Raw genomic sequence first — 55021 nt, 5'->3', positions numbered from 1 at the left:
TGTTCATGAACCCCTCTGCCTCGGGTCTGCTCCGGGGTAGCGACGAGAATGAGCAAGTAACTGCGTTGATCGCTTTTAGATACGACGGCCCGATGGCGTTCAACGTTCAGAAACCCAAATAGGCTCGGGAAGCGAGTATGCAAAGATCGATTCCTTTTCCGTTGTGAATTCGAACACCTGATGTGGAGCGCGGTCGACAACTGATCCGGAGCTATCGACGGGTGGGCTTGAGAGTGGCGCCATTGTCAATGTCGACATCGAAGAAATGTGGCACCCAGGGGGTGACTGGCGGAGGTCTAGGGTTAGCGAACGGGACTCGGATGAGGGAGCCGTTTCTGCTGACCGTATGTGTCCTGCCGGTGAGCGGCGACGTCACGCCCAAGGGGAGCTCCCCCCAACGTGCGTGAGCGATGTGTGAGCGGACGGGACAGCACCCGTTGGATTGAGCGTCACGCTGCCAAGCCCGGCAAGTCTCTGACCAGGGAAAACCGGATCAAGCTTGATCGCGGATCACCATTCGTCGCGATCTTGCGGGCCCTCGTAATGCGCAGGTCAAGGGTTCGATTCCCTTAGGCGGCTCCGCGAGAGCCCCGGTCACACACGCTGTGACCGGGGCTTCTTCTTTGCCGCAACCCGCTGTTCGTGGCGCTCGGTGAGTCGCCGTAGTGCCGCTCGCTCATCGCGATTCCGGGGCCGGCGTGCCCTCGCCGTCCAACTTCGCCTGCGGCGGGCCCGCTTCGGCGGTGCCCGGCCCCGGCCCGCTGCGGGCTGCCGCCGCGCTCTCCTCTGGCTGGCGGGGCAACAGGTGTCGCCGCGGGCTTGTCGGGCGAGGGGCGGGTGGTCTTCAGTCGGCCTTCCGTGGCTGCGGGGCGTGTGGTGGCCAGTGGAGGGATATCCAGGTCAGCGGGGTGTTCATGCGGTTGTGCACCACGTGCTTGTGGTGGCGGGGCAGTACCAGGACGTCGCCCGCGGAGAGGGGCTCGGTGTGGGTCTCGTCCTCCGTGGACACGTCGACGCTGCCGACCCCGTCCAGGATGACCATGACCTTGTCCTGGTCGTCGCAGCCCGGGGCGGAGCTGCCGCCGGGGGGCAGGAAGCAGGCCGCGGCGCCCAGCGGGGGTTCCTCCTGCTGCCCCGCCCAGGGAATGAGTCGCTGGCATGCCACGCCGGACTCCATGGACGCGTTCGCCTCTGCGATACGGAACTTGATGATCATGAATCCTCGTCAGCTTGATGGGGCGTACGGGGGCCTCTGCCGGGCGGCGGCAGTCCGATCCGTGACCGTAGTCGCGCAAATGCGCCGGAGCCGCCGACTTGGCACGATCTCCCCGCACGCTGGCAGGTTGATGCCACGGCGGACCGGACGTCCCCGCCATCGCGGGTGCCGTACCCGCACGAGGTCCGGCACACGATGTCCGATTGCCGCCAGCGCGCGTCGGTGTGGAGGGGGAGACTGAAGGCGGAGAGTGAGGCGGGAAGACACCCCGCCACGAGGGTGATGGCGGCCGCGGGAGGAAGCGATCATGACGGTCTACACGACGGTGGACAGCCCGGTGGGCGAGCTGCTGCTCGTCGGGGAGGAGTCGTCTGGGGCGACGGGCGGGGTCGCGCTGGCCTCGTTGTCGATGCCGGAGCAGAAGGGCGGGGTCGTCGTACGGGAGGGGTGGCGGCGGGCCCCCGAGGCGTTCGCGGAGGTCAGACGGCAGCTGAGCGCGTACTTCGACGGCACGCTGACCGGTTTCACCCTCACCTGCACCGACCAGGGCACCGACTTCCAGCGGAAGGTGTGGGCGGCGCTGGAGGACATTCCGTACGGCACCACCACCAGTTACGGGCAGCTCGCCGAGCGGGCCGGGATCTCGCGGGCGGCCGTGCGGGCGCTGGGGGCGGCGATCGGAGCGAACCCGCTGCTGCTGGTGCGGCCGTGCCACCGGGTGATCGGGGCGGACGGTTCGCTGACCGGTTACGCGGCGGGCCTGGAGCGCAAGCGGCAGCTGCTGGCGCATGAGGGAGCCCTGGGCCCGTCCGCCGGGGGAGCCTGAGGGGGAAGAGGGAATGCCGGGCACTCATCAGGTCCGTACGGAGATCACCCCCGGCGCCGTCCACCTGCCCCGCTGGCTCGGCCCCGACCAGCAGCGCCGACTGGTCGAGGCATGCCGCGGCTGGGCGAGCGGCCCCGTGCCCATGCGGCACACCAGGCTGCCGCGCGGCGGGGTGATGTCCGTCCAGACGGTGTGCGTCGGCTGGCACTGGCAGCCGTACCGCTACACCCGGACCGCCGACGATGTGAACGGCGAACGGGTCGCGCCCTTGCCCGGCTGGCTGGCGGAGCTGGGCCGCCGCGCGCTCGCCGACGCGTACCGGGACCCGGCCGCGGGCGACGGGTACGCGCCCGACACCGCCCTGGTCAACTTCTATGACGGGCAGGCGAGGATGGGCATGCACCAGGACAAGGACGAACGGTCCGGGGCGCCCGTGGTCTCCCTCAGCATCGGCGACACCTGTGTCTTCCGGTTCGGCAATCCCGTCGGCCGGGGCAAGCCGTACACCGACATCGAGCTGGGCTCCGGCGACCTGTTCGTCTTCGGCGGGCCCGCGCGCTTCGCGTACCACGGCGTGCCCAGGGTGCGGCCCGGCACCGGTGATCCCGCCACCGGCCTGGCGGCGGGCCGCCTCAACATCACACTGCGGGCCACCGGTCTCGGCTAGAGGTCGAACTCCTGCGGGCTGATGCCCACCGCGAAGCACACCTCGCGCACGAGCTCCTGCTCGGTCTTGTCGAAGTCGCCGTCCGCGCCGCCGATCACGATGCCGATCTGGATCACGGCGCGCGCCTCGGTCGGCTTCTTCTGCACCTTGCCGATCGTCTGCATGACGCTGACCTTCCCGAGCGAGAAGTCGGCGGTCAGCTTCCCCAGGTAGTCGTCGAACCGTCGCTGCAGATCGTCGGCGGGGAAGTTCTTCAGCACGTCGTTGGTGGTGATCAGTGAGGCCACACGCTGCCGCTCCGCCGGGTCGACCTGCCCGTCGGCAGCCGCGATGAGCGCGCACATCGCCATGCTCGCGTCCCGGAACGCCCCGCTCGTGAGCTCGTTCTTCTTCGCCTCCAGCTGGGTCTGCATCGTCTGAGCCGAAGCCCTCAGCCGGTCCCACAGAGCCATGCGATGTCTCCTTGTGAACTAGGGGTGCACACCCACTCAACCGTTGCGAGGGGTGCGGAAGTTCCCGGTGTGCCCCGACGACGGGGCGCGGAACGCGTTCGGATGAGCTCAGCGGCGAGGCAAGTCCCCCGCGGACCGCCGAACATGGGTGGCACTCAGACCGCCAGCGCCTCCAGATGCAGCGGCAGCACCCGCCCCTCCAGCATCGCACCAAGGCCCTCCACCGCGCACACATCCGGCTCATCGGCGACGTGCACCGGCATCCCGGTCGCCTGCCGCAGCAGCGTGTCGAGGCCGGGCAGCATCGCGCTGCCGCCCGCCAGCATGATGCCGCGGTCGGCGAGATCGGCCACCAGATCGGGTGGGCAGCGCCGCAGCACGATGCCGATGGCGTCGATCACTCCCGTCATCGGGCTGTACATGACGGCCCGCAGGCCCTCTGGATCGATCCGCACCGACCGGTGCGACCCGGTGGCCGCGTCCCGCCCGTGCACCACGGAGGGCGGCCCCGCGCCGGGACCGCCCAGTTCCACATGGAGCGGGCGGCGCACGTCCGGCCCGGCCAGCACCAGCTCGTGCTCGTTCCGCAGATACTGCATCACCACCCGCTCGATGGTGTCGCCGCCCAGCGGCACCGTCTCGGCGGCCACGATCGCGCCCAGCGACAACACCGCCACCTGCGTCGTCGTCGCGCCGCAGATCACGATCATCGTCGCCTCGGGCTGTTCCACCGGCAGCCCGCAGCCCACCGCGGCGGCCACCAGTGTGTCCACCAGCTCGACCCGCCGCGCGCCGAGGCCGGTGAGGGTCTCGACGGCGGCGGTCTGCGCGAGCGGATGGGCGTCGAAGGGGGTGCAGACGGCGGCGCGCAGCAACGGCTTGCGCCGCCACGCGCGCCGCACCTTGTCCCCCACGAACTGGCGCAGCATGCGCTGTGCCATGGCGATGTCCACCACCGCGCCGCCGGAGATGGGCCGCACCACCACAATGTGCCCGGGCGTACGGCCCGCCATCTGCTCGGCGTGCGAACCGACCGCGATCAGCCCACCCGTACGCATGTTCACAGCGGCGACACTGGGTTCGTCCACGATGCGCCCCGTGCCCTTGAGGTAGACGCGGGTCCGCGCGGCGCCGAGGTCGACGGCGACGGAGCATCGACGCAACTGCGCAAGGCTGAGGGTCATGGCGCGTTACTCCTGTGGTGGGCGGCCGCGGACCGCCCGCCCGGCGGTCCACAGCCCATCGTGCGCGCCGTGTCGCGGCGGCGCCCGCCGAGCGCCGCCGCGCGGGTGATGGCCCGTCAAGCCATGCCTCCGGGCTCGTCAAGCCATGCCTCCGGGTGGGCGCGGAGGGCCGACGCGAGGCCGCCCCGCGTCCGTCACGGCCGCTACCCCGCCCACCCGGAGGAGTCGGGCGGGCGGAGCCGGACACCCCCGTCGTCCGTCTCCGTCACCGCCCACCTCATGTACGGGAGTGTGGCAGGGGGGTCTGACAACGCCCCGGCGCGCGGCGCGCGTGCGTCGAGCCAACGTAGAAATGGGATCCATTTTCATATAGCGTGGGCCCTCGTCCTCTGACCCCGCCCCGGCACGTCACGAAAGGCCCGTCCCATGGCAGTCCCCAAGCGGAAGATGTCCCGCAGCAACACCCGTCACCGCCGCGCCCAGTGGAAGGCGAACCCGGCCGCGCTGGTGACCATCACCGTCGAGGGGCGCACCATGCGGGTTCCGCAGCGGCTCGTGCGCGCCTACGAGCGCGGTCTGCTCCGCCCCGAAGGCTGACCGCGGCATGACCACCGACCAGGCGGTACGGCGGCACCGGCTCCCGGTGACGGTGCTCTCCGGATTCCTCGGGGCCGGCAAGACCACGCTCCTCAACCACGTGCTCGGCAACCGCGACGGGCTGCGCGTAGCCGTCATCGTCAACGACATGAGCGAGATCAACATCGACGCCGCGCTCGTGCGCGACGGCGGCGCCGCGCTGTCCCGCACCGAGGAACGGCTCGTGGAGATGACCAACGGGTGCATCTGCTGCACCCTCCGCGACGACCTGCTGGAGGAGGTCGACCGGCTGGCCCGCGAGGGCCGCTTCGACTACCTCCTCATCGAGTCCAGCGGGATCTCCGAGCCCATGCCGGTCGCCGCGACCTTCGCCTTCCCGCGCGACGACGGTGCGACCCTGGGCGACGTGGCCCGACTGGACACCATGGTCACCGTCGTGGACGCCGCCAACTTCGCGCGTGAGCTGCACAGCGGCGACGAGCTGGTGGCACGCGGCCTCGACCAGTACGAGGACGACGAGCGCACGGTCAGCGATCTGCTCATGGACCAGGTGGAGTTCGCGGACATCATCGTCGTGAACAAGCTGGACCTGGTGGACGACGCCGGGGCGGCCCGCCTCCAGGCGATGCTGTCCCGGCTCAACCCGGCCGCCCGGATCGTGCCCGCCCGGCACGGCCGGATCGCCCCGGCCGACATCCTCGGCACCGGCCGCTTCGACCTCGAACGCGCCCAGCAGGCGCCGGGTTGGGTCATGGAGCTCAACGGGGACCACGTGCCGGAGACCGAGGAGTACGGCATCTCCTCCACCGTCTACCGCGCGGACCGCCCCTTCCACCCCGGGCGGCTGTGGGACCTCGTCACCCGCGGCCTGGACAGCGGAGCGTACGGCAGGGTGCTGCGCTCCAAGGGCTTCTTCTGGCTCGCGTCGCGCCCCCGCGTGACCGGCCTGTGGTCCCAGGCAGGCGCCGTCGCCCGCTTCGAGCCGTCCGGCGTACGGGAGCGGGGGCCGGGCGCGCAGGGGCAGGAGCTGGTCTTCATCGGGACCGGGCTGCGCGCCGCCGAACTGCGCGCGGCGCTGGACGCGTGCCTGCTCGCGGACGGGGAGCGGGCCGGTGACGATCCCTTCCCGGACTGGGACGCGTACGGCGTCGACGACGTCTGCGAGCACGAGCACCCGCAGGAGCACGCGGCCGTCTGACACACAGCGCGGCCGCCTGACGCGCCGGGAAGACCGTCAAGGCCCGCGCGGAAGCCGCGAGACCCCGCGTAAGCCGCGAGCCCCCGCGTAAGCCCCGAAAGACCGCCCGTACGCCTCCCGATACGCGCGAGACCGCGGGCCGCCCCCACGGCGGCCCGCGGTCCTTTCGCATCCAGGGGCTCCCGGCGCTCCGCCGGCGGCGCCGGAACCCCCCCGCTACCAGCTGGACTTGGTGACGCCCGGCAGATAGCCGGCGTGCGCCTGCCCGCGCAGGTTGACCCGGGACAGGCCGAAGGCGCGGAAGTAACCGCGCGGCCGGCCGTCGACGCTGTCACGGTTGCGCACCCGGGTCGCGCTGGCGTCGCGCGGCTGGCGGTTCAGCTCCCGCTGCGCGGCGATCCGCTCGTCGTCGGAGCTGGCGGGGTCGCGGATGATCTCCTTCAGCTCCGCGCGGCGGACGGCGTAGCGGGCGACGACGGCCCGCCGCTGCTCGTTCTTCGCGATCTTGCTCTTCTTCGCCATCAGACACGCTCCCCGCGGGCGCGGATCCGGGCCACGGCCGCCTCGATGCCGAGGGTGTCCACGGTCTTGATGCCCTTGGCGCTCAGGGTCAGCCGGACGTACCGGCCCTCGCTCGGCAGCCAGTAGCGCTTCTTCTGGATGTTGGGGTCGAAGCGGCGCGAAGTGCGCTTGTGGGAATGGGAGATGGAGTTGCCGAAACCGGGCTTGCGGCCGGTCAGCTGGCAGTGGGCGGACAAGGTCAGGACCTCCTCGGCTGAATGAAAATGGAAACCATTTCTGTATAGTAGCTCGTATGGCCCGCAACGAACTACGCCCCGTGATCAAGCTCCGGTCGACCGCCGGCACCGGCTACACGTACGTGACCCGCAAGAACCGCCGGAACGACCCGGACCGCATGGAACTGCGCAAGTACGACCCCGTCGTCGGCCGCCACGTCACCTTCCGAGAAGAGCGCTGAGCAGCGCTGAAGCGCTGAGGCACGCTGAGCAACGCTGAGGAGCCCAAGTCCATGAAGCCCGGCATCCACCCGCCCTACGGTCCCGTCGTCTTCCGCGACCGGGCCGCCGACTTCGCCTTCCTGACCCGGTCAACGGCCACCAGTGACAAGACGGTGGAGTGGGAGGACGGCAACACCTACCCCGTCATCGACGTCGAGATCTCCTCGGCGAGCCACCCCTTCTACACCGGTACGGCGCGCGTGCTGGACACCGCGGGCCGGGTCGAGCGCTTCGAGCGTCGTTACGGACGGCACGGCCGGCGCGGGGACGGCGCGGTCGACAAGGAGATCCGGTGATCGGCCCCGCGCCGCTGCCGGTCGCCGTGGTCGCCGGGCTGCACGCCGACGCCCGGCGGGCGGTGGTCGACCGGCTGCTGCGGACGGTGCCCGACAGTGTGGCCCTCCACCACGACCTCGCGTCGGCCGCGGACGGCACGGTGCGCAGGACCGTGCGGGACGCGCGGGAGCTGCTGGACGAGGGCGAGGCCCCGCTGGTCAACGACTGCGCGTGCTGCGCACTGCGCGAGGACCTGGTGCCCGAACTGATCCGGCTGGCCGGTTCCGGCACCTGCCGGCTGGCCGTCGTCGAGCTGTGGGACTCGGTCGAGCCCCAGGCCATGGCCGAGGTCGTGGCCGCGCACGGCGGCGACGAACTGCGGCTGAGCGCGGTGTTCACCGCCGTGGACCCGGCACTGGTGCTGCCGTACCTCGCCTGCGGCGACGATCTGGCCGAGACCGGCCTGGCCGCCGCGACGACCGACCAGCGCACGGTCGCCGACACCTTCGCGCGCCAGCTGGAGTACCCGCCGGTGCTCGTCCTGGCGGAGGCCGAACCGGCCGAGGGCGCGGAGACCGCGGACGACGCCGACTTCGCGTTGCTGGCCCAGCTGCATCCCACGGCGCGGCAGGTGCGGGTCGACGCGGAGGAGCTGGCCGCGGTGGCGGTGGCGGGCTTCGACGTCGAGGCGGCCGCGTCCCGGCAGCACCCGGCGTGCGCGCTGCTGCCGCAGGCCGCGGACGCCGCGGGAGTCACCACGGTCGTCTGGCACCGGGCCCGCCCGTTCCACCCGGGCCGGCTCCACGCGGCCCTGGAGGACCTGACCTGCGCCGCGGCCCGCAGCCGTGGCCGTTTCTGGCTCGCCGACCGGCCCGACACCCTGCTGTCGTGGGACGCGGCGGGCGGGGCACTCTGTGTGGAGAGCGCGGGGCCCTGGCTCGCCTCACTGCCGGACGCGGCCTGGGAGATGGTGCCGCCGATCCGGCGGGTGGCCGCCGCGCTGGACTGGGACGCCGAGCACGGGGACCGCGCCCAGCACCTCACCTTCACCTCCCCGGGGCTGGACGGCGACGGACTGCTGTCGCTGCTGGAGTCCTGTCTGCTGACGGACGCGGAATACGCGGCGGGGCCCGAGGCGTGGCGCGAACTGTCACGCGCCTTCGACGAACTGCTCGACCCCGTGTCCTGAGTCTCCTGAGTCTCCTGAGTCGTCTCGTTTCACGAGACCCACATCACACCCCGAGAGAAAGGGAATTCCCCATGCCGCGGAATGCTGCATCCCGGAAAAATTTGAAGCCGCGACCGAACCCGTTGGACGTGGCAGGCGTCACTTATATCGACTACAAGGACACGGATCTGCTGCGGAAGTTCATCTCCGACCGGGGCAAGATCCGTAGTCGGCGGGTCACGCGCGTCACCGTCCAGCAGCAGCGGCAGATCGCGCGTGCGATCAAGAACGCCCGGGAGATGGCGCTGTTGCCGTACGGCTCGCGGTGATCAATCCGACACGCCGCGTGCACGTGCATCGGCTCATGCAGTGGCACGTGAACAGGGTTATGATCCGGGTCAGTTGACAGCTGCACCAACCACCGGAGAGCCCTGTGCGTCACTACCCGTACAACGGCATGGCGGCATCGGACCTCCATGACGTCGTCTGGCAGAAGAGCCGGCACAGCAACTCCCAGGGTTCCTGTGTCGAATTCGCGAAACTGCCGGGCGGGGAAGTCGCCGTTCGGAATTCCCGCTTCCCGGACGGGCCGGCGCTCGTCTACACCCCGGCGGAGATCGCGGCGCTGCTGCTGGGCGCGAAGGACGGGGAGTTCGACCACCTGGCCGCGGACTGAGTTGCCCGAGGGGCCGGCGTGGACTGATTGTCCGATGGGCTGGTGGGGGCTGGGCGCGTCCGAGGGGTCGGTTGGGCTGGGCGTCCGATGGGGTGCTCAGGCGCGGGGCAGTCGGAACAGCGCCCAGACCACCTTGCCGCGCAGCGGCCCGGCGAGCGGGTGCCAGCCCCAGCAGTCGCTGAACGAGTCCACGAGGTAGAGCCCTCTGCCCGACTCCTCGCAGGAGTCCGCCTCCCCGGCGACCGGGCTCTCCTCGCTGGGGTCCCGTACCGCGCACACCAGGCGCGAGGGGCCGCGCATCAGATGGAGCCGTACCGCCGCGTCCTGCTCGCCGTGCTCGCCGCCCACCGCCGTCTCCGGCGGGCCGGGCGGCAGTGCGTGCCGCAGGGCGTTGGTGACGAGTTCGGAGACGACCAGGGCCACATCGTCGAAGAGGTCGGGCAGGCCCCACTGTTCGAGGGTGGCACCGGTGAAGTGCCGTGCGCCTTTCACCGCTTCGAAGCGGGAGGGGAGTACTCGGGAGGCGGAGCCGGACATGGCTGAGGGGTCCGCGGGCGGGAGTTCCCGCCACAAGGGCTCCAGCATGGTCGAGCCGTTGGTCCCCATGCGAGCACTCCTGCATTTGTGGCCGTGATGATCCTGGCTGGATCTCATACGAGCGTGCATGTGCGCGAGGTCCATCGTTCCGAATGCGCGAAGCGTATGCAAGGGCAGATGCACGTGCACGGAGGTGATTTGGTCATTCCTGCTGCCATTCGCACCTGATTCTCCCTACGCACTCTTGTGTACGCATCGCACATGAGTGACGACTTGTGCACAGCGCGGAGCCCGAAAGTGGCAGACTGCGCGGCCGGGGGCGACGGGGGCCGGCCCCTGGAAGGGTGCGTTCCGTACAGGGAGGGTCACGGAAATGACCGCAAGCGAGTCGAGCGGATCAGTGGTGCGCCGTATTCTCCTGGGCTCTCAGCTCAGGCGGCTACGCGAGTCTCGCGGCATCACGCGCGAGGCGGCCGGCTATTCGATCCGTGCCTCCGAATCGAAGATCAGCCGCATGGAGTTGGGCAGGGTCAGCTTCAAGGCGCGTGACATCGAAGATCTGCTCACGCTCTACGGAGTCGTCGACGAGGCCGAGCGCGCCGCGCTGCTCGGGCTCGCCCGCGAGGCCAACGTCACCGGCTGGTGGCACAGTTACGGCGACGTGCTGCCCGGCTGGTTCCAGACGTATGTGGGGCTGGAAGGCGCCGCGTCGCACATCGCCTGCTACGAGGTGCAGTTCGTCCACGGTCTGCTCCAGACCGAGGGATACGCGCACGCCGTGGTCACCCGCGGCCAGCCGACCGCCTGCGACTCCGAGGTCGAGCGGCGGGTGGCGCTGCGCCTGGAGCGGCAGAAGCTGCTGGTCTCCGAACGGGCCCCGGAATTCCACGTGGTCATCGACGAGGCCGCGCTGCGCCGCCCGTACGGCGGGCCGCAGGTGATGCGGAACCAGCTCCAGCACATCATCGACGTATCCGAGCAGTCGAACGTGACGCTCCAGGTGATGCCGTTCGAGTTCGGCGGGCACGCGGGCGAGAGCGGGGCCTTCACCCTGCTGCGCTTTCCGGAGTCCGACCTGCCCGACGTGGTCTATCTGGAGCAGCTCACCAGCGCGCTCTACCTCGACAAGCGGGACGAGGTCGCGCAGTACGGGCGGGTGCTGGACCGGCTGAGCGCCGACGGCCTGGCGCCCGCGAAGAGCCGGGATCTGCTCCGGCGGCTGGCGAACGAGATCTGACGCGGCCATCCCAACTCATGTGACACATCAGTACGATGACGGCGAATCAGGAGCCCCACTGCACGTGCGGGTGCCAATGAGCGCCCCGTCCTCCAGATAGGGATGGCATGTCCTACTTCTCCGAGTTGGCGTTTCAGTACATCGACGGCGAGTGGCGGCCCGGGAGCGGCTCCTGGGACATCGTCGATTTCAATCCGTACAACGGGGAGAAGCTCGCCTCCATCACCGCGGCCTCGGCGGACGAGATCGACCAGGCGTACCGTGCCGCGGAGCGGGCCCAGCCCGAATGGGGCGCCACCAATCCCTACACCCGGCGGCTGGTCTTCGAGCGCGCGCTGCGCATAGTCGAGGACCGGGAGGAGGAGCTGACGGAGGCGATCGTCGCCGAGGTCGGCGGCACGCTCCTCAAGGCGGCCTTCGAGCTGCACCTGGCCAAGGAGTTCCTGCGGGAGGCGATACAGCTCGCGCTGCGGCCCGAAGGGCGCATTCTGCCGTCGCCCAGCGACGGCAAGGAGAACCGGCTCTACCGGTTGCCGGTCGGGGTCGTCGGGGTGATCAGCCCCTTCAACTTCCCGTTCCTGCTGTCGCTGAAGTCGGTCGCCCCCGCGCTGGCGCTGGGGAACGCGGTGGTGCTCAAGCCGCATCAGAACACCCCGATCTGCGGCGGCGGCCTGGTGGCGAAGGTGCTGGAGGACGCCGGGCTGCCGCCCGGACTGCTCAACGTCGTGGTGACCGACATCGCCGAGATCGGCGACGCGCTCATCGAGCACCCGGTGCCGAAGGTCATCTCCTTCACCGGCTCGGACCGTGTCGGCCGGCATGTCGCGACGGTCGCGGCCTCCCACTTCAAGCGCACCGTCCTGGAACTCGGCGGCAACAGCGCCCTCGTCGTCCTCGACGACGCCGACATCGACTACGCGGTGGACGCGGCCGTCTTCAGCCGCTTCGTCCACCAGGGCCAGGTCTGCATGGCCGCCAACCGGGTGCTCGTGGACCGCGCGGTCGAGCGGGAGTTCACCGAGAAGTTCGTGGCGAAGGTGCGGTCGCTGACGGTCGGCGACCCCGGCGACCCGGCCACCCACATCGGCCCGCTGATCAACGAGGGGCAGGCCGAGGCCGTCACCTCGCTGGTCGACCAGACGATCGCCGAGGGCGCCACGGCGCTGGTCCACGGCCGGGCCCAGGGCGCCCTGGTCGGACCGACCGTGCTCACCGGTGTCGCGGAGGACTCCGCGGTGCTGCGGCAGGAGATCTTCGGCCCGGTCGTGCTCCTGGTCCCGTTCGACGGGGACGACGAGGCCGTCCGTATCACCAACGCCACGCCGTACGGGCTCAGCGGCGGCGTCCACACCGGCGACATCGAGCGCGGCGTCCGCTTCGCGCAGCGCGTCGAGACCGGGATGTTCCACGTCAACGACGGTACGGTCCACGACGAGCCGATCGTGCCCTTCGGCGGCGAGAAGCACTCGGGCCTGGGGCGGCTCAACGGCGAGTCGATGGTGGAGGCCTTCACCACCACCAAGTGGATCTCCGTTCAGTACGGGCGCACCCAGTTCCCGTTCTGAGGTTCCGAGGTTTCTGAGGTTCTCTCTTCCCGGGAGGGCATTGAGGACGGAAGCTGTCCGCAAGGGTCCGTAGCGTCGGAGACGTCGAGAGAGCGAAGGAACCGGCGCGAAAGGCGAACCCCATGCCCACTTTGGTGAATCAGGAAGCCCACGGCGACGAGGCGGGTGCCCTCCTGGGCTTCCTGGAGGCGCAGCGCGGCGCGATCCGCAGGACGCTGCACGGCCTGACCGGCGAGCAGGCGGAGCGGAAGCCGTCGGCCAGCGAACTGTCCCTGGCCGGGGTGCTCAAGCATGTCGCGGAGGTCGAGCAGAGCTGGGTCGAGGACGCCAAGGGCGTACCGCACGCCATCCCCCGGGACCACACCAACTGGCACCTCAGCTTCGAGTTGGAGGAGGGCCGGACCGTCGCCGACGTCCTCGCCTTCTGGGACGGCGTGGCGGCGGAGACGGAGCGGTTCATCCGCTCGCTGCCCGACCTGAACGGGACCTTTCCACTCCCCAAGGCGCCGTGGTTCCCCGAGGGCAGCGTGCGGTCGATGCGCTTTCTGCTGCTGACGCTGATCCAGGAGATGGCGCGGCACGCGGGCCACGCGGACGTCATCCGCGAGTCGCTGGACGGGAAGACGGCGTTCGTCCTGATCGACGAGACGGGGGCGGCGTAATCGACGAGACGGGGGGCGGCGTAGCCCTGCCGCCTCCCCGCGGCGGTGGGCTCCGGGCCCGTTGCGGGGAGACGGCACCGTCTAACCTGGGCGGCAGCGCAGATCGGGCGGAATGAGGAGACGATGTCAGCGATCCGGCTGCTGGTGCTGGGCGCGGTCCGCCAGCACGGGCGGGCGCACGGCTATCAGGTCCGCAACGACCTGGAGTTCTGGGGCGCGCACGAGTGGTCCAACGCCAAGCCCGGGTCGATCTACCACGCGCTCAAGCAGATGGCCAAGCAGGGCCTGATGATCGCCCATGACGTCGCGCCGAGTACGGCGGGCGGTCCGCCCCGTACCGAGTACGAGCTGACCGACGCGGGCGAGGCGGAGTTCTTCCAGCTGCTGCGGCAGGCGCTGGCCCGGCACGACCAGAAGATCGACGAGCTGACGGCCGGGGTCGGCTTCATCGTCGACCTGCCGCGCGCCGAGGCCATCGCGCTGCTGAAGGAGCGGGTCGCCGCGCTGGAGCGGTGGCGGGCCGAGGTGACCCAGCACTGGGTGCCGCCGGACGGCGGGCCCGGGGAATGGGGCCACATCGGCGAGATCATGAAGCTCTGGGTGCACTCCTCCGACAGCGGCGCGGAGTGGACGCGCGGGCTGATCGAACGGCTGGAGGCCGGGGCGTACGTCATGGCGGGCGAGGGCGAGCGCTCGGTGGATGTGCTGCCGGACGGCGTCGAGAACCCGTTCGCCGACGACAGGACACGCCGTTAATCAAGTTTGACCAGTGGCTCGCCGCGGAATACCTTCCCCTGGTAGTCAAGTTTGACTACCAGGGGAAGGAGAAGGCATGACCGATCACGATCCGGCGATCGTCGTCGCGGGGTTGCGGAAGACGTACGGGGACAAGCACGCGCTCGCCGGACTCGACCTGACCGTCCCGCGCGGCGCCGTGCACGGACTGCTCGGGCCCAACGGCGCGGGCAAGACCACCTGCGTACGGATCCTGTCCACGCTGCTGCGCCCCGACGGCGGCCGCGCCGTGGTAGCGGGCTTCGACGTCGCCCGGCAGCCGGACGAGGTCCGCTTCCGCATCGGGCTCCTGGGGCAGCACGCCGCCCTCGACGAGGAACTGAGCGGACGGCAGAACCTGGAGATGTTCGGTCGCCTCTACCACCTCGGCGGGCGGCGGGCGGCGGCCCGCGCGGCGGAACTGCTGGAGCGGTTCGGGCTGGCGGACACCGGGGCCAAGCCCGTCAAGCGGTACAGCGGCGGCATGCGGCGCCGGCTGGACCTGGCCGCCAGCCTCATCATGCGGCCCGCGGTGCTCTTCCTGGACGAGCCGACCACCGGCCTCGACCCGCGCGGCCGTACCGAGGTCTGGAGCGCCGTCCGGGCCCTGGCCGACGGCGGGACGACCGTCCTGCTCACCACCCAGTACCTGGAGGAGGCCGACCAGCTCGCCGACCGGATCTCGGTGGTCGACCAGGGCCGGGTCATCGCGGACGGCACCGCCGACGAACTCAAGGCGGAGCTGGGCGGCGACCGGATCGACGTCGTCCTGCGCGACGCGGGCCGGCTGGCGGCCGCCGCGAAGGTCGTGGGCATGGCCGCACGGGCCGCCGAGGTCGAGACCGATCCCGACCACCGCCGGGTCAGCGCGCCCGTCGCCGACCGCGTCGCCGCGCTCACCGGCACCGTGACCGCGCTCGCCGCCGCGGGCATCGAGGCCGAGGACATCGCACTGCGCCGCCCCACCCTGGACGAGGTGTTCCTGCACCTGACGGGGGAGCGGCCGACCGGTACGGCGGGGGAGGCCCCGACGGCCACGCCCACGCCCACCTCCACCCGCCCCCACCACGAGGAGCAGGCCACCGCATGACGATCGCGACCGTCACCCCTCCGACCGCTCCCTCCGGCTCCCCCGGTGGTTCCGGTTCCGGGTCCGCCTCCCGGCTGCGCTGGGCCGCCGTCGACGCCTGGACCATGACCCGGCGCGGCCTGGCCCACTGGGCGCGCCAACCGGTCCAGCTGATCGTCGGGCTGCTCTTCCCCGTCATGATGCTGCTGATGTTCGGCTACCTCCTCGGCGGCGGCATGACCGTCCCGGGCGGCGGCGACTACCAGGACTTCCTGGTGCCCGGCATGCTCGCCCTCACCATGGCCTTCGGCCTCGAAGCCACGATGGTCGCCCTCACCCGGGACCTCGACAGGGGCGTCGTCGACCGCTTCCGCTCGATGCCGATGGCCCCGTCGGCGGTGCTCGTCGGGCGCAGCGTCCTCGACATGCTCCAGTCCGCCCTCAGCCTGCTGGTCATGGTCGGCGCCGGGCTCCTGATGGGCTGGCGCTGGCACGGCGGACCCGCCGACGCGGTGTCCGCGATCGGACTTCTGCTTCTCCTCCGCTTCGCCATGCTCTGGCTCGGCATCTACCTCGGCCTGGTGGCGGGCAGCCCCGAACTCGTCCAGGCCGTGCAGATCCTGGTCTGGCCGATCGGCTTCCTCTCCAGCGCCTTCACCTCGCCGCAGGAGATGCCGGGCTGGCTCGGCGCCGTCGCCGAGTGGAACCCGATGTCGGCCACGGCCGCCGCCACCCGCGAGCTGTTCGGCAACCCGCCCGGCTGGGACGGCGGCTCCTGGGCCGCCCGCCACGCGGAACTGCTCGCCGTGTGCTGGCCGATCGTGCTGCTCGGGGTCTTCTTCCCGCTCGCCGTACGACGGTTCCGGCGGCTGGACCGGTAGGCGGGGGCGGCGGAGGGTGCGGGAGGGCGGAAACGAGTACGTCCTGTCCTGTCGCGCAGGCCGCAGCGCCGCCGCCCACTACCGGATACCGTGGCTCATATGGCGATCAACAGAGCGGGAACGGCAGGCGAGCCCGGCTACGCCCTGCTCATCGCCGCCGGTCCCAGTGACAAGCACGGCAAGCAGCGCGTCATGGACGCGACGGCCGCACTGCCCCAACTCGCGGCCGTCGCACCCGCCGTGCTGCTGGGCACCCCGGCCGGCGCGAGCGTGGTCCAGCTCGTGGACCCGGCCGACCCGCAGACCGTGCTGACCCATCTGCGGACCGCGGCCGCCCACCCGGGTCCGGTACTGGTCTATCTCGCGGGGCAGTTGACGCTGGACGCCAAGCAGCGGATGCCGCACCTGGCGCTGGCCCGCACCACGCCCAGGACGGCCCGGTACACGGCGCTGCCCTGGCACTGGCTCGCCGCCGAACTCGGGCGGCGGCCGGTGGGCGGCACGACCCTGATCGCCGACCTGGTGGCCGACGAGACGATCTGGCCGCAACTGGCCGAAATGGGTCCGGCGGCGGCGCACCACCTCGCCGCCGGGCTCGCGCTGTACGGGACCATCGCGCCCGTGCTCCCCAAGCGGCAGCTCGCGACACCGCACTACAGCCGGGCGCTCGCCATCCTGCTCCGGGGCGCGGCCGAACGCCCGCACCCCGCGCGGCTCCACGAGCGGGCCGCCTTGGAGGCGGGCCTCGGAGCGGGCCCGGAACTCCTGCTGGCGGTGGGGCCGGTGGGCGGGGACGCGGGGTTCGCCGGCGGGGAGGCGGTGCCCGCCGGGGGCGCGTCGCCCGGCGTTGAGGCGTGGCCGACTCCGGCGTGGCCGACTCCGGCGGGTCCTGGGGAGGATCGTTCCCCCATCCCGCCCCTTCCCGGTTCCGGGGCCTTCGCCCCCGGGCCTCCGGGGGCCGGGACCGAGCCCGTGCCTCCTTCCGGTTCTGGCGGTATACGGGCGGACCTGCCCGCGCCCGGGAACGGCGCGGACCGGCCGATACCGGGCGCGGCGGCGGACGCCGTCCCGCCCGCGCCCGCACCCCGCACGGCCCCGTCGCAGACGAGCGCACCGGACGCCGCGTACGCCGTACCGTCTGCGTCTGCGTCTGCGACCTCGCCCGGCACGGCTTCGTCGTCGGCCAGCGCGTCAGACGCGGCTCCGAGTCCGGCTCAGACCCCGGAGCCGGACCGGGAATCCGCGCCGGAACGGGATCAGGTGCTGGACCGCGAACCTGTGCCGGACGGGGAGCAGGTGCCGGATCGGGAGTCCGCGCCGGACCGCGAACCCACGCCGGACCCCGCCCCCACCGGAGTCGGCCCGTCCGCCGCGGCCGCCTCGCCCACCGAGCCCGCTCCTGCCGCTCCGTTCCCGCCTCTGCCGCCCCAGCCTCCGCACCCGCCCCAGCAGCAGCTGCCTCCGCAGCCGCGGCCGGTCCCGCAGCCGCCCGACGGGCGGCATGCCGCGATCCTCGAAGCCGCGCGCGCCGGACGGCACAGCGAGGCCGCCGCCATGGCCGCCGCCTGGGAGCAGGAGGCGATGCGCGGGTCAGGGCCCAGTTCGCCGGAGGCGGTCCACTGGCTGGAGGTACGGGCCGATCTCGCCCGCCTCGCCGACGACCCCGCACGCGCCTGCGAGTTGTGGATGGCCGCGGCCCGGATCCGGCTCGGCAACCAGCAGCAGCCCGGTGACCCGGACGTCGAGGGCGCCGTGGACCGCGCGCACCACCAGTGGCAGCAGGTGCAGGACCCGGTGCGGGCCGGTGCGCTGGCCCCGGCGCTGGTCGAACTGCGTACGCGGGTGCCCGGCCGCCGCCCCGGCGCGCTGGACGCGGCGCGGCGCCGGGCGGAGATCCTCCGGTCCCAGACCCTGCGGACGGGCTGAGCGCGCCCGTCCGCCCCGCGTGGGGAACGAGCCCTCGGTGCCTCAGTGGTGGAAGGCGGTAGCCGTGGCGCGCGGCGCGTGCGACGGCCGCGCCTGCTGCCGCAGTTCGGGCAGCAGCCGCCTCAGGTCGTCGAGGAACATCTCGGCCAGGTCCGCCGAGAACCCGTTGCGGCACACCACCCGCAGCACGGACAGGTCCTCCCGGTGCGGCGGGAAGGTGTAGGCGGGCACCAGCCAGCCCGTCTCGCGCAGCCGCCGCGAGACGTCGAACACGTCGTACGCGTCGATCCCGTCGGCGGTCGTGAAGGCGAAGACCGGGAGTTGGTCGCCGCGGGTCAGCAGCCGGAAGTCGCCCAGCGCCGCGATCCGGTCCGCCAGCGAGCACGCCACGTCCCGCGCGCCCTGCTGCACCGCGCGGAAGCCGTCGCGGCCCAGCCGCAGGAAGGTGTAGTACTGCGCGGCCACCTGCGCCCCGGGCCGGGAGAAGTTGAGCGCGAAGGTCGGCATGTCGCCGCCGAGGTAGTTCACCCGGAAGACGAGCTCCTCGGGCAGATCGGCGGCCGTACGCCACAGGGCCCAGCCCACCCCCGGGTAGACCAGCCCGTACTTGTGCCCGGAGGTGTTGATGGAGGCGACGCGCGGCAGCCGGAAGTCCCACTCGAGGTCCGGGTCGAGGAACGGCGCCACCATCGCCCCGGAGGCGCCGTCGACATGCACGGGCACGTCGAGCCCCGTGCGCTCCTGGAGCGCGTCCAGCGCCGCGCACACCGCGGCGACCGGCTCGTAGGACCCGTCGAAGGTGGAGCCCAGGACGGTGACGACGCCGATGGTGTTCTCGTCGCACAGCTCGGCGGCGGCCTGCGGATCGAGGTGGAAGCGCTCGCCGTCCATGGGCACCTGCCGGGCCTCGACCTCCCAGAAGGCGCAGAACTTCTCCCAGCAGACCTGGACGTTCACGCCCATCACGAGATTGGGCCGGGCGGTGGCCGGATAGCGGTCGGTGTTCTTGCGCGCCCAGCGGCGTTTGAACGCCATGCCGGCGAGCATGCAGGCCTCGCTGGACCCGGTGGTGGAGCAGCCGACGGCCGCGTCGGGGTCCGGCGCGTGCCACAGGTCGGCGAGCATCGCGGCGCAGCGCCGCTCCAGTTCGGCGGTGCGCGGGTACTCGTCCTTGTCGATCATGTTCTTGTCGCGGCACTCGGCCATCAGCACGCCCGCCTCCGGCTCCATCCACGTGGTGACGAAGGTGGCGAGGTTCAGCCGCGCGTTGCCGTCGAGCATCAGTTCGTCGTGGACGCAGCGGTACGCCGCCGACGGCGGCATCGGCCCGTCGGGGAGCCGGTGGCGGGGCAGCGGGCCGGACAGGCCGCCGACCGGATCGGCCGTGCCGTAGAGCGGGTTGACGGACAGATCGCGCGCTCCGGCCGGACCGCCGCACTTGTGCAGTGACATGCCGCGACAATACGGGCATAACGTGCATAAGGCCCGTGTTGTGCGACGTGCGGGTCGTATCGGCCGTACCGGTCGCGCCGCGCCGTCAGCCCGCGCTGCTGAGCGACAACTTCGCCGCGAAGCCCAGGAAGGCCGTACCCGCTGCCGCCGAGAGCGTCGCCGTCAGCCGCTTGCGCCGCCGGAAGGTCGCCGCGAGGAACGAGCCGCTGAAGATCAGGATCGTCAGGTACGTGAAGCTGAACAGCTGCGCCCAGGCGCCCAGCACCACGAACGACAGCGCCGGATGCGCGTACTCCGGGTCGACGAACTGCACGAAGAAGGAGATGAAGAACAGGATCGCCTTGGGGTTGAGCAGGCTGACCACCAGCGCGCGGCGGAACGGACGCTCCACCGTCTCCTTGGCCTCGGCGGCCTCGCCGCTCTCCTCGCCGCCCCCGGCCCGCTCCGCCCGGCCGCTCGCGTCCGCCGCCGGCCGCGCGCCCCGGCGGCGCCACAGGGACCACGCCCCGCGCAGCATCCCCACCGCGAGCCACGTCAGATAGCCCGCGCCCGCGAACTTCACCACCGAGAACAGCACCGGGCTCGCGGTCAGCAGCGACGCCACCCCGCCCGCCGACAGCGCCATCAGCGCCGCGTCGCCGCACAGCACGCCGCAGGCGGCACCGTAGGCCGCACGGGGTCCGCGGCGGGCCGCGACCGACACCACGTACAGCGAGTTCGGCCCCGGCAGCAGGATGATCAGGGCGAGTCCCGCCAGATACGTCGAGAGATCGGTTATCCCCAGCATGCGCCGCAGGATGCCAGCGGCGTTCCGCGGCGGCACAGCGATTTCCGCGATATGGACTTGCACCTCACGCGGCGTGAGGAAGCACGGTGGAACGCGTACCGGGAAAGGAGCGGACCAGCATGAGCTACTCCGTGGGACAGGTCGCGGACTTCGCGGGCGTCACGGTGCGGACGCTGCATCACTACGACGAGATCGGCCTGCTGCGGCCGGGGGCGCGCAGCCGCGCCGGGCACCGGCGGTACGACGACGCCGATCTGGACCGCCTGCAGCGGATCTTGTTCTACCGGGAGCTCGGCTTTTCGCTCGAAGAGGTGGCGGCGCTCCTGGACGACCCCGACGTGGACCCGCAGGAGCACCTGCGGCGCCAGCATCATCTGCTGACCGCGCGGATCGAGTCGCTCCAGAAGATGGCCGCCGCCGTCGAACACGCCATGGAGGCACGGAAGATGGGCATCAACCTCACGCCGGAGGAGAGGTTCGAGGTCTTCGGCGACCACGACCCCGAGCAGTACGCGGAGGAGGTCGAGCGCCGCTGGGGCGATACGGAGGCCTACCGCGAGTCCCAGCGCAGGGCCGCCGCGTACACCAAGGAGGACTGGCTGCGGATCAAGGATGAGTCCGACGACTGGACCCGCCGGATCGCGGCGCTGATGGCGTCCGGGGCGGAGCCGGAGTCGGAGGCGGCCATGGAGCTGGCGGAGGAGCACCGGCAGCAGATCTGCCGCCACCACTACGAGTGCACCTACGAGATCCACACCGGGCTCGCCGAGATGTTCACCGCGGATCCGCGGTTCACCGCCACCTTCGAGGCGGTCAGGCCGGGGCTCGCGGCCTACCTGCGGGAGGCGATCCTGGCCAACGCGGTCCGCCACGTGTAGGCCATCCGCCACCTGCGGCGGTCGGGGGAAGCCGGGGGGCGGGGGCGTGCGGGCGCCTGGTTCCAGGAGCCAGCTGGAACCAAGCGTCCGCACGGGGCGTTGATAGCTTTGGTCGGCACACTGCACTCATGTCCGTCCACTCACCTGCGGCCGGGCCTCGCACAGAGCCTGCACCCCTCGACCCAGGAGCCTGTCACCCGTGACCACTCTCGCGCTCGGACCCAGCTGGCTGGAGCCGAACCAGCTGATCGACACCTTCGGCCCGTGGGGCGTGATGGCCATCGTCTTCGCCGAGTCGGGGCTGCTCATCGGCTTCTTCCTGCCGGGTGACGCGCTGCTGTTCACCACCGGGCTGCTGGTCACCACCTCGGTGATCAAGCAGGACCTGTGGCTCATGTGCGTCGGCATCGTCGTGGCGGCGATCATCGGCGACCAGGTGGGGTATCTCTTCGGCCGGAAGGTCGGCCCGGCGCTGTTCCGGCGGCCCGACTCCAAGTTCTTCAAGCAGGAGAACGTCGAGAAGGCCCACGAGTTCTTCGAGAAGTACGGGCCGAAGTCCCTGGTCCTGGCGCGCTTCGTGCCCATCGTCCGTACGTTCACGCCGATCATCGCGGGCGTGAGCCGGATGAACTACCGCTCCTTCATCACCTTCAACGTGGTCGGCGGCGTCGTGTGGGGCGCGGGCGTCACGCTGCTCGGCGCCTGGCTCGGCAAGAGCAAGGTCGTCCGCGAGAACATCGAGGCGATGCTCATCGGCATCGTGCTGCTGTCGGTGATCCCGATCGTGATCGAGTTCCTGCGGGCCCGCGGCCAGGCGAAGAAGGCCGCGGTGGCCGGGGGCCCGGTCGCTGCCGAGGGCAGTGCGCCGCGGGGCCCGCAGCCGCCGCAGCCGCCGGCCGGGCGGGGCCGCCACGCCAAGCGGTGACGTCCCGGCACGCGTGACGACCGCGTCCCGAGACGGGCTTGCCTTGGCCACGGCCGCCATGGATCGTGCATGGTTGCTGTGACACAGCGGGAGGCCATTTTCGAGGAGTGAGCGGTGACCGATCGGCAGCGCAACGTGGGCTCCTCCCCCAGCAGCCGTGCTGGGGGAGCCCCGGAGTCAGAGGCTCCGGAAGACCGTAAGCCGCAGTCGGACGAGGCCCACAGCGCTTTCACCCCGCCGCTCGGCGTGCCGCTGCCGGCGCCGCCCGAGGACGAGCACCCGACGTCCGAGTTCGCCGTCCCGGAGGGCCTGAGCGCCGAGCCCTCGCACGAAGCCGAGGGCTCGGCGTTCGTCCCGCCGCCCGGCGTCACCACCGGCGGGGCCGCCACGGACAGCGGCCCCCTCCCGGTGTTCACACCCGCGAACGGCATATCGACGGTCAGCCTGATCAAGGAAGCGCCGTGGCAGGACCGGATGCGCACGATGCTGCGCATGCCGATCGGGGAGCGCCCGGCGCCGGAGCGCATCGACCGGTACGGCGAGGTGGGCCCGGCCGTCCCGCGCGTCCTCGACATGACCCTGCGCATCGGCGAGCTGCTGCTGGCGGGCGGGGAGAACGCGGAGGACGTCGAGGCGGCGATGTTCGGCGTGGCGCACGCCTACGGGCTGGCCCGCTACGAGCCCACCGTCACCTTCACCCTGCTGTCGGTGTCGTACCAGCCCTCGCTGGTGGACGACCCGGTGACCGCCAGCCGTACGGTGCGGCGCCGGGGCACCGACTACAACCGGCTGTCCGCCGTGTACCAGCTCGTCCACGACATCTCCTCGCAGGACGTGACGCTGGAGGAGGCGTACGGACGGCTCGCCCTGATCCGCCGCAACCGCCACCCGTACCCCGGCTGGGCGCTCACCGTGGCGGCCGGCGTGCTGGCGGGCGCGGCGAGCCTGCTGGTCGGCGGCGACTGGCCGGTGTTCTTCGCGGCGGCGGTCGGCGCGATGCTCGGCGACCGGCTGGCGTGGCTGGCCTCGGGACGCGGGCTGCCGGAGTTCTACCAGTTCGTGGTGGCCGCGATGCCGCCCGCCGCGATGGGGGTCGCGCTCAGCCTCGCGGACGCCGGGCTCCAGGGGTCCGCGGTGATCACCGGTGGGCTGTTCGCCCTGATCCCCGGGCGGGCGCTGGTCGCGGGCGTCCAGGACGGGCTGACCGGCTACTACATCACCGCCGCCGCCCGGCTGCTGGAGGTCGGCTATCTGATCGTCGGCATCGTCTGCGGTGTGCTGACCGTGCTCTACGGCGGCCTGCAGCTCGGTGCCAAGCTCAACCCCGAGGTGGCGCTGCGGCACGTGGAACGCCCGGTCATCCAGACGCTCTCCGCGATGGCGCTGGCCCTGGCGTTCTGCGTCCTGCTCCAGCAGGAACGTCACACCGTGCTCTACGCGACGCTCAACGGCGGGGTCGCCTGGGTGACGTACGGGGCGCTGCACGATACGGCGGAGGTGCCGGCGGTGGCCGCCACGGCGGTCGCGGCGGGCCTCGTCGGCCTGTTCGGCCAGCTGCTGTCCCGGTACCGGTACGCGTCCGCGCTGCCGTACGTCACGGCGGCCATCGGGCCGCTGCTGCCCGGTAGTGCCACGTACTTCGGACTGCTGTCGCTGGCCAAGAACGACATGGACCGGGGGATCGCCCACCTGACGCAGGCGGCGGCACTGGCGCTCGCGATCGCGATCGGGGTGAACCTGGGGAGCGAGGTGGCGCGGCTGGTCATCAAGGCTCCGCAGGCGGCGACCCGCCGCGCGGCGAAGCGCACCCGCGGCTTCTGAGCCTCCCCGTCCGGTCGCTCACCCGACCGCCGTTCCGGCGCCGCCCATACGGGTAGATGTTGTCCGCGCGGAGCGGAAGTGCGGAAACGACGCCGGGGCGGGGCACCCTCGTGGTGCCCCGCCCCGGTCACGTCCTGCGCCGCGGGCGTCAGTGGTGGGCGCCGCCGGCCGCCTCCAGGCGCTTGATCGACGCCTCCACCTCGGCCTCGGCCTCGGCGCGGCCGACCCAGTTCGCACCCTCGACCGACTTGCCCGGCTCCAGGTCCTTGTAGACCTCGAAGAAGTGCTGGATCTCCAGGCGGTCGAACTCCGAAACGTGGTGGATGTCACGCAGGTGCTCCACGCGCGGGTCGGACGCCGGCACGCACAGCAGCTTGTCGTCGCCGCCCGCCTCGTCGGTCATCCGGAACATGCCGATCGCCCGGCACTTGATCAGGCAGCCCGGGAAAGTCGGCTCGTCGAGAATCACGAGCGCGTCCAGCGGGTCGCCGTCCTCGCCGAGGGTGTTCTCGACGAAGCCGTAGTCCGCGGGGTAGCTGGTCGAGGTGAAGAGTCGACGGTCAAGGCGGATGCGGCCCGTCTCGTGATCCACCTCGTACTTGTTCCGCGAACCCTTCGGAATCTCGATGGTGACGTCGAACTCCACGGGAGGCTCCTCCATGATCAACACATACGTCTGGTGATTAAGTGTCCCCCACGCAGGTGTGTGGTGGCGAAAGGGGCTGGTCCTAGGTGCCTGAGGCCAGATCGTGGCAGGTCAGGCGGTGGCGCGACGCCACCCGAGCGCGGTGGCGCGCAGCCACCCGAGCACAGCGTGAGACATGGCGGCTCACCGCGCTGGCGGCCGCGGTCGGGCTCGCGGTCGCGGCCGGCTCCGTGGCGGCCGCCGGGCCGTGGGACTCCGGTCAGCGTACGGCCGAGCGCGCCCGCGCGGCCCAGGAACGGCACCCGGGGGCCGCGCACCGCGCCGGTCCCGGGCCCGGGACCGCCGCCCCCGTCCTGGCGGCGCTCGGCGCGCCCACCGGCTCCGGGACCCCGGGCACCGGTGAGGACGCGGTGCCGCCGCCCACCGCGTCCGGCCTGGCCGACGCGCTCGAACCGCTGCTGGACGACCAGGCCCTGGGCCCGGTGCGTACCGCGTCCGTCGTCGACGCGGCCACCGGCCGTCAGGTCTACGGCGCCGGCGCGGGCACCGGGGCCACCCCCGCCTCGGTCGTCAAGCTGGCCACCGGGGCCGCGGCGCTCTCGGCGCTGGGCCCGGAGCACCGGCTCAGCACCCGCGTCGCAGACGGCGGCAAGGAGCGCGTCATCCTGGTCGGCGGCGGCGACCCGACGCTCACCGCCCGCGCCGTCCAGGGCGGCGACCACCCTGCCAGCCTGCGCGAGCTCGCCGACGACACGGCTCGCGCGCTGAAGAAGCGCGGTACGCGCCGGGTGGCGCTCGGCTTCGACACCTCGCTGTACTCGGGCCCCGCCCACCACCCGATCGGGCCCAACGAGAACATCTCGCCCGTAACCCCCCTGATGGCCGACGAGGGGCGCCTCGACGACAGCGACCACGGCCCGGCCCCGCGCAGTGGCGACCCGGCCGCCGACGCCGCGCGCACGTTCGCGGCGATGCTGCGGGACCGGGGCGTCGCGATCAAGGGCGAGCCGCGCGGGGCCAAGGCCCCCAAGGGCGCCGACGCCCTCGCCACCGTCCGCTCCCAGCCGTTGTCCGCGCTGGTCGAGCGGATGCTGACCACCAGCGACAACGACATCGCCGAGGCGCTCGCCCGGCACACCGCGCTCGCCGCCCACCGGCCCGCGAGCTTCACGGGCGCCGCGCGGGCCGTCACCGACCGGCTGAAGAAGCTCGGCGTACCGGTCGCCGGGGCGAAGATCGCGGACGGCAGCGGCCTGGACCGGGCCGACCAGGTGTCCGCCGGGCTCCTCTCGCAGGTGCTCGTACGGGCCGCGAGCGGTGAGCACCCCGAGCTGCGCCCGGTGATCACCGGGCTGCCGGTCGCGGGCTTCACCGGTACGTTGCGCGGCCGGTACGCGCAGGACGCGGCGGGGCGCGGCGTGGTGCGCGCCAAGACCGGCACCCTGACGGGCGTCAACACGCTGGCGGGCTCGGTCGTGGACGCCGACGGCCGCCTGCTGGTGTTCGCGTTCATGACCACGGGGACGACGGACGCGCTGGGCGCCCAGCGCGCTCTGGACCGCCTCGCCTCGGCGGTCGCCAACTGCGGCTGCCGCTGAGGGGCTTCGCTCCCTGGGGCCGGTGGCGGGTCGGGGGGCGCCCCCGGCGCGCGGCGGCGCGCACGCGGCGACAGAGGGCAACCCTGTGCCACCGCGCCCGAAAGGGCCTCCGCGGCACGTACCGTGAACCCATGACGAGCATCGGTGGTGTCGAGATGGTCGACTGGAATCTTGCGGTGGCGACCGCGACCCGGCTCGTGCGGCCAGGGCCGGAGGTGAGCCGGGACGAGGCCCGGGCCGTCGTCGCCGAGCTGCGGCGGCACGCGAAGTCGTCCGAGGAGCACGTCCGCGCCTTCACCCGGATGGCTCCCTCCGGCGCGGCCGCCGACACCCCCGTGCTGGTGGTCGACCGGCCCGGCTGGGTCAAGGCGAACGTCGCCGGGTTCCGCGAGATCCTGCGGCCGCTGCTGGGCAAGATGCAGGAGCGCCGCGACGGCATGCCGGGCGGCGCCGTGCTCGGCACGGTCGGCGGCAAGGTGACCGGCGTCGAGCTGGGCATGCTGCTGTCCTTCCTCGCCTCCCGGGTGCTCGGCCAGTACGAGACGTTCGCCCCGCCCACCCGCGAGCTGCCCGCCGCCGGGGCGGGCGGCGGGCGGCTGCTGCTCGTGGCGCCCAACATCGTGCATGTGGAGCGCGAGCTGGACGTGGAGCCGCACGACTTCCGGCTGTGGGTGTGCCTGCACGAGGAGACGCACCGTACGCAGTTCACCGCCGTGCCCTGGCTGCGCGACCACGTCGAGTCGGAGATCCAGGCGTTCCTCGCCGAGACCGATGTGGACCCGGCGACCCTGCTGGAACGGTTCCGCGAGGCGGCCCAGTCGCTGACCGGCAACCGGCCCGACGACGAGCAGGAGCGCGGGCGCAGCATCGTGGAGCTGGTCCAGACCCCCGTCCAGCGCGAGATCCTCGCCCGGCTCACCGCTGTGATGTCCCTGCTGGAGGGGCACGCGGACTACGTGATGGACGGGGTCGGCCCGGCGGTCGTGCCCTCGGTGGCGGAGATCCGGGAGAAGTTCCAGAAGCGGCGGGCGAGCGGCGCGGGCCGCCTGGACCTCGCGCTGCGCCGGCTGCTGGGACTGGACGCGAAGCTGCGGCAGTACCGTGATGGAGAACGGTTCGTGCGAGCTGTCGTGGACCAGGTCGGTATGGACGGTTTCAACCGGGTATGGACCTCGCCGAACACCCTCCCGACCAAGGCGGAGATCGGCAAACCCGCCGATTGGGTTGCGCGGGTGCACCGTACGGCAGAGTCGTAAGCCCGGCACCCGCCATGGCAGATGAACGCCCCCGGTATCACCCGTCCGAGGGACCGTGGCGGAAGGGTGGGCGTGCGATGCTCGGGTAACGGCTCACTTCTGTCACCATCGACGTACTCAGCGTGACGAAGCAAGAGTCACACGCCCCCGAGGCAGCCCCTCCGAGGCACCCCCTCGATCTGACAGATGGGAAACGGACATGGGTCCCCATCCTGCGGTCGCCGCGATACGCCTGGCGGTCCGCCGCGTACTCCACGACGTCCTCGTCGACCGCCCCGACGCGCTCGGCGATCACTCCGACGTGTTCGGCGATCGCCGCGACGTGCTCGTCGGCCCCGGCGGCTCCGTCGGGCACCCCGGCCCGGCGCGGGCTCCCGCCGCCGCGCGCGGCGCCCTGGCGCCCGGCCATGGCGGGTCCGCCGCGGGGTCCGCCCCGCCGCTGGTGCTCGTCGCCTGCTCCGGCGGCGCCGACTCCATGGCGCTCGCCTCCGCCCTCGCCTTCGAAGCCCCCAAGCTCGGCATCCGCGCCGGCGCTGTCACCGTCGACCACGGCCTCCAGGCCGGGTCCGAGCTGCGTGCCGCCGAGGTCGCGGACCGCCTCAGGGTCCTGGGGCTCGACCCCGTCGAGACCGTCGCCGTGACCGTCGGCCGCGAGGGCGGCCCCGAGGCCGCCGCCCGCGACGCCCGGTACCAGGCGCTGGACGCCGCCGCCGAGCGCCATGGCGCCGCCGCCGTGCTGCTCGGACACACCCGCGACGACCAGGCGGAGACGGTACTGCTCGGCCTGGCCCGCGGCTCAGGGATCCGCTCCCTGTCCGGGATGCCCGCGATCTCCCAGGGGCCGGGGCCCTACGGCCGCTACCGCCGCCCCTTCCTCCAGCTGGACCGCCAGACCGCCCGCCGCGCGTGCCTGGCCCAGTCCCTGCCCGTGTGGGACGACCCGCACAACACCGACCCGGCCTACACCCGCTCCCGGGTCCGGCACGAGGCCCTGCCGATGCTGGAGAAGGCGCTGGGCAAGGGCGTCGTCGAAGCGCTCGCCCGCACCGCCCAGCTCTCCCGTGACGACGCCGACGCGCTGGACGCCTGGGCGGCCCGCGCCGAGGCCGACGTCCGTGCCGCCGACGCGGACGCCGCCGACGCGGCGGCCGGCATCCAGCTCGACGCCGCCGCCCTGCACGCGCTGCCGCCCGCCGTCCGCCGCCGGGTGCTGCGCCGTACGGCCATCGCCGCGGGCGCTCCGGCCGGTTCCCTCTTCGCCCGGCACCTGGAGGAAGTGGACCGGCTGCTGACCGGATGGCGGGGCCAGCGGGCCATCAATCTGCCCGGCCGGGTCGAGGCACTCAGGCAGGGTGGCAGACTGGTCATCCGGCAGGGCTGACCCGCCCGAGCCGACGAGCCGGTTGACGAACGAGAGTGGCGCGGGTGGACGACAAGGACATGGGCACCGACCTCAAGTCGGTCCTGATCACCAAGGAAGAGATCGACGCGAAGCTGGCCGAGCTGGCCGCGCGGATCGATGAGGAGTATGCGGGCAAGGACCTGCTGATCATCGGAGTCCTCAAGGGCGCCGTGATGGTCATGGCGGACCTCGCCCGGGCCCTGTCCACCCCCGTCACCATGGACTGGATGGCCGTGTCCTCGTACGGTGCGGGCACCCAGTCGTCCGGCGTGGTGCGCATCCTCAAGGACCTGGACACCGACATCAAGGGCCGGCACGTCCTGATCGTCGAGGACATCATCGACTCCGGCCTGACGCTGTCCTGGCTGCTGTCGAACCTGGGTTCGCGGGAGCCGGCCTCCCTCAACGTGTGCACCCTGCTGCGCAAGCCGGAGGCGGCCAAGGTCGCGATCGACGTCAAGTGGGTCGGCTTCGACATTCCGAACGAGTTCGTCGTCGGCTACGGCCTGGACTACGCGGAGAAGTACCGGAACCTGCCCTTCGTCGGGACGCTGGCCCCGCACGTCTACGGCGGCTGACGCCCGGCCCGGTACCGACGGCCCCGTACCGGCCCCGGTACCGGAGCCCGGTACCGTGCGGGAACCTCCCGGGGGTTTCCGCCGTTGGAGCATGGGAGGACGGTTTTGTTAACCGTCCACAGCGGCGTCGAGTGACAATGCTGGGGTACCGTCCGAAGGTCAGTCTTTTTCAGGCCGAGTAAGACACCGCACGCACAGGCAGCCATCGGAAGCGTTCGAACAGGTTGCCGTGCCTCACTGTGGCAGGAGGGACGGGGCGGCTCCGCCCCGTATGGATGGACGTGAAGCGCTACTTCCGTGGGCCGGTCATGTGGATCGTGCTGGCCGTCCTCGCCGTGGTCGTGTTGATGCAGGTCGTCGGCTCGTCCGGCGGCTACAAGTCGGTGGACACCAGCCAGGTCGTCGAGGCGATCGACAAGAACCGGGTCAAGTCGGCCGAGATCACCACTGGCGACGAGCGCAAGATCAAGATCAAGCTCAAGGACAACGCCGAGAAGATCTCGGGCAGCGACAAGCTCCAGGCCACCTACATCGGTGACTACGGGGTGGACATCGCCAAGACCCTCCAGGCCAACGCCGAGAAGGGCCAGCTTCCCGACGGGTACGACGTCTCGGTCTCGAAGCAGAATCCGTTTGTCAGCATCCTGCTCACGCTGCTGCCGTTCGTGCTGATCGTGGTCGTCTTCCTGTTCCTGATGAACCAGATGCAGGGCGGCGGCTCCCGGGTCATGAACTTCGGCAAGTCCAAGGCCAAGCTGATCACCAAGGACACGCCGAAGACGACCTTCGCCGATGTGGCCGGGTCGGACGAGGCCGTCGAGGAGCTCCAGGAGATCAAGGAGTTCCTCCAGGAGCCGGCGAAGTTCCAGGCCGTGGGCGCCAAGATCCCCAAGGGTGTGCTGCTGTACGGCCCGCCCGGTACGGGCAAGACCCTGCTCGCGCGCGCCGTCGCGGGTGAGGCGGGCGTGCCGTTCTACTCGATCTCCGGTTCCGACTTCGTCGAGATGTTCGTCGGTGTCGGCGCCTCCCGGGTCCGCGACCTGTTCGAGCAGGCCAAGGCGAACGCCCCGGCGATCGTCTTCGTGGACGAGATCGACGCCGTCGGCCGCCACCGCGGCGCCGGCATGGGCGGCGGTCACGATGAGCGCGAGCAGACGCTGAACCAGCTGCTGGTCGAGATGGACGGCTTCGACGTCAAGGGCGGCGTCATCCTGATCGCCGCCACCAACCGCCCGGACATCCTGGACCCGGCGCTGCTGCGCCCCGGCCGCTTCGACCGGCAGATCGCCGTCGACCGCCCGGACATGCAGGGCCGCCTGGAGATCCTCAAGGTGCACCAGAAGGGCAAGCCGGTCGCCCCGGACGTCGACCTCTCGGCCGTCGCCCGGCGCACCCCCGGCTTCACCGGTGCCGATCTGTCGAACGTGCTGAACGAGGCCGCGCTGCTCACGGCCCGCAGCGACAAGAAGCTGATCGACAACCACTTCCTGGACGAGGCGATCGACCGTGTCGTGGCCGGCCCGCAGAAGCGGACCCGGATCATGAGCGACAAGGAGAAGAAGATCACCGCGTACCACGAGGGCGGTCACGCCCTGGTCGCGGCGGCCTCTCCGAACAGCGACCCGGTGCACAAGGTCACGATCCTCTCCCGCGGCCGGGCCCTGGGCTACACCATGGTCCTGCCGGACGAGGACAAGTACTCGACCACGCGCAACGAGATGCTGGACCAGCTCGCCTACATGATGGGCGGCCGCGCGGCGGAGGAGCTGGTCTTCCACGACCCGACCACCGGCGCCTCCAACGACATCGAGAAGGCGACCGCGACCGCCCGCGCCATGGTCACGCAGTACGGCATGACCGAGCGGCTCGGCGCGATCAAGTTCGGTTCCGACAACTCCGAGCCGTTCCTGGGCCGTGAGATGGCGCACCAGCGCGACTACTCCGAAGAGGTCGCCGCGCTGGTCGACGAGGAAGTCAAGAAGCTCATCGAGGCCGCGCACAACGAGGCCTGGGAGATCCTGGTCGAGAACCGCGACGTGCTGGACAACCTGGTCCTGGCGCTGCTGGAGAAGGAGACGCTCAACAAGGAGGAGATCGCCGAGATCTTCGCCCCGATCGTCAAGCGCCCGGCCCGCCCGGCGTGGACCGGCTCCTCGCGGCGTACGCCCTCCACCCGCCCGCCGGTCTCCTCGCCGAGGGAACTGGCGGTGGCCAACGGCACGCAGCCGCAGGCCCCGGCTCTGGCCAAGAGCACCACGGCCGAGGAGACCGCCACCGTCGAGCGGCCGGAGGAGTCCGCCGGCGAGGGCAGCTGACACCGAGCCGTACGGGGCCCCAGGGCCTCGTACGGCCCCGGAATGAATGCCGCGTCACCCAGGTTTTAGCCTGGTGACGCGGCATTTCGCATGTGGCGGCATTCCGCATGTGTACGGGCATGTGCAAGCAAAGGAACGAGGCACTTCCATGATCGACTCCGTGGCACTGGACGGCGAAGGCCGCATCGGCATGTTCGACGAGAAGCGGGCGGAGAACGCGGTCAGGGAGCTGCTTCTGGCGGTCGGGGAGGACCCGGACCGCGAGGGGCTGCGGGAGACGCCGGGGCGGGTCGCCCGGGCGTACCGGGAGATCTTCGCGGGCCTGTGGCAGGAGCCGGAGGACGTCCTCACCACGACGTTCGACCTCGGCCACGACGAGATGGTGCTGGTCAAGGACATCGAGGTGTACAGCACCTGCGAGCACCACCTGGTGCCGTTCCAGGGTGTCGCGCACGTCGGGTACATCCCGTCGCACGACGGGAAGATCACCGGGCTGTCGAAGCTCGCCCGCCTCGTCGACGTCTACGCGCGGCGGCCCCAGGTCCAGGAGCGGCTGACCACGCAGATCGCCGAATCGCTGGTGCGGATCCTGGAGCCGCGCGGGGTGATCGTGGTCATCGAGTGCGAGCACATGTGCATGTCGATGCGCGGGATACGCAAGCCGGGCGCCAAGACGATCACCTCGGCGGTGCGGGGCCAGCTGCGTGACCCCGCCTCCCGCTCCGAGGCCATGAGCCTGATCATCGGGCGCTGAGCCCCGGGCGGGGCCCTCAGGCCTTAGGGCGCTGAGCCGGGGCGGCCTCGGGGGCCTTGAGCCGACCGCCCAGCCACTCCAGGCAGCCGGGGATCTCGCGCTTCCAGGTGTTGAAGTTGTGCCCCCCGCTGTCGAGGATCATCGACGAGATGCGGGTGGGCGCACCCTGGCGGTTCAGCTTGATCACCTTGTCGATGAACTTCTCGGTCTTCTTGTGGAGCTTCTCGCCGTGCTTGCTGCTGGTGACCAGCAGCGACACCGGCGGGGCGGGCTTGTGGTCCAGCCGCCACATCAGGTTGTTCTCCCGCCGGACCTGGGCGCTGCCGCCGAACAGATCACCGGTCGTCGCGTCCTTCGGCGCCTCGTACGCGGGCGACAGCCCGACGCCGACGGAGAACGACTTCGGGTAGCGCATCGGCATCTTCAGCGCGCAGTAGCCGCCGGTCGAATTGCCCATGACGCCCCAGTTCTCCGCCTTGTCGCCGACCCGGTAGTGGGCGGTGACGGCCTGCGTCACGTCCTGGGTGAAGTAGGTCTCGGTCTGCGGGCCGCCGGGTACGTCCATGCACTCGGTGTCCCGGGGCGGCACGACGGTGGGGCGCATCATCACCAGCACCATCGGCTGCATCTTGCCGTCCTTGACCAGCTGGTGTGCGGTCTTCGGGTACTTCAGCCCGTACATCAGAGCCTCGGTGGTGCCCGGGTAGCCGGTCAGCACCAGGGCGGCGGGAAACTTTCGCTTCTCGTTCCCCTCCTGGAAGTACTCCGGCGGCATGTAGACGTAAGCCTTGCTGGCGATCCCCGACTTCGCGCCGTGGATCGTCACCTCGTCGATCCGCCCCGCGGAGGTCGGACTCTGGTCGCCCGGCACGTTCACCTTCTGTGTGCCCTGGACCTGCACCCGCTTGCTCTTGGGCGCGTCGTGGTCCACCACTACGCCGGGGGTGTCCTCGGTGCCGAACAGATCTCCCCAAGATCCGTAAAATCCGAACGTTCGGTTCGCGAACATGGCGACAGCGGCGAACACCGCTATCTGCGTGACTGCCAAGATTCCTATTCGGCCCAACACAGCGGGTACGCTGCGCCGGGCGAACTTCGGCCACAGCCAAATGCTCACGGCGAACAGCAGTACGGCCAGGAGCATGGCAAGCCGCACGGTCCAGGCGTTGGTGAGACCCATCACAGTCTTTCTGTCGGGCGGCCGGTCGTCCCCCGTGCCGCGCGATGGAACCCCATGCCCGTGAACGCCGTCTTGGAAGGCGCAAATTGTCCAGGTGCCGCGTCCGCGGGACGCAGATCCTCATGACAGGGGCGACGGGAAAGCAAATGTCTGAAATGCAAGATGGCGAAAAGTCCGGGGTGGTTCCTCCGCGGCTGCGGCGCCTGTTGCGCGGACCGCGGCCGGAGACCGTCCCCACGGTCGTCGGCACGGCGTGCACGCTGATCGGGCTGCTCAATGTTGCATCCGGCATTTTTCCACGCTTCCGGCACAGCAAGTTCCACACTTTCACCGAGGTGCTGCCCGGAGCGGTGAGCCCGCTGGCCGCCGCCTCCGCCATCGTCGTCGGCCTGCTGCTGCTGATGCTCGCGCACGGGCTGAAGCGGCGTAAGCGGCGTGCCTGGGTGGCCGCGGTGGGGCTGCTGCCGGTCGGGGCGGCCGCACAGCTGATGTACCGGGACTCGGTCTGCGGCGCGCTGCTTTCCCTGGCGCTGCTGGCGCTGCTGATCCGGCGCCGCGAGGAGTTCTTCGCCCTGCCGGACCCGCGCAGCCGCTGGAAGGCGCTGGCCAGTCTCCTGGTGCTGGGCGGGGTCAGCCTGGGCCTGGGCTGGCTGATCGTCGACGGCCACCCGGACAAGGTCGTCGGCAGCCCGTCGTTCCAGGACCGGCTGGAGCACGTGCTGTGGGGCCTGTTCGGATTCGAGGGCCCCGTCCACTACACGGACCGCGTGGACTACACCGTCGGCTACTCGCTCGGCGCGCTCGGCCTGCTGACCGTGGCCACCACCGCCTACCTGGCCTTCCGCCCCGCGAACCCGGTGGCCCGGCTCACCCAGGAGGACGAGGACCGGCTGCGGGAGCTGCTCGTCCAGCACGGCGGCCGGGACTCCCTCGGCTACTTCGCGCTCCGGCACGACAAGGCCGTCGTCTTCTCCCCGAGCGGCAAGGCCGCCGTCTGCTACCGCGTCGTCTCCGGCGTGATGCTGGCCAGCGGCGACCCGATCGGCGACGTGGAGGCGTGGCCGGGCGCCATCGAGCGCTTCATGGAGGAGGCCCGCAGGCACTCCTGGACCCCCGCGGTCATGGGGTGCAGCGAGACCGGCGGCCACGTGTGGACCCGCGAGACCGGTCTGGACGCGCTGGAGCTGGGCGACGAGGCGATCGTCGACGTGCCGGACTTCACCCTCACCGGGCGGTCGATGCGCAACGTACGGCAGATGGTCAAGCGCATCGAGCGCAACGGCTACGAGACCCGGGTGCGGCGGGTCCGCGACCTCGACCCGGAGGAGCTGGCGCGCATCCAGCAGGCCGCGAACGCCTGGCGGGACACCGAGACCGAGCGCGGCTTCTCGATGGCGCTGGGCCGGATCGACGCGGACCACGACGGCGACGCCGTGATCGCGACCGCGCACAAGGCCCCGGAGGAGGGCGAGGCGCCGAGCCCGTACGGGGACCTCAAGGCCATGCAGCACTTCGTGCCGTGGGGCAAGGACGGCATATCCCTGGAGCTGATGCGCCGCGACCGCAGCGCCGACCCCGGCATGAACGAGCTGCTGATCGTCGCCTCCCTCCAGGCCGCCGCCGGGCTGGGCGTCCAGCGGGTGTCGCTGAACTTCGCGATGTTCCGGTCGGCGCTGGCGCGCGGCGAGAAGCTGGGCGCGGGGCCGGTGCTGCGCGGCTGGCGCGGACTGCTGGTGTTCCTCTCGCGCTGGTTCCAGATCGAGTCGCTGTACAAGTTCAACGCCAAGTTCCAGCCGCGCTGGGAGCCGCGCTTCGTGGTCTTCCGCACCACCCGCGATCTGCCGCGGATCGGCCTGGCGGCGATGCAGGCCGAGGGCTTCGTCTCGCTGGCCCTGCCGCGGCTGTGGCGCCGGGACAAGCCGACCGGGCCCGACTCCTGCGCGGAACTGTCGGACGGGCCGGTGCGCCGGCATGAGGTCGAGCGCGTCGCCTAGCACCCCCGGGCCCCCTCGGCGGGCTCGGCGGTGCCGCCGGGCCCGGGCCTGGCGGGGAGGATGGCCCGGAGGGGGCCAGCCCCTACGCTGGAGGCATGAGTACGTTGCGTGGTCGTGTCGGACCGGTCGGTCTGCCCCGGTGGGACCGGTGCGCGGTGATGGGCGTGGTGAACGTCACGCCCGACTCCTTCTCGGACGGCGGCCAGTGGTTCGACCCCGAACTGGCCGTCAAGCACGGCCTCGACCTGGTCGCGGCCGGCGCCGACCTGGTGGACGTGGGCGGCGAGTCCACCCGCCCCGGCGCGACCCGCGTCGACGAGGCCGAGGAGCTGCGCCGGGTGGTCCCGGTGGTCCGCGAGCTGGCCGGAGCGGGGGCCGTGGTCAGCGTGGACACCATGCGCGCCTCGGTCGCCGAGCGCGCGGTGGAGGCCGGCGCGACCCTGGTCAACGACGTGAGCGGTGGTCGCGCGGACGCCGCAATGGTGCCGGTGGTGGCCGCCGCCGGGGTGCCGTTCGTGGTGATGCACTGGCGCGGCCAGTCGATCGACATGAACAACCGCGCGGTCTACGCGGACGTGGTCGCGGAGGTGCTGACGGAGCTGCGCGAGAGCCTGGACCGCGCGGTCGAGGGCGGCATCTCCCCGGACCGGATCGTGGTCGACCCCGGGCTGGGCTTCGCCAAGAACGCCGAGCACGACCTGGCGCTGGTGGCGCACCTGGCCGAGCTGCGCGCCCTGGGCCGGCCGGTGCTGGTGGCCGCGTCCCGCAAGCGGTTCCTGGGGAAGGTGCTGGCCGGGGACGGCGGCAGCCCGCCGCCCGCCCGGCAGCGGGACGCCGCGACGGCGGCGATCTCGGCGATCGCGGCGCGTGAGGGGGCGTGGGCGGTGCGGGTGCACGAGGTGGCGGCGAGCGCGGACGCGGTGCGGGTGGTCCGCGCCATCGAGGACGCGGCGGGCGCCTCCGGCGGCGCACCGCGGGACGAGGCCTGAGTGACGTCGCTGACCGACGCCGAGCAGGTGGAGCGGGCGAACACCGCGCTCTACGAGGCGATGGAGCGGGGCGACCACGAGGCGCTCAGCCGGCTCTGGCTCGACGGGGACATCTCGTGCGTGCACCCGGGGTGGCCGGTGCTGCGCGGACGCGGCGAGGTGCTCCGTTCGTACGCCCTGATCATGGCGAACACCGACTACATCCAGTTCTTCCTCACCGACGTCGAGGTGTCGGTGGTCGCGGACACGGCCCTGGTGACGTGTACGGAGAACATCCTCAGCGGCGCTCCCGCCGAGGAGGAGGGCGAGCTCGGGCCGCTGGTGGGGCAGCTGGTCGTGGCGACGAACGTCTTCCGGCGCACGGCGGACGGCTGGAAGCTGTGGTCGCACCACGGCTCGCCGGTGCTGGCCGAGAGCGACGAGGAGTCCGAGGCGTCGGACTGAGCGCCTGGTGGCCGGGCCGGACACCCCGTCAGCGGGATGTGAGATGGGCCACTCGTTCGAGTCGCGTCGGGACCGGGTAGTGAGTGGTTCACGAGGGCGCGGGTAGGCGCGGCCGGGGGCGTGCGTGTCCGCCCGCGGAGCCGCGCCCCGGCCCCCGTACGTGAGCGCTGTCGGTGCTCGCAGGTAGATTCGATTGGGTTGTCCCCACCGAAGGACTGGGGATGGGTGGGCGTCGCCGCAGGACGGTGCGCCCGCGCACCGACGACCAGCAGGAGTGATTCGTGTGGATCGTGTCGCGCTGCGGGGCCTGAAGGCCCGCGGTCACCACGGGGTGTTTCCGCATGAACGCGAGGAAGGCCAGACCTTCGTCGTGGACCTCGTGCTCGGCCTGGACACCCGGCCCGCTGCGGCCGGTGACGACCTCACCAAGACCGTCCACTACGGAGTGGTGGCGGAGGAGGTCGTGGAGGTGGTGCGGGGCGAACCCGTCGACCTGATCGAGACCCTCGCCGAGCGGATCGCCGAGCGGTGCCTGAAGCACGAAGCGGTGCGGGAGGTGGAGGTGGTCGTCCACAAGCCGGACGCACCGATCACCGTGCCCTTCGACGACGTGACCATCACCATCACCCGGAGCAGAACATGATGAGCAGCAGCGACCCGACCGTGCAGCCCGTCCCCGCCTCCGTGGTGGAACAGGTGGACGCGGCGGATGTGACGTTGAGCAACCCCAAACGGGCCGTGATCTCCCTGGGCAGCAGCCTCGGCAACCGGCTGGAGACGCTCCAGGGCGCCGTCGACGCGCTGGAGGACACCCCGGGCGTGCGGGTCAAGGCGGTCTCACCGGTGTACGAGACGGAGCCGTGGGGCGTCGATCCGGGCACGCAGCCGAACTACTTCAACGCGGTGGTGCTGATCAAGACCACCCTGCCGCCGTCCTCGCTGCTGGAGCGGGGGCACGCCATCGAGGAGGCGTACCGGCGGGTGCGGGACGAGCGCTGGGGGCCGCGCACCCTCGATGTGGACATCGTGGCGTACCAGGACGTCGTGCTGGACGATCCGGAACTCACCCTTCCGCACCCGCGCGCCCATGAGCGCGCCTTCGTCCTCGTGCCGTGGCAGGACGTGGACCCGGAGGCCGAGGTTCCGGGGCGGGGCCCGGTGGCCCGGCTGGTGGAGCAGGTCGGCCGCGGCGGCGTGGCGGCCCGCCCGGACCTGGAACTGCGGCTGCCCGAGTAGGCGTTCCCCCCGGGAGCCCCGGTAGTTTCAGGGGCAGGTGGGACGTACGACGCGAACGTGAGGGGCGACAGCTCGGTGAGCCAAATTCGTATCAGGGTGCTGGTCGGGCTGTTCCTCGCGGCCGGTGTGATCTCGTGGGCGGGCGCCCGGCTGTGGGACACGATGGGCACCCTGCCGAGCGTGCCCATGGCCGCGCCCATCGTGCTGGGGCTGATCGCCGCCGTACTGGCCGCGACGGCGCTGTCGATGCGTTCCCGGCTGCGTGCGCAGCGCGAGCGCCGACCGGGCGCCACGGGCGTCAACCCGCTGGCGGCGGCCCGCGCGGTGGTCTTCGGCCACGCCAGCGCGCTGGTGTCGGCGCTGATCTCCGGGGTGTACGGCGGGGTGGGCGTCTTCCTGGTCATGAACGAGCTGGACGTCCCGCCGCGCCGCGACCAGGCGATCTACGCAGGGGCCTCGGTGGTGGCGGGGGTGGCGGTGATCGCGGCGGCGTTCTTCCTGGAGCGGGTGTGCCGGCTGCCGGACGACGAGGACGAGGACCGCCTCCCGGCGTAGCGGTTCGCCTTCCGGCCCGGCCGCCTCCTGGCCCGGCTGTCTCCCGGCCCGGCTGCCTACCGGCCCGGCCGGAGCTCCCGGCGCGGGGCCGGGCTACGCGCCCGGGACCGTTTCCAGGGTCACCTCCGTGCGGGCGATCTCCTTCGCGTCCGCGTCGATCGAGCGCCGCAGTGCCTCGTGCAGCCGCCCCGGCGTGAGCACCCCCATGAAGCGGTCGCCGTCGAGGACCGCGATCCAGCCCGCGTCATGCTGGAGCATCGTGCTGAACGCCTGCTTCAGCGGCGCGCCGACCGGCAGCCACGCGTCCATCCGCCGGGCGTGGTTCCGTACCGTCCCCTTCGCGGCCGCCCTGCCCGACGTGACGGCCTCCGCCGACACCCAGCCGTGCAGCCTCTCCGCGTCGTCCAGGACCACGGCCCAGCGGGCGCCGTCCGCCGAGAGCCGGGCGGCGGCCTTCGGCAGCGGGTCGTCGAGGTGGACGACCGGCGGCTGTTCGAGGTCGCCGGGTTCGATGGGGGTGACCGACAGTCGCTTCAGCCCCCGGTCGGAGCCGACGAAGTCGGCCACGTACGGCGACGCGGGCGCGCCCAGCACCGTCGCCGGGGTGTCGAACTGCTCGATCCGACCCGACCCGTAGACCGCGATCCGGTCCCCGAGCCGCACCGCCTCCTCGATGTCGTGCGTGACGAACAGCACCGTCTTGCGCACCTGGGACTGCAGCCGCAGGAACTCCGTCTGGAGATGCTCGCGGACCACCGGGTCGACCGCGCCGAACGGCTCGTCCATCAGCAGCACCGGCGGGTCGGCGGCGAGCGCCCGGGCCACGCCCACGCGCTGACGCTGGCCGCCGGAGAGCTGGTCGGGGTAGCGGTCGCCGTAGACGGACGGGTCGAGACCGACGAGGTCGAGGAGCTCCCCGGCGCGCTCCCGGCCCTTGCGGCGCGGCCAGCCCAGCAGCGCCGGAACGGTCGCGGTGTTCTCCAGCACGGTCTTGTGCGGGAACAGGCCCACCTGCTGGATCACATAGCCGATCCGGCGGCGGAGGCTGACCGGGTCGACGCGGGAGATGTCCTCGCCGTCCAGCAGGATCTGACCGCTCGTCGGCTCGATCAGCCGGTTGACCATCTTCATCGTGGTGGTCTTGCCGCAGCCCGAGGGTCCGACGAGCGTGACCAGCTCGCCCTCCGCGACCTCGAAGGACAGATCGTCCACGGCGGTCGTGCCGTCGGCGTAGCGCTTGGTGACGTGCTCGAATCGGATCACCTCACCATTGTGGCCGCATTCGCGGGAGGGATTGTTGCTGTTGTGTGGCGAGCCGATGAGATGGCCGGTGGCCGGAGATAGGGTCGACGGGAATTGACGGGGAGGTGGGCCGGTGGCGGCGGAGAACTGCCTGATCACCAATGAGTGGGTCTGCGGGGAATATCTGCGGACCCGCGGTGAGGAGCTGACGGACGCCACGCTCCAGCATGTGGGCATTACGTTCGCGGCCGTGGCGATCGGCCTGCTGGTGGCCTTTCCGCTCGCGCTGCTGGCGCGCCGCTGGCGGATCGTGGCGGGCCCGCTGCTCAGTCTGACGACGATTCTGTACACGGTGCCGTCGCTGGCGATGTTCTCGCTGCTGCTGCCCGTATTCGGGGTGTCGGTGGCCGTGGTGGTCATGGGCCTGGTGCTGTATTCGCTGACGATCCTGGTACGGAACATCCTGGCCGGGCTGGCGGCGGTGCCCGAGGACGCCCGCGAGGCCGCGCGCGGTATGGGGTACGGGCCGGTCCGGATGCTTTTCGGCGTCGAACTCCCACTGGCGCTGCCCGCCCTGATGGCGGGTCTGCGGATCACGACCGTGTCCACCGTCTCGCTCACCACGGTCGGCGCGATCATCGGTTATGGCGGGCTCGGCAACCTCATCTACGAGGGCATGCGCGGCTTCTTCAAGGCGCAGGTGCTCACCGCGTCCGTGCTGTGCGTGGTGCTGGCCGTCGCCGCGGATCTGCTGCTGCTCGGCGTACAGCGGCTGCTGACGCCCTGGACGCGGAAGCGGGGGAGGGCCTGATGGGGCTCATCGGCGACACCTGGACCTGGCTGACCACCGGGTCGCACTGGTCCGGCGACGCGGGTGTCTGGCACCGGCTGGGCGAGCACCTCTGGCTGACCTTCGTCTCGCTGGCCGTCGCGTGCGCCGTCGCGCTGCCGCTCGCGGTCGTGCTCGGCCATGTCGGCAAGGGCGGCGCGCTGGCCGTCAACATCTCCAACGCGGGGCGGGCGGTGCCCACCTTCGCCGTGCTGGTCCTGCTGCTGCTCAGCCCGCTGGGTACGCATGGCGATCTGCCGACGGTCCTCGCCCTGGTGCTGTTCGCCGTGCCGCCGCTGCTCACCAACGCGTACGTCGGCATGCGCGAGGTGGACAGGGAGGTGGTGGAGGCGGCGCGCGGCATGGGCATGTCGGGCGGTCAACTGATCCGCCGGGTCGAACTGCCGCTCGCCTTCCCGCTGCTCATGACGGGCGTACGGACGGCAGCCGTACAGGTCGTGGCCACCGCGACGCTCGCCGCGCTGCCCGGCGGCGGGGGGCTGGGCCGGATCATCACGGCGGGCTTCCGGCTCACCGACACCGCGCAGGTGGTGGCCGGGGCGACGCTGGTGGCGGTGCTGGCGCTGCTCGTGGAGGGCGCGCTGGTGCTCCTGGAGCGGCTGCTGGACCCGATGCGGCGGCGCGCCGGACGATCGGCGTCGGTCGCGTCGGCCGCCAAGGCGTCGCCCGCGCACGCCGAACAGGCTCCCAAGGCGCCGGTCACCCTCGAACTCACCGCGGCGGGAGCGGTGACGGCCGTGGCGCTGGTGGCCGTCCTCGCCGCCGGCGGCGGCAAGAGCCTGGAGGAGTCCGGCGGCGACTCCGGGACGCTGGTGGTCGGGTCCGCGCCCTTCACCGAGTCCAGGATCCTCGCCGAGTTGTACGCGCAGGTGCTCAGGGATGCCGGGTACCCGACGTCGATCAAGACCGTCGACGCCCGCGAGCTGTACGAACCGGCCCTGGAGAAGGGCCAGATGGACGTCGTGCCGGAGTACGCGGCCACTCTCGCGGAATTCCTCAACCAGAAGAGGCACGGCTCCGACGCGGCGCCGGTCGCCTCTCCCGACGTCGGGACCACGATGGCCGCGCTGAGGAAGCTCGCGGAGCCGCGCGGGCTCAAGGTGCTCCCCGCCGGCAAGGCCGTCGACCAGAACGCGTTCGCGGTGAGCGCGGAGTTCGCCGCGGAGCACCGGCTCAAGACGCTGTCGGATCTGGGGAAATCGAAGCAGAAGGTCACACTGGCGGCGGGCGACGAATGCGCGAAGCGGCCGTTCTGCCAGCCGGGCCTGGAGAAGACGTACGGCATCGACATCGCCGGCATCGACCCGCTGGACGTCGGCAGTGTGCAGGCGAAGCAGGCGGTCAAGAACGGCAAGGATGAAATGGTCCTGACCGTTACCACCGACGCGACACTCGATCAGTTCGGGCTCGTCCTCCTCGAAGACGACAAGCATCTTCAGAACGCGGACAACGTGCTGCCGGTGGTGAATGCGAAGTCGGCCGGCGCGAAGGGGATCGAGGACGCCCTGAACAAGATCACCAGAGTCCTCACGACCGAGGACCTCGCCGAACTCAACAAGAAGGTTGATGCCGAGCGGCTCAAGCCTGTTGATGTCGCCGGGGACTACTTGAAGGAGAAGGGGCTGCTGGAAAGGTAATCTGCGCGAGGTCGCGGAATTTCCTTGGGGGAGTTTGCCGGGGTGGTGCCCCAAACGCCCCACACGCACGGTAAGTTTCAGGCCATGCCACGTGGACGCCACCGCCAATCCCCACCGCTGCACAGGCTGCTTCCCCCGATCTCGGTCGGGGCCGTGGCCATAGCGTCCGCCGCCGGTGCCCTGGTCATCGGAGAAACGGCGGCGATCCGCGGCCTCGCCGTGGCCGCGAGCGCCGCCGCCGTCGTCGGCGCGTTCCTGATGCGCGGTTGGGACCGGGCCGCGGGTAGGCGCGTCGCCGAGCTGACGAAGGAGCGGACACGCGCGGAGTGGCGTTCCGAGGAACGTGTCGCAGAGCTGGAGACGGACGTCGAGGAGGCGCGCGAAGTGCGCGCCGAGCTCAACGCAAAGCTGCGCGCCAAGCGTGCCGAACTGGCACGACTCCGCAACGAGCACGCCGACCTGCTGCGCCGGTACGCCACGGCGGAGACGGAGCGCGCCCGCGCGCTGGAGAGCCGCCGCCAGCTGGTGCGCGACGCCGCACCGCGCGAACTCCCGGCGCCGAGGCGTGCGGCGGGCGAGTCCGGGGTGGGCGCGTCCGCGGCGTCCCCGGCGGGCGAGGTGTCCGCCGAGACCCCGGCGGCAGCCTCCCGGCCGCTCGACGCGGAGGCGTTCCGCAGGGCCGCGGCCGCGCTGCGCCGCCTGGCCGGCGAAGACGTGGACGTGACCGAAGACGTGGACGTGACCGCCGGCGACGCGATCGACGGCACGGCCGTGATGGACGACGAGGCCACGATCGACGGCGAGGACGTGACCGAGGGCGAGGACGTGACCGGCGGCGAGACCGCGACCGCGACCGAGGCCGCGACCGGCGGTGACGCGACCGGCGGCGACGCGCCCGTGCACACCCGCAACGTCGCGACCGCCGTCGTCCCCTACACGGCCGCCCGCCGGGCCATCGCCCGCGTGGAAGGCGGTTTCGACTTCTTCGGTACGCAGAAGTCGCCCCAGCCGCCGGCTCCGCGGCAGCCGGACGACGCGGCGGCGGCCGGGGCCGTCGAGGAGGACCTCGCGGACGTCGTCGGCGCCGAGGCGCTCGCGGAGCAGGCCAGGCAGGAGGAGGCGGGCGAGGTCATCGACCTGACCGCGCACGACGAGACCGAGCAGATCGACATGGGCGAGCTGCGCAGCGCGATCTCCTGACCGCGCGCCCCTCGCCCTCCCCGGCCTGTTCGCTTACTTGTCGATGTCGCCGACGACGAAGAAGAGCGAACCGAGGATCGCGACCATGTCGGCGACCAGCGTGCCCGGAAGCAGCTCGGTCAGTGCCTGCATGTTGTTGTACGAGGCCGAGCGCAGCTTGAGCCGGTACGGCGTCTTCTCGCCCTTGGAGACGAGGTAGTAGCCGTTGAGGCCCAGCGGGTTCTCGGTCCAGGCGTACGTGTGGCCCTCCGGGGCCTTGAGCACCTTGGGCAGCCGCTGGTTGATCGGACCCGGCGGCAGCTCCGCCAGCCGGTCCAGGCAGGCGTCCGCCAGGTCCAGCGAGTTGTGGGTCTGCTCCAGCAGGCACTCGAAGCGGGCCAGGCAGTCGCCGTCCTGGCGGACCACGACCTTGAGGGTGTCGGCCAGCTCCCCGTACGCCAGGTACGGCTCGTCCCGCCGCAGGTCGAAGTCGACGCCGGAGGCGCGCGCGATGGGGCCGCTGACCCCGTAGGCGTGCACCGCCTCGCGCGACAGCACGCCGACGCCCTTCGTGCGGCCCCGGAAGATCTCGTTGCCGAGGATCAGCCGGTCGTACACGTCCATCCGGGAGCGCACCTCGGCGACGGCGTGCCGGGCGCGGTCCAGCCAGCCTGCCGGGAGGTCCTCCTTGAGGCCGCCGACCCGGTTGAACATGTAGTGCATCCGGCCGCCGGAGACCTCCTCCATCACGTGCTGGAGCTCCTCCCGCTCCTGGAACGCGTGGAAGACGGGGGTGATGCCGCCCAGTTCGAGCGGGTACGAGCCCAGGAACATCATGTGGTTGAGCACCCGGTTCAGCTCGGCGAGCAGGGTGCGGGTCCACACGGCCCGCTCGGGCACCTCCATGCCGAGCATTCGCTCGACGGCCATGACGACGCCCAGTTCGTTGGAGAACGCCGACAGCCAGTCGTGGCGGTTGGCGAGCACGATGATCTGGCGGTAGTCGCGCGCCTCGAACAGCTTCTCCGCGCCACGGTGCATATAGCCGATGACCGGCTCGGCGTGCTGGATCCGCTCTCCGTCGAGGACGAGGCGGAGGCGCAGCACACCATGGGTGGAGGGGTGCTGCGGCCCGATGTTCAGCACCATGTCGGTGGTCTCCGCCGCGCCGCCGATGCCGACTGTCGTCTCCGTCATGGGACCAGTGTCTCAGGGGGGCGGCGGGGCCCGGCGGGCTCGGGGGTACCTCCCGTGCGTGAGGGGCTACGGGGGAGGGTCGCCGGAGAGCTCCCGGCTCAGGTCCCGGCAGCCGGCGCCCACCGGCTGGAGCAGCCAGCCGAACGCGCCGAGACCCGCGGGATCGGTCAGCTCCGCCGCCGCACCGGCCGCCGACAGGGCCCGTACGTAGCCGACGGGGTCACGCGAGGCCAGCGCGAGCGGGGGCCGCTGCCCGGTGACGCCGAGGGCGCGCAGCGCGTCCCGCTGGGTGAGCCGGTGCGGGGGGCCGCCGGACGGCCCTCCGGTCGCCTCCGCCGCGTCGTGGCCCGCCGCCGCGCAGGCGTCGAGGGCGACGTGGCTGGTGAGGTCGCAGCCGCCGTCCGGCACCGGCCGTACCTCACGCCCCTCCCGGAATCCGGTCAGGGTGCCGAAGGGGGGCCGGGTGGCGCGCGTGTGCGCGTAGTCCACCGCGACGGCCAGCCCGGACCGCAGGCACCGGACCGCCGCCGCCCAGGCCTCGTCGCGCGGCCGGCCGATCTCGGCGCGCGCGCCCGGCCCCGCGGCCTCGTCCAGCGGCCACCAGCGGGCGAGCCAGTCGGCGTCGGCGCCGTCGACCGGGGGGCCCGGCCGCTCGGTGCCGTCGGGCGCGACGAGGACGTATCGGGGCACGCCGTCGGGGCCCGTCTCGGCGACGTCCACCGGCACGTTGTCGAGCCACTCGTTGGCGAAGAGCAGGCCGTGTACGCCCTCGGGCGGCGAGGCGAGCCATTCCACGCGCGGGTCGAGACCGTCCGGCCGCGCCGCTCGCTCGACGGCGTGGAGCCGCAGCCGGGCGAGGAGCCCGGCGGGGGAGCCGGCGGTGGGGGCCGCGTCCGGGGCGGTGCCAGGAGCCGTCGTGGCAGGAGCCGCCGTGTCGGGAGCCGCCCCCCGGTCCAGTGCCGCGAGGACGCCCGTCAACAGTTCGCCACGTCCGGCCCCCACGTCCACCAGTGCCAGTTCCGCGGGGTGGCCCAGGGCCGAGTCCACCCGGCGCAGGAGCTCGGCGACCGCCTCCGCGTAGCGCGGGGAGGCGTGCACGGACGTGCGGAAATGGCCCGCCGGGCCCTCAGGGCGCCGGAAGAAGCCCGCCGGGCCGTACAGCGCGCGTTCGGCCGCCGCGCGCCAGCCGAGCCACCCAGGGTCGGAGCATGCGTTCACCACAGTCCAACGCTATGCGGAACCGTATCCACCTTGGGGAGTAGGGCGGGGCCTCGGGGAATCGACCGTCTGGCTGACCCGTGCACCTATCAGCCGTGCCTACGCTGGGTTACGTGCAACGTCTCTATGACTTCCTCCGCAGGCACCCGACCGGGGTGGACAGCTTCTGGGCTCTCCTCCTGGTCGGGATGGGCCTGCTGTGGAACATGGAGGACACCGCGAGCCGGGACCCGCAGCTCGCGGCGGTGCCGATCATCCTCGGCCTCGGGCTCGTCGTGGCGCTGCGGCGCCGCGCGCCGGAGAAGATGATTCTGCTCGCGACCGTCTGCGGGCTGGCCCAGCTCGCCGTGGACGTCCGGACGAACCCCGCCGACTTCGCGCTGCTGGTGATCCTCTACACCAACGCCGCCGACGGCGCCCGCTGGGCCTCGCGCTACGGGCTCGCCGCCGGTCTCGTCGCGCCGACCCTCAGCAACGCGCGCTGGGAGCGGCAGGACACCGCCTGGCAGTGGTTCGTCGTCACCGCCTTCCTCACGATCCCGTTCGTGCTGGCCTGGGTGCTGGGCGACTCCATACGCACCCGCCGGGCCTACTACGCGCAGCTGGAGGAACGGGCCACCCGGCTGGAGAAGGAGCGCGAGGAGCGGTCGAAGATGGCGGTGGCCGCCGAGCGCGCGCGGATCGCCCGCGAGCTGCACGACGTCGTCGCGCACAACGTGTCCGTGATGGTGGTGCAGGCCGACGGCGCCGCGTACGTCATGGACGCCGCCCCCGAACAGGCCAGGCAGGCGCTGGAGACGATCTCCGGCACCGGCCGCCAGGCGCTGGCCGAGATGCGGCGGCTGCTGGGCGTGCTGCGCACGGGCGAGCCCTCCGACAGCACCGACTATGTGCCGCAGCCCGACGTCGAGCAGATAGACGACCTCATAGAGCAGGTGCGCGGCGCGGGCCTGGAGGTCGACTTCCGGGTCGAGGGCAGTCCGCGCCCGCTGCCCAGCGGCGTCGAGCTGACCGCGTACCGCATCGTGCAGGAGGCGCTGACCAACACCCGCAAGCACGGCGGCCCCGACGTCTTCGCGAGCGTCCGGCTGACGTATTTCGACGACGGGCTCGGCCTGCTGGTGGAGGACGACGGGCGGGGCGCGCAGCGTGAGATGTACGAGGATGGCGGGGCGGACGGCAAGGGCCACGGCCTCATCGGCATGCGGGAGCGGGTCGGCATGGTGGGCGGCACGCTGGACGCGGGACCGCGTCCTGGCGGAGGCTTCCGGATCAGCGCGCTGCTGCCGCTCAAGCCGGCCGGCTGAGCGACACAGAGCGGCCTGACCGGATGAGCTTGATCGAAGAAGAGGAAAAGGACCCTACGATGGCGATCCGCGTGATGCTCGTCGACGACCAGGTGCTGCTGCGCACCGGGTTCCGGATGGTGCTGGCGGCCCAGCCCGACATGGAGGTCGTCGCCGAGGCGGGGGACGGCGCGGAGGCGCTGGAGGTGCTGCGCGGCACGGACGTGGACGTCGTCCTGATGGACGTCCGGATGCCCCGGCTCGACGGCGTGGAGGCCACCCGCCGCATCTGCGAGCGCGAGGGTGCGCCGAAGGTGCTGATCCTGACCACCTTCGACCTCGACGAATACGCGTTCTCCGCGCTCAAGGCCGGGGCCGGGGGCTTCATGCTCAAGGACGTACCGCCGGGCGAACTGCTCGCCGCGATCCGCGCCGTGCACAGCGGTGACGCGGTCGTGGCGCCCAGCACGACACGTCGGCTGCTGGACCGTTTCGCGCCGATTCTGCCCAGCGGCGGCGGCAGCGTGGGCGGCGCGGCCGGCGGGACCCCGGCGGAGCTGGACCGGCTGACGGGGCGGGAGCGCGAGGTGATGCTGCTGGTCGCGCAGGGACTGTCGAACGGCGAGATCGCGGCGCGGCTGGTGCTCTCCGAGGCCACGGTGAAGACGCACGTTGGACGCATCCTGACGAAGCTGGAGCTGCGCGACCGGGTGCAGGTGGTCGTGCTGGCGTACGAGACGGGGCTGGTACGGGCGGGGGCAGGGGGCGCGTAGGCGGCCGGCGGGCGGGCCATCGGTCGGCCGACGGACCCGGCCGGCGGGCAGGCCAGCGTCGGCGGGTCGGCGGGCGGGTCAGCGGTCGGCGGGAGCGCGTCAGCGCAGCACGCCCTCCAGGAAGTCGCTGCCCAGCCGGGCCACCACCGTCAGGTTCAGCTGGTGCATGACGTACCGGCCCCGCCGCCGGGTCGTGATCAGCCCCGCCTTCTTCATCACGGCGATGTGCCGCGACACCTCGGGCGCGCTGATGCCGTGCGCCGAGGCCAGCTCGCCCGTGGTGAAGGGGGCCCGTGCCAGGTTGCGGCAGATGCGCATGCGCATCGGGTGGGCCAGCGCCTCCATCCGCCGCACCAGCAACTCCACCGAGGCGGGGCCCGGCAGCTCCGGCGCGGCGAGCGGGTAGTGGACCACCGGGCGCCAGCCGGGTGCGTGCAGCACCATCAGATGCGGCCAGCCGAACGACGACGGCACGAAGGTGAGGCCCGGCCCCACCTCCGGGTCCATCGCCGTCCCGCGGCTGCTGTTCAGCTTGTCGATGTGGATGCGGGTGCCCGTCTCGTCCAGCGACATCGCGGGCGAGACCTCGGCCAGCGCCTCGCGCAGCCCCTTGCGGCGCAGCACCTCCGACTTGTGCCGGGCGTCGGCGGCCAGCTCCACCCGTACCCGCTGCCAGACATCCGCGAAGAACGCCTGCTCGCAGTCCTCGAACAGGCGCCGGATCCAGGCCCGCACGCCCGGCGGGTCCGCTAGCAGCCGCCGGGCGAACTGCAACTGCCGCGGCCCGCGCGCGGCGGCCCGCTCCAGCGCCTCCTCGCGCGCGGTGGCGTCCACGAGCGGCGACGGGCCGCCCATGCAGTAGCGGCTGGCGCAGGAGATCTCCAGAGCGGCGTTGACGTACACCTCGTCGTCCAGCCGGTCCAGCGTGTCCAGGTCCTCGGCGAGCGTCTCGCCGGGCCGTCCTTCGCCGTACGGGAACGCCGCGAACGGCGTCGAGATGTCGGAGAACGTCGGCCCCCACAGGAAGTCCGCCTCGTGCAGCCGGTCGGCGAGGTCCTGCTTGAGCGCGGCGGCGGTCGCCGTGGTCCAGCCGTGCAGCCCCGGATGGTGCCCCGGCTCGGCCAGCGCGTGCAGCGCGGTGCTGAGCTCGGCGAGCGGCGAGGGGCTGAAGACGATGCGCTCGGGCGGCAGCCCGGCGATGTCGAGGACGATGGCCATGGCCTTATGGTGCCCGCCGCCCGGGCGGCGGCTCGCGCCGATTGACGCGGACCGTCAATCGACGTGCCGTGGCGCGGGGGCCGGTCGCACGGTGGGGGCATGTCGATCTCTCAGCAGCACATGCTCGATGCCTATCGCGCCGCCCTCCACGGCGAGCGGATCCCGCCCGCCCCGGGCACCGCGGCCACCTCCCTGCGAGACGCCCTGGCATGGCGCACGCCGGACGGCCGGGCGGCTGTCCGCCGGGGTCGCCGGGGTCGCGGGGCCGCGCTGCTGCGGGCCTGGCGGGCCGCGTTCATCCGGGCCCCGCGCCCGGGTACGGACCACGGCGCCTGCCGCTGAGCCCACCCGGGCCTTCCCCTCGCCCCCTACCGCCGCATCCGATATCCGGCCGCCACCGCGTGGCCTGGAGCCCCGTCCCCCGCGCCACCGGCCGCCATGGCGGCCCGGCGCCCGCCGTCCCGTTCCGGGAGGCGATCCGCGTAGCATGGCGAGGAATCGTCCGGTACCCCTCGCGGACTGGAACGGAAGGCCCACGCCGCGTGAACGCACACCACCACCCCGAGCCCCAGGACCGCCCGGCCCGGCTCACTGTCGGCGTCGTCGGCGCCGGACGGGTCGGCCCCGCGCTCGCCGCGTCGCTGCGGCTCGCCGGGCACCGCCCCGTCGCCGTCTCCGGCGTCTCCGACGCCTCCGTGCGCCGGGCCGCCGCGCTGCTCCCCGACGTACCGCTGGTCCCGCCCGCCGAGGTCCTGGCCCGCGCCGAGCTCGTCCTGCTCACCGTCCCCGACGACGTGCTGCCGGGGCTGGTCACCGGCCTCGCCGAGACCGGTGCCGTACGGCCGGGTCAGCTGATCGTGCACACCTCCGGGCGGTACGGCACCGCCGTGCTCGACCCCGCCCGCCGCGCCGGTGCGCTGCCGCTCGCGCTGCACCCCGCGATGACCTTCACCGGCACCGCCGTCGACGTACAGCGGCTCGCGGGCTGCTCCTTCGGCGTCACCGCGCCCGACGAGCTGCGGCTGGCCGCCGAGGCCCTGGTGATCGAGATGGGCGGGGAGCCGGAGTGGATCGAGGAGGCGGCTCGCCCGCTCTACCACGCGGCCCTGGCCATCGGCGCCAACCACCTGGTCACCCTGGTCGCCCAGTCGATGGAGCTGCTGAGCGCCGCCGGCGTCGCCGCCCCCGACCGGATGCTCGGCCCGCTGCTGGGGGCCGCCCTGGACAACGCCCTGCGCAGCGGGGACGCCGCGCTGACCGGACCGGTCGCGCGCGGTGACGCGGGCACCGTCGCCGCGCACGTCGCCGAGCTGCGCGAACACGCGCCGCAGACCGTCGCCGGCTACCTCGCCATGGCCCGTACGACCGCGGACCGGGCGCTCGCGCACGGGCTGCTCAGGCCGGAACTGGCCGAGGAACTGCTGGGAGTCCTCTCGGACGCGGGAGGCACAGGAGACTCAGGAGTGGGAGGGGCCGCATGAGCCCGAAGCTGTGGAAGGCGGCCCGGCCGGGTGAGCCCGACGTCGAGCTGTACGCGCGCCGCGCGGACCTGGACCGGGCGCTCACGCAGTTCGCCGCGCCCGGGCGGACCGCCGTCGTCATGACGATGGGCGCGCTGCACGAGGGGCACGCCTCGCTGATCCGGGCGGCCCGGGAGCGCGTCGGCGCCAAGGGGCTGGTCACCGTCACGGTCTTCGTCAACCCGCTCCAGTTCGGCGCGGGCGAGGACCTCGACCGCTACCCGCGCACGCTGGACGCCGACCTGGCCGTCGCCGCCGAGGCGGGCGCCGACATCGTCTTCGCGCCGTCGGCCGACGAGGTGTACCCCGGCGGGGGAGAGCCGCGGGTGCGGGTGTCCGCCGGGCCGATGGGCGAGCGGTACGAGGGCGCCTCCCGCCCCGGCCACTTCGACGGCATGCTGACCGTCGTCGCCAAGCTGCTCCACCTCACCCGCCCCGACCTGGCGTTCTTCGGTGAGAAGGACGCGCAGCAGCTGGCGCTGATCCGCCGTATGGCGCGGGACCTCGACTTCCCGGTCGAGATCGTGGGCGTACCCACGGTCCGCGAGGGCGACGGATTGGCCCTGTCCAGCCGCAACCGCTACCTGTCGGGCCCGGAGCGGGCCACCGCGCTCAGCCTGTCCCGGGCGCTGTTCGCCGGCCGGGAAGCGGGTCGGCTCGCCGCCCGGGGCGCCGGCGCGGCCGCGGGTTCGGACGCGGACGTCGCGCCGGGCGACGCGGTACCCGTCTCGTCCCCCGACGCGGTACGGGCCGCGGCCCACGCCGTACTGGCCGAGGCGGCGCACGCCGAACCCCCGCTCGCCCTGGACTACCTGGGGCTGATCGACCCCGCGGACTTCACCGAGGTACCCGGCACCTACGCGGGCGAAGCGGTGCTCGCGGTCGCCGCCAAGGTGGGCGCCACCCGCCTGATCGACAACATCCGCCTGGACTTCCGCGGCGCCGGTGCGGAGATGAGCCGGCAGGCCGGTGCGCAGACGGGGCGGGAACCGGCCCCGGACCAGGCGGAAGCCCTGCCGGAGGCGAGCCTGGCCGGGGCGGAAACCCTGCCGGCGACGGCGACCGAGGCCGGGAGCGCGCGATGACGACGACTCCGCGCCCGGGCACCATCTCCGGCCCCGAGCTCGGCACCATCCCCGGCGCCGAGTCCGGCATCATCCCCGGCGCCGAGCCCGGCGCCACCCCCGGCACCGTCACCGACGGGGCGATACGCCACGACGCCCCCCGGACGGTCGCGAGTCTGTCCCGTCCCCAGGACGGTTCGGCGGCGGCCGTGCCCGCCCAGGACGGTCCGGCGGCTGAATCCGCTCACGGCGGTCGCGCTGCCCGGGCCGCGGTCCCGGGCGCTCCGGCCGCGTCCGCCGCGTCCGCTCCCGTCCCGGACGGGCCCGCGCTGCACGCCCCCGCCCCCGGCTGGAGCGTGCCCGCCGATGTCGTGGTCGTCGGCTCCGGCGTCGCGGGCCTGACGGTCGCGCTGCGGTGCGCCGCCGCGGGAGCGAAGGTCACCGTCGTCACCAAGGCCCTTCTGGACGACGGTTCCACCCGCTGGGCGCAGGGCGGGATAGCGGCCGCCCTCGGCGAGGGAGACACCCCCGGCCAGCACCTGGAGGACACCCTCGTCGCGGGCGCGGGGCTCTGCGCCGAGGACGCCGTACGCCTGCTGGTCACCGAGGGGCCCGACGCGGTGCGGCGGCTGATCGCCACCGGCGCCCGGTTCGACACCGACGAGGACAGCGGCGAGATCCTGCTGACCCGCGAAGGCGGCCACCACCGCAGCCGGATCGCGCACGCGGGCGGCGACGCGACCGGCGCGGAGATCTCCCGCGCGCTGGTCGAGGCGGTTCGCGCGGCCGGTATCGAGACCATCGAGCACGCCCTGGTCCTCGACCTGCTCAAGGACGCCGACGGGCACGCCGCCGGAGTCACCCTGCACGTCATGGGCGAGGGCGCCCACGACGGGGTGGGCGCGGTCCGCGCCCCGGCGGTCGTCCTGGCCACCGGCGGCATGGGCCAGGTCTTCTCCGCCACCACCAACCCCGCCGTCTCCACCGGCGACGGCGTCGCGCTGGCGCTGCGGGCCGGGGCGGAGGTCAGCGACCTGGAGTTCGTGCAGTTCCACCCGACCGTGCTGTGGCTGGGCCCGGAGGCCGAGGGCCAGCAGCCGCTGGTCTCCGAGGCGGTCCGGGGCGAGGGCGCGTACCTCGTCGACGCCGACGGCGTGCGCTTCATGCAGGGACAGCACGAACTGGCCGAGCTGGCGCCGCGCGACATCGTGGCCAAGGGAATCTTGCGGCGCATGCTGGAGCAGGGCGCCGAGCACATGTATCTGGACGCCCGGCACTTCGGCGCGCGGATGTGGGAGCAGCGCTTCCCGACGATCCTCGCCGCCTGCCGGGCGAACGGCATCGACCCGGTGACCGAGCCCATCCCCGTCGCACCCGCCGCGCACTACGCCAGCGGTGGCGTACGGACCGACCTGGACGGGCGTACGACGGTGCCGGGGCTGTACGCGTGCGGGGAGGTCGCCTGCACGGGCGTCCACGGCGCGAACCGGCTGGCCTCCAACTCCCTGCTGGAGGGGCTGGTCTTCGCCGAGCGCATCGCCGACGACATCACGGCCGCCGTCCCCGGTGGCGCCGGCAGCCTGGTCGCCGCGCGGGAGTCCGGCGGCCCCCTGGCCGCTGCGGCCGCGTCCGTGGCGCAGGCTGTGCCGGACGCGGACGCGGACGCGGACGCGACGGGCGGTCGCGCGGCGCGCGGCACGCAGGACCCGAACGCGTCCCGCCACCTGGCGGCCGCGCCCGTGGCGCAGCCCGCGCCGGGCATCGCCGCCTCGCCCGGCGCGGACATCGTCGACGGCGCGGAGGGCGTCACTCGCGCTGCTGCGGACGGCGCGGACGGCGGGGCCCGCGTCGATGCGCACGGCACCGACGGTGCGACCCGCGCCGACGCGGCCGCCGCCCCGCGCCCCGTGGGCGGCTCCGGGCGGCCTGCCCGTGATCAGTGCGGGCGGGTGGGGAACACGCCCCTCCTCGCCCCCGAGGCCCGCTACACCATCCAGCGGATCATGACCGCCGGCGCCGGCGTCCTCCGTTCCGCCGAATCGCTCGCGCACGCCGCGGCCGCGCTGGAATCCGTCCACCACGAAGCCGCGGAGCAGCTGCGCCGCGACGGCAAGACGGCCGAGCCCGGCGTCGACACCTGGGAGGCCACCAACCTCCTCCTCGTCGCCCGCGTGCTCGTCGCCGCCGCTCTTCGCCGCGAGGAGACCCGCGGCTGCCACTGGCGCGAGGACCGCCCCGACCGCGACGATGCGGCGTGGGCCCGCCACCTTCTGGTCACCCTCCGCCCGGACTGCACGCTCGACGTCCGTACGACCGAGTCCCCGGGCTTCCCCGGAACGACCGCCGCCGCCCTTCGACCCGAGACGGAGCCGCACCCGTGAGCACGACCCCCGACCGCGCGCAGCCCGACAACGCACAGCCAGTGGACCTGCCGCTGCCGCAGATCGGCGTCCCCGGCGGCAGTCCCGGCGACACTCCCGGCGGGGCCACCGGCTGCGGTGACTCCTGCGGCTGCGCCGGCGTCGGCGACGACGACAACGGCGCGTTCGGTCTCGACCCGATGGAGTGCGGACTCGACCCCGACCTGGCGCAGCTGCTCGCCGACTCCGGTCTGGACCCCGTACAGGTCGAGGACATCGCGCACATGGCCATCGAGGAGGACCTCGACCAGGGCGTGGACGTGACGACCGTCGCCACCATCCCCGAAGACGCCCGCGCCACCGGCGACTTCACCGCCCGCGAGGCGGGCACGGTCGCCGGGCTGAGGATCGCCGAGGCGATCCTCTCCGTCGTCTGCACCGACGAGTTCGAGGTCGAGCGGCATGTGGTGGACGGCGACCGCGTCGAGGCCGGCCAGAAGCTGCTGTCCGTAAGCGCCCGTACCCGCGATCTGCTCACTGGCGAGCGCAGCGCGCTGAACCTGATGTGCCGGCTGTCCGGCATCGCGACCGCGACCCGCGCCTGGGCGGACGCCCTGGAGGGCACCAAGGCCAAGGTCCGCGACACCAGGAAGACCACACCGGGGCTGCGGGCGCTGGAGAAGTACGCGGTGCGCTGCGGCGGCGGCGTCAACCACCGGATGTCGCTGTCGGACGCC

At 72.3% G+C, this 55021-nt stretch carries 56 protein-coding genes and 1 pseudogene (2 of these 57 only partly in view); 43 read left to right on the top strand and 14 right to left on the bottom strand.

What is annotated here, in order from left to right; translation table 11 throughout:
- Nucleotides 1–122, top strand: partial view of a hypothetical protein gene (locus ACQUSR_RS14620; RefSeq protein WP_431043001.1) — the final stretch only. It extends 4273 nt beyond the left edge of the window; the window shows 122 of its 4395 coding nt (coding positions 4274–4395); the start codon falls outside the window, past its left edge; it ends in the stop codon at nt 120–122.
- A 722-nt stretch (nt 123–844) separates the two neighbouring features.
- On the opposite strand, the gene ACQUSR_RS14615 is transcribed toward ACQUSR_RS14620, so the two are convergent.
- Nucleotides 845–1216 (bottom strand): cupin domain-containing protein, encoded by a 372-nt coding sequence (locus ACQUSR_RS14615; RefSeq protein ID WP_431043000.1) that lies wholly within the window; start codon nt 1214–1216, stop codon nt 845–847.
- A gap of 307 nt (nt 1217–1523) precedes the next feature.
- Here ACQUSR_RS14615 and ACQUSR_RS14610 point away from each other — a divergent pair, with 307 nt between their 5' ends.
- Both ACQUSR_RS14610 and ACQUSR_RS14605 read left to right on the top strand, forming a co-directional pair.
- Nucleotides 1524–2042, top strand: coding sequence for a methylated-DNA--[protein]-cysteine S-methyltransferase (locus ACQUSR_RS14610; protein WP_431042999.1), 519 nt, complete (start codon nt 1524–1526; stop codon nt 2040–2042).
- Between the two features lie 13 nt (nt 2043–2055).
- Nucleotides 2056–2709: an alpha-ketoglutarate-dependent dioxygenase AlkB family protein gene (locus tag ACQUSR_RS14605; protein ID WP_431042998.1), complete on the top strand. Its 654-nt coding sequence runs from the start codon at nt 2056–2058 to the stop codon at nt 2707–2709.
- Here ACQUSR_RS14605 and ACQUSR_RS14600 read toward each other — a convergent pair.
- Entirely contained in the window at nt 2706–3161 is a 456-nt protein-coding gene (locus tag ACQUSR_RS14600; protein WP_431042997.1) for a tellurite resistance TerB family protein, read from the bottom strand. The genes ACQUSR_RS14605 and ACQUSR_RS14600 overlap by 4 nt on opposite strands.
- Before the next feature lie 155 nt (nt 3162–3316).
- Nucleotides 3317–4345 (bottom strand): rod shape-determining protein, encoded by a 1029-nt coding sequence (locus tag ACQUSR_RS14595; protein WP_431042996.1) that lies wholly within the window; start codon nt 4343–4345, stop codon nt 3317–3319.
- Nucleotides 4346–4771: 426 nt separating this feature from the next.
- Between ACQUSR_RS14595 and rpmF the strand changes: the two genes are divergently transcribed.
- Complete coding sequence (rpmF, locus tag ACQUSR_RS14590; RefSeq protein ID WP_431042995.1) at nt 4772–4942, top strand: 50S ribosomal protein L32; 171 nt, start codon at nt 4772–4774, stop codon at nt 4940–4942.
- 7 nt (nt 4943–4949) lie between these two features.
- Nucleotides 4950–6140, top strand: a complete 1191-nt coding sequence (locus ACQUSR_RS14585) for a GTP-binding protein (RefSeq protein WP_431042994.1) — start codon at nt 4950–4952, stop codon at nt 6138–6140.
- A 216-nt stretch (nt 6141–6356) separates the two neighbouring features.
- Here ACQUSR_RS14585 and rpsN read toward each other — a convergent pair whose 3' ends face one another.
- The gene (rpsN, locus tag ACQUSR_RS14580) at nt 6357–6662 is read right to left on the bottom strand and encodes a 30S ribosomal protein S14 (RefSeq protein ID WP_304463144.1); all 306 of its coding nucleotides are present in this window, start codon (nt 6660–6662) and stop codon (nt 6357–6359) included.
- Nucleotides 6662–6898 (bottom strand): 50S ribosomal protein L28, encoded by a 237-nt coding sequence (gene rpmB, locus ACQUSR_RS14575; protein ID WP_304463145.1) that lies wholly within the window; start codon nt 6896–6898, stop codon nt 6662–6664. Before rpmB ends, rpsN begins: the two co-directional genes overlap by 1 nt.
- Nucleotides 6899–6954: 56 nt before the next feature.
- Between rpmB and rpmG the strand changes: the two genes are divergently transcribed.
- The 5 genes from rpmG to ACQUSR_RS14550 all read left to right on the top strand — a co-directional run bounded on the left by rpmG (nt 6955) and on the right by ACQUSR_RS14550 (nt 9279).
- Entirely contained in the window at nt 6955–7119 is a 165-nt protein-coding gene (gene rpmG, locus ACQUSR_RS14570) for a 50S ribosomal protein L33 (RefSeq protein ID WP_116213165.1), read from the top strand.
- Nucleotides 7120–7170: 51 nt separating this feature from the next.
- Nucleotides 7171–7455 carry a type B 50S ribosomal protein L31 gene (locus ACQUSR_RS14565; RefSeq protein WP_431042993.1) on the top strand — a complete coding sequence of 95 codons (285 nt, stop codon included), beginning with the start codon at nt 7171–7173 and terminating at the stop codon, nt 7453–7455.
- Nucleotides 7452–8624 (top strand): GTP-binding protein, encoded by a 1173-nt coding sequence (locus ACQUSR_RS14560; protein ID WP_431042992.1) that lies wholly within the window; start codon nt 7452–7454, stop codon nt 8622–8624. Before ACQUSR_RS14565 ends, ACQUSR_RS14560 begins: the two co-directional genes overlap by 4 nt.
- 71 nt (nt 8625–8695) lie before the next feature.
- Complete coding sequence (gene rpsR / locus ACQUSR_RS14555) at nt 8696–8932, top strand: 30S ribosomal protein S18 (RefSeq protein ID WP_304463148.1); 237 nt, start codon at nt 8696–8698, stop codon at nt 8930–8932.
- A gap of 128 nt (nt 8933–9060) precedes the next feature.
- Complete coding sequence (locus ACQUSR_RS14550) at nt 9061–9279, top strand: DUF397 domain-containing protein (RefSeq protein ID WP_431047590.1); 219 nt, start codon at nt 9061–9063, stop codon at nt 9277–9279.
- A gap of 96 nt (nt 9280–9375) precedes the next feature.
- Here the strand turns inward: ACQUSR_RS14550 and ACQUSR_RS14545 are convergent, their stop codons facing one another.
- The gene (locus tag ACQUSR_RS14545; RefSeq protein WP_431042991.1) at nt 9376–9885 is read right to left on the bottom strand and encodes an ATP-binding protein; all 510 of its coding nucleotides are present in this window, start codon (nt 9883–9885) and stop codon (nt 9376–9378) included.
- Between the two features lie 304 nt (nt 9886–10189).
- Between ACQUSR_RS14545 and ACQUSR_RS14540 the strand changes: the two genes are divergently transcribed.
- The 7 genes from ACQUSR_RS14540 (at nt 10190) to ACQUSR_RS14510 (ending at nt 17930) form a co-directional block, all read left to right on the top strand.
- Nucleotides 10190–11053 carry a helix-turn-helix domain-containing protein gene (locus tag ACQUSR_RS14540; RefSeq protein ID WP_431042990.1) on the top strand — a complete coding sequence of 288 codons (864 nt, stop codon included), beginning with the start codon at nt 10190–10192 and terminating at the stop codon, nt 11051–11053.
- 107 nt (nt 11054–11160) lie between these two features.
- Nucleotides 11161–12618, top strand: a complete 1458-nt coding sequence (locus ACQUSR_RS14535; protein ID WP_431042989.1) for an aldehyde dehydrogenase family protein — start codon at nt 11161–11163, stop codon at nt 12616–12618.
- Between the two features lie 122 nt (nt 12619–12740).
- A complete protein-coding gene (locus ACQUSR_RS14530) occupies nt 12741–13280 on the top strand; it encodes a DinB family protein (protein WP_431042988.1) in 540 nt (179 codons plus the stop codon).
- Between the two features lie 123 nt (nt 13281–13403).
- Complete coding sequence (locus ACQUSR_RS14525) at nt 13404–14036, top strand: PadR family transcriptional regulator (protein WP_431042987.1); 633 nt, start codon at nt 13404–13406, stop codon at nt 14034–14036.
- A 76-nt stretch (nt 14037–14112) separates the two neighbouring features.
- On the top strand, nt 14113–15144 hold the full coding sequence (locus ACQUSR_RS14520; RefSeq protein WP_431042985.1) for an ATP-binding cassette domain-containing protein: 1032 nt from the start codon (nt 14113–14115) through the stop codon (nt 15142–15144).
- Complete coding sequence (locus tag ACQUSR_RS14515) at nt 15141–16004, top strand: ABC transporter permease (RefSeq protein ID WP_431042984.1); 864 nt, start codon at nt 15141–15143, stop codon at nt 16002–16004. The genes ACQUSR_RS14520 and ACQUSR_RS14515 overlap by 4 nt, the downstream gene beginning before the upstream one ends.
- A 99-nt stretch (nt 16005–16103) precedes the next feature.
- A complete protein-coding gene (locus tag ACQUSR_RS14510; protein ID WP_431042983.1) occupies nt 16104–17930 on the top strand; it encodes a hypothetical protein in 1827 nt (608 codons plus the stop codon).
- A 42-nt stretch (nt 17931–17972) separates the two neighbouring features.
- Here the strand turns inward: ACQUSR_RS14510 and ACQUSR_RS14505 are convergent, their stop codons facing one another.
- Together ACQUSR_RS14505 and leuE are read right to left on the bottom strand one after the other, a co-directional pair.
- On the bottom strand, nt 17973–19382 hold the full coding sequence (locus ACQUSR_RS14505; protein WP_431042982.1) for a glutamate decarboxylase: 1410 nt from the start codon (nt 19380–19382) through the stop codon (nt 17973–17975).
- An 85-nt stretch (nt 19383–19467) separates the two neighbouring features.
- Nucleotides 19468–20169, bottom strand: coding sequence for a leucine efflux protein LeuE (leuE, locus tag ACQUSR_RS14500; RefSeq protein WP_431042981.1), 702 nt, complete (start codon nt 20167–20169; stop codon nt 19468–19470).
- Nucleotides 20170–20288: 119 nt separating this feature from the next.
- On the opposite strand from leuE, the gene ACQUSR_RS14495 reads away from it, so the two are divergent.
- From ACQUSR_RS14495 to ACQUSR_RS14485, 3 genes are all read left to right on the top strand, one after another.
- Nucleotides 20289–21047 (top strand): MerR family transcriptional regulator, encoded by a 759-nt coding sequence (locus tag ACQUSR_RS14495; protein WP_431042980.1) that lies wholly within the window; start codon nt 20289–20291, stop codon nt 21045–21047.
- A gap of 199 nt (nt 21048–21246) precedes the next feature.
- A complete protein-coding gene (locus ACQUSR_RS14490; RefSeq protein WP_431042979.1) occupies nt 21247–21972 on the top strand; it encodes a DedA family protein in 726 nt (241 codons plus the stop codon).
- A 135-nt stretch (nt 21973–22107) separates the two neighbouring features.
- The gene (locus tag ACQUSR_RS14485) at nt 22108–23793 is read left to right on the top strand and encodes a threonine/serine exporter family protein (RefSeq protein ID WP_431047588.1); all 1686 of its coding nucleotides are present in this window, start codon (nt 22108–22110) and stop codon (nt 23791–23793) included.
- A 148-nt stretch (nt 23794–23941) separates the two neighbouring features.
- Here ACQUSR_RS14485 and ACQUSR_RS14480 read toward each other — a convergent pair whose 3' ends face one another.
- Nucleotides 23942–24439 (bottom strand): inorganic diphosphatase, encoded by a 498-nt coding sequence (locus ACQUSR_RS14480; RefSeq protein WP_304465687.1) that lies wholly within the window; start codon nt 24437–24439, stop codon nt 23942–23944.
- An 86-nt stretch (nt 24440–24525) separates the two neighbouring features.
- Between ACQUSR_RS14480 and dacB the strand changes: the two genes are divergently transcribed.
- The 6 genes from dacB to folE all read left to right on the top strand — a co-directional run bounded on the left by dacB (nt 24526) and on the right by folE (nt 32342).
- Nucleotides 24526–26037: a D-alanyl-D-alanine carboxypeptidase/D-alanyl-D-alanine endopeptidase gene (dacB, locus tag ACQUSR_RS14475; RefSeq protein ID WP_431042978.1), complete on the top strand. Its 1512-nt coding sequence runs from the start codon at nt 24526–24528 to the stop codon at nt 26035–26037.
- A gap of 131 nt (nt 26038–26168) precedes the next feature.
- A complete protein-coding gene (locus ACQUSR_RS14470) occupies nt 26169–27293 on the top strand; it encodes a zinc-dependent metalloprotease (protein WP_431042976.1) in 1125 nt (374 codons plus the stop codon).
- Between the two features lie 199 nt (nt 27294–27492).
- Nucleotides 27493–28674 (top strand): tRNA lysidine(34) synthetase TilS, encoded by a 1182-nt coding sequence (gene tilS, locus ACQUSR_RS14465; RefSeq protein WP_431042975.1) that lies wholly within the window; start codon nt 27493–27495, stop codon nt 28672–28674.
- A gap of 59 nt (nt 28675–28733) precedes the next feature.
- Nucleotides 28734–29273 (top strand): hypoxanthine phosphoribosyltransferase, encoded by a 540-nt coding sequence (gene hpt / locus ACQUSR_RS14460; RefSeq protein ID WP_304465688.1) that lies wholly within the window; start codon nt 28734–28736, stop codon nt 29271–29273.
- Nucleotides 29274–29548: 275 nt separating this feature from the next.
- Complete coding sequence (gene ftsH, locus ACQUSR_RS14455) at nt 29549–31588, top strand: ATP-dependent zinc metalloprotease FtsH (RefSeq protein ID WP_431042974.1); 2040 nt, start codon at nt 29549–29551, stop codon at nt 31586–31588.
- Between the two features lie 148 nt (nt 31589–31736).
- Nucleotides 31737–32342: a GTP cyclohydrolase I FolE gene (gene folE / locus ACQUSR_RS14450; protein WP_431042973.1), complete on the top strand. Its 606-nt coding sequence runs from the start codon at nt 31737–31739 to the stop codon at nt 32340–32342.
- 16 nt (nt 32343–32358) lie between these two features.
- On the opposite strand, the gene ACQUSR_RS14445 is transcribed toward folE, so the two are convergent.
- On the bottom strand, nt 32359–33522 hold the full coding sequence (locus ACQUSR_RS14445; RefSeq protein ID WP_431042972.1) for an alpha/beta hydrolase: 1164 nt from the start codon (nt 33520–33522) through the stop codon (nt 32359–32361).
- Between the two features lie 146 nt (nt 33523–33668).
- Here ACQUSR_RS14445 and ACQUSR_RS14440 point away from each other — a divergent pair, with 146 nt between their 5' ends.
- From ACQUSR_RS14440 to ACQUSR_RS14415, 6 genes are all read left to right on the top strand, one after another.
- A complete protein-coding gene (locus tag ACQUSR_RS14440; RefSeq protein WP_431042971.1) occupies nt 33669–35516 on the top strand; it encodes a phosphatidylglycerol lysyltransferase domain-containing protein in 1848 nt (615 codons plus the stop codon).
- A 95-nt stretch (nt 35517–35611) separates the two neighbouring features.
- Nucleotides 35612–36505, top strand: coding sequence for a dihydropteroate synthase (folP, locus tag ACQUSR_RS14435; protein WP_431042969.1), 894 nt, complete (start codon nt 35612–35614; stop codon nt 36503–36505).
- Nucleotides 36506–36949 (top strand): nuclear transport factor 2 family protein, encoded by a 444-nt coding sequence (locus tag ACQUSR_RS14430; RefSeq protein ID WP_431042968.1) that lies wholly within the window; start codon nt 36506–36508, stop codon nt 36947–36949. It abuts the gene before it with no gap.
- Nucleotides 36950–37232: 283 nt separating this feature from the next.
- On the top strand, nt 37233–37592 hold the full coding sequence (gene folB / locus ACQUSR_RS14425) for a dihydroneopterin aldolase (protein ID WP_431042967.1): 360 nt from the start codon (nt 37233–37235) through the stop codon (nt 37590–37592).
- Nucleotides 37592–38185, top strand: a complete 594-nt coding sequence (gene folK / locus ACQUSR_RS14420; RefSeq protein WP_431047586.1) for a 2-amino-4-hydroxy-6-hydroxymethyldihydropteridine diphosphokinase — start codon at nt 37592–37594, stop codon at nt 38183–38185. The genes folB and folK overlap by 1 nt, the downstream gene beginning before the upstream one ends.
- A gap of 75 nt (nt 38186–38260) precedes the next feature.
- Nucleotides 38261–38740, top strand: a complete 480-nt coding sequence (locus tag ACQUSR_RS14415; protein ID WP_431042966.1) for a DUF3180 domain-containing protein — start codon at nt 38261–38263, stop codon at nt 38738–38740.
- Nucleotides 38741–38833: 93 nt separating this feature from the next.
- Here the strand turns inward: ACQUSR_RS14415 and ACQUSR_RS14410 are convergent, their stop codons facing one another.
- Nucleotides 38834–40003: an ABC transporter ATP-binding protein gene (locus ACQUSR_RS14410; protein ID WP_431042965.1), complete on the bottom strand. Its 1170-nt coding sequence runs from the start codon at nt 40001–40003 to the stop codon at nt 38834–38836.
- A gap of 112 nt (nt 40004–40115) precedes the next feature.
- On the opposite strand from ACQUSR_RS14410, the gene ACQUSR_RS14405 reads away from it, so the two are divergent.
- The 4 genes and pseudogenes from ACQUSR_RS14405 (at nt 40116) to ACQUSR_RS14390 (ending at nt 43669) form a co-directional block, all read left to right on the top strand.
- A complete protein-coding gene (locus ACQUSR_RS14405) occupies nt 40116–40793 on the top strand; it encodes an ABC transporter permease (RefSeq protein WP_431042964.1) in 678 nt (225 codons plus the stop codon).
- Nucleotides 40793–41422: pseudogene (locus ACQUSR_RS14400) on the top strand (ABC transporter permease); the annotation flags it as partial. The gene ACQUSR_RS14405 and the pseudogene ACQUSR_RS14400, both read left to right, overlap by 1 nt.
- Nucleotides 41423–41443: 21 nt before the next feature.
- Nucleotides 41444–42469, top strand: coding sequence for an ABC transporter substrate-binding protein (locus ACQUSR_RS14395; protein WP_431047584.1), 1026 nt, complete (start codon nt 41444–41446; stop codon nt 42467–42469).
- Between the two features lie 84 nt (nt 42470–42553).
- Entirely contained in the window at nt 42554–43669 is a 1116-nt protein-coding gene (locus tag ACQUSR_RS14390) for a hypothetical protein (RefSeq protein WP_431042963.1), read from the top strand.
- Between the two features lie 33 nt (nt 43670–43702).
- On the opposite strand, the gene ACQUSR_RS14385 is transcribed toward ACQUSR_RS14390, so the two are convergent.
- The gene (locus ACQUSR_RS14385; protein WP_431042962.1) at nt 43703–44845 is read right to left on the bottom strand and encodes an NADH-quinone oxidoreductase subunit D; all 1143 of its coding nucleotides are present in this window, start codon (nt 44843–44845) and stop codon (nt 43703–43705) included.
- 66 nt (nt 44846–44911) lie between these two features.
- Nucleotides 44912–46066: an SAM-dependent methyltransferase gene (locus tag ACQUSR_RS14380; RefSeq protein WP_431042961.1), complete on the bottom strand. Its 1155-nt coding sequence runs from the start codon at nt 46064–46066 to the stop codon at nt 44912–44914.
- A 110-nt stretch (nt 46067–46176) separates the two neighbouring features.
- On the opposite strand from ACQUSR_RS14380, the gene ACQUSR_RS14375 reads away from it, so the two are divergent.
- Nucleotides 46177–47370, top strand: coding sequence for a sensor histidine kinase (locus ACQUSR_RS14375; protein WP_431042960.1), 1194 nt, complete (start codon nt 46177–46179; stop codon nt 47368–47370).
- A gap of 59 nt (nt 47371–47429) precedes the next feature.
- Nucleotides 47430–48122, top strand: a complete 693-nt coding sequence (locus tag ACQUSR_RS14370; RefSeq protein WP_431042959.1) for a response regulator — start codon at nt 47430–47432, stop codon at nt 48120–48122.
- Between the two features lie 99 nt (nt 48123–48221).
- On the opposite strand, the gene ACQUSR_RS14365 is transcribed toward ACQUSR_RS14370, so the two are convergent.
- On the bottom strand, nt 48222–49334 hold the full coding sequence (locus ACQUSR_RS14365) for a DUF5937 family protein (protein ID WP_431047582.1): 1113 nt from the start codon (nt 49332–49334) through the stop codon (nt 48222–48224).
- 105 nt (nt 49335–49439) lie between these two features.
- On the opposite strand from ACQUSR_RS14365, the gene ACQUSR_RS14360 reads away from it, so the two are divergent.
- From ACQUSR_RS14360 to nadC, 5 genes are all read left to right on the top strand, one after another.
- Nucleotides 49440–49682 (top strand): hypothetical protein, encoded by a 243-nt coding sequence (locus ACQUSR_RS14360; protein WP_431042958.1) that lies wholly within the window; start codon nt 49440–49442, stop codon nt 49680–49682.
- A 200-nt stretch (nt 49683–49882) separates the two neighbouring features.
- Nucleotides 49883–50821, top strand: a complete 939-nt coding sequence (locus ACQUSR_RS14355; protein WP_431042957.1) for a Rossmann-like and DUF2520 domain-containing protein — start codon at nt 49883–49885, stop codon at nt 50819–50821.
- Nucleotides 50818–51945 carry a pantoate--beta-alanine ligase gene (gene panC / locus ACQUSR_RS14350; RefSeq protein ID WP_431042956.1) on the top strand — a complete coding sequence of 376 codons (1128 nt, stop codon included), beginning with the start codon at nt 50818–50820 and terminating at the stop codon, nt 51943–51945. The genes ACQUSR_RS14355 and panC overlap by 4 nt, the downstream gene beginning before the upstream one ends.
- Before the next feature lie 308 nt (nt 51946–52253).
- Nucleotides 52254–54305, top strand: coding sequence for an L-aspartate oxidase (locus ACQUSR_RS14345; RefSeq protein ID WP_431047580.1), 2052 nt, complete (start codon nt 52254–52256; stop codon nt 54303–54305).
- Nucleotides 54302–55021, top strand: partial view of a carboxylating nicotinate-nucleotide diphosphorylase gene (gene nadC, locus ACQUSR_RS14340; RefSeq protein WP_431042955.1) — the 5' portion only. 372 nt of this gene lie beyond the right edge of the window; only the first 720 of its 1092 coding nucleotides appear in the window; the start codon lies at nt 54302–54304; its stop codon lies off the right edge, out of view. Before ACQUSR_RS14345 ends, nadC begins: the two co-directional genes overlap by 4 nt.

It is taken from the genome of Streptomyces sp. P1-3, assembly GCF_050613155.1.
GTDB lineage: Bacteria > Actinomycetota > Actinomycetes > Streptomycetales > Streptomycetaceae > Streptomyces.
The sequence above is the reverse complement of the archived record's forward strand: the minus strand, read 5'-3'. Positions and strand labels throughout refer to the sequence as shown.

What these genes read in the sequence shown, in the direction of transcription:
- folP (WP_431042969.1), top strand. Translation starts at nt 35,612, where the DNA reads ATGAGTACGTTGCGTGGTCGTGTCGGACCGGTCGGTCTGCCCCGGTGG.
- ACQUSR_RS14385 (WP_431042962.1), bottom strand. Translation starts at nt 44,845, where the DNA reads ATGACGGAGACGACAGTCGGCATCGGCGGCGCGGCGGAGACCACCGAC.
- rpsN (WP_304463144.1), bottom strand. Translation starts at nt 6,662, where the DNA reads ATGGCGAAGAAGAGCAAGATCGCGAAGAACGAGCAGCGGCGGGCCGTC.
- folK (WP_431047586.1), top strand. Translation starts at nt 37,592, where the DNA reads ATGAGCAGCAGCGACCCGACCGTGCAGCCCGTCCCCGCCTCCGTGGTG.
- rpmG (WP_116213165.1), top strand. Translation starts at nt 6,955, where the DNA reads ATGGCCCGCAACGAACTACGCCCCGTGATCAAGCTCCGGTCGACCGCC.
- ACQUSR_RS14440 (WP_431042971.1), top strand. Translation starts at nt 33,669, where the DNA reads ATGTCTGAAATGCAAGATGGCGAAAAGTCCGGGGTGGTTCCTCCGCGG.
- ACQUSR_RS14390 (WP_431042963.1), top strand. Translation starts at nt 42,554, where the DNA reads ATGCCACGTGGACGCCACCGCCAATCCCCACCGCTGCACAGGCTGCTT.
- ACQUSR_RS14615 (WP_431043000.1), bottom strand. Translation starts at nt 1,216, where the DNA reads ATGATCATCAAGTTCCGTATCGCAGAGGCGAACGCGTCCATGGAGTCC.
- ACQUSR_RS14535 (WP_431042989.1), top strand. Translation starts at nt 11,161, where the DNA reads ATGTCCTACTTCTCCGAGTTGGCGTTTCAGTACATCGACGGCGAGTGG.
- ACQUSR_RS14520 (WP_431042985.1), top strand. Translation starts at nt 14,113, where the DNA reads ATGACCGATCACGATCCGGCGATCGTCGTCGCGGGGTTGCGGAAGACG.
- ACQUSR_RS14530 (WP_431042988.1), top strand. Translation starts at nt 12,741, where the DNA reads ATGCCCACTTTGGTGAATCAGGAAGCCCACGGCGACGAGGCGGGTGCC.
- hpt (WP_304465688.1), top strand. Translation starts at nt 28,734, where the DNA reads ATGGGCACCGACCTCAAGTCGGTCCTGATCACCAAGGAAGAGATCGAC.
- ACQUSR_RS14595 (WP_431042996.1), bottom strand. Translation starts at nt 4,345, where the DNA reads ATGACCCTCAGCCTTGCGCAGTTGCGTCGATGCTCCGTCGCCGTCGAC.
- ACQUSR_RS14540 (WP_431042990.1), top strand. Translation starts at nt 10,190, where the DNA reads ATGACCGCAAGCGAGTCGAGCGGATCAGTGGTGCGCCGTATTCTCCTG.
- ACQUSR_RS14470 (WP_431042976.1), top strand. Translation starts at nt 26,169, where the DNA reads ATGACGAGCATCGGTGGTGTCGAGATGGTCGACTGGAATCTTGCGGTG.
- ftsH (WP_431042974.1), top strand. Translation starts at nt 29,549, where the DNA reads ATGGACGTGAAGCGCTACTTCCGTGGGCCGGTCATGTGGATCGTGCTG.
- folE (WP_431042973.1), top strand. Translation starts at nt 31,737, where the DNA reads ATGATCGACTCCGTGGCACTGGACGGCGAAGGCCGCATCGGCATGTTC.
- ACQUSR_RS14370 (WP_431042959.1), top strand. Translation starts at nt 47,430, where the DNA reads ATGGCGATCCGCGTGATGCTCGTCGACGACCAGGTGCTGCTGCGCACC.
- ACQUSR_RS14525 (WP_431042987.1), top strand. Translation starts at nt 13,404, where the DNA reads ATGTCAGCGATCCGGCTGCTGGTGCTGGGCGCGGTCCGCCAGCACGGG.
- ACQUSR_RS14505 (WP_431042982.1), bottom strand. Translation starts at nt 19,382, where the DNA reads ATGTCACTGCACAAGTGCGGCGGTCCGGCCGGAGCGCGCGATCTGTCC.
- ACQUSR_RS14550 (WP_431047590.1), top strand. Translation starts at nt 9,061, where the DNA reads ATGGCGGCATCGGACCTCCATGACGTCGTCTGGCAGAAGAGCCGGCAC.
- leuE (WP_431042981.1), bottom strand. Translation starts at nt 20,169, where the DNA reads ATGCTGGGGATAACCGATCTCTCGACGTATCTGGCGGGACTCGCCCTG.
- ACQUSR_RS14360 (WP_431042958.1), top strand. Translation starts at nt 49,440, where the DNA reads ATGTCGATCTCTCAGCAGCACATGCTCGATGCCTATCGCGCCGCCCTC.
- rpmF (WP_431042995.1), top strand. Translation starts at nt 4,772, where the DNA reads ATGGCAGTCCCCAAGCGGAAGATGTCCCGCAGCAACACCCGTCACCGC.
- panC (WP_431042956.1), top strand. Translation starts at nt 50,818, where the DNA reads ATGAGCCCGAAGCTGTGGAAGGCGGCCCGGCCGGGTGAGCCCGACGTC.
- ACQUSR_RS14515 (WP_431042984.1), top strand. Translation starts at nt 15,141, where the DNA reads ATGACGATCGCGACCGTCACCCCTCCGACCGCTCCCTCCGGCTCCCCC.
- ACQUSR_RS14395 (WP_431047584.1), top strand. Translation starts at nt 41,444, where the DNA reads ATGCGGCGGCGCGCCGGACGATCGGCGTCGGTCGCGTCGGCCGCCAAG.
- ACQUSR_RS14585 (WP_431042994.1), top strand. Translation starts at nt 4,950, where the DNA reads ATGACCACCGACCAGGCGGTACGGCGGCACCGGCTCCCGGTGACGGTG.
- ACQUSR_RS14605 (WP_431042998.1), top strand. Translation starts at nt 2,056, where the DNA reads ATGCCGGGCACTCATCAGGTCCGTACGGAGATCACCCCCGGCGCCGTC.
- rpsR (WP_304463148.1), top strand. Translation starts at nt 8,696, where the DNA reads ATGCCGCGGAATGCTGCATCCCGGAAAAATTTGAAGCCGCGACCGAAC.
- ACQUSR_RS14600 (WP_431042997.1), bottom strand. Translation starts at nt 3,161, where the DNA reads ATGGCTCTGTGGGACCGGCTGAGGGCTTCGGCTCAGACGATGCAGACC.
- ACQUSR_RS14510 (WP_431042983.1), top strand. Translation starts at nt 16,104, where the DNA reads ATGGCGATCAACAGAGCGGGAACGGCAGGCGAGCCCGGCTACGCCCTG.
- ACQUSR_RS14495 (WP_431042980.1), top strand. Translation starts at nt 20,289, where the DNA reads ATGAGCTACTCCGTGGGACAGGTCGCGGACTTCGCGGGCGTCACGGTG.
- tilS (WP_431042975.1), top strand. Translation starts at nt 27,493, where the DNA reads ATGGGTCCCCATCCTGCGGTCGCCGCGATACGCCTGGCGGTCCGCCGC.
- ACQUSR_RS14545 (WP_431042991.1), bottom strand. Translation starts at nt 9,885, where the DNA reads ATGGGGACCAACGGCTCGACCATGCTGGAGCCCTTGTGGCGGGAACTC.
- ACQUSR_RS14610 (WP_431042999.1), top strand. Translation starts at nt 1,524, where the DNA reads ATGACGGTCTACACGACGGTGGACAGCCCGGTGGGCGAGCTGCTGCTC.
- ACQUSR_RS14445 (WP_431042972.1), bottom strand. Translation starts at nt 33,522, where the DNA reads ATGGGTCTCACCAACGCCTGGACCGTGCGGCTTGCCATGCTCCTGGCC.
- ACQUSR_RS14565 (WP_431042993.1), top strand. Translation starts at nt 7,171, where the DNA reads ATGAAGCCCGGCATCCACCCGCCCTACGGTCCCGTCGTCTTCCGCGAC.